Origin of the sequence: Chryseobacterium sp. C-71 (assembly GCF_020911865.1) — a bacterium.
In the GTDB taxonomy this organism is placed as follows: domain Bacteria; phylum Bacteroidota; class Bacteroidia; order Flavobacteriales; family Weeksellaceae; genus Chryseobacterium.
In genome coordinates this window covers 3,402,615-3,460,285 of the sequence record NZ_CP087131.1, presented here as the reverse complement: position 1 = coordinate 3,460,285, position 57,671 = coordinate 3,402,615, and the positions used below count along the sequence as shown (strand labels likewise).

Here is a 57,671-nt window from a genome sequence, read left to right as displayed (position 1 = left end):
GTAAATATTTCATGTGTTTAGCTAATTTTTTTATTTAAAATTTTCCAATGCCAGTGATACGAACAAAACCTTTCTATACCTGCCAAGTGGCTGTAATCCATAATATTATTGGTCTTTTTTGCCTGATAAGTATAGTTTGCGGGCATTGTACCCTGAGTAATACTTGCAAATGTATGCGGCAGATTCATTGCATGCATGGTCTCGTGGGCTACTGTTGCTTTATTATGAGATTTGAAGTAAACCCCGAATTTTGAATTTCCATAAGCAAAACCGTTCCAATTTCCGCTCTCTCCAATGAAGTAAAGTCTATAGTGATTATCATATTTGTTTCCGAATTCACTTTTTACTTTATCTTCAAGATAATCCCGCAAGCCAGTACTGTTTGTTACTTTAAAGACTCCGTTTACATTGGTGCAAAAATTACTTTTGAATTTATTAAACAGAAAATTTCCTGTGCAGTCTAAATTTTCTTCTATCATTGAAACCGAAACCAAAGCCTGTGACATACATTGTGAGAAAAAAACTTTCCCTCCTGTCGCGGGCTTACCGATAACAGCACTGCCGTTGGCATCAGTTTTTACTTTGATAATGACGACATTTATTTTTTTTACAAAATTTTTATCATTGGGGTGAATTCTCATTGCACCACAGATCTCACCATCTGCTTTTACATGCAAAATCTGTTCTTTACCAAATTCTTGCTTACATGAAATTTCAAGGTAATTGAATTTATCATATTTCCCTTTTCTTATGTCTCCTATTTCTTTTAAGTTGAGACTTAAATATTTTTCGGCATCTTTATCTTTAAATTCAAAAGTAAGTTTTTTGGGCTTTTCTTTAATTTCAATTTTAAGTGTAAATAATGCTGATTTGCCTTTAAATAATGTTAATGTAGGAATAGGATATAAATATGCCTTTTTATTGATCTTTTTCCAAACTACTGAAAAGCTTTTATAACTTTTCAGCTTTTTATCATACATATTGAGTTCTTTTTTAAAATAGCCTTCAGGATTATTAATATTATCTCTTGTCCAGCTATTGGTATTCTGAAATGGTGTCGCAAAGCTACTTTCTTCAAAATATCTACCCATAATGGCTCCAAACCAATCATCCCCTTTTTGCCCCGAATCTCCCTGTCTAAGCCAATCAAAACCAAAATCCGGATTGCTCATGTATTTATCATGCGGTCTGAATTGCACCAGACACTGCGCTTTAATTTCTCCGGCAGAAGGTTTTGAAGGATTTTTATAACCTATTCCATTGGTTTCTCCCTTTTCGGTAACCATTTCCGTAGCATTGTCTACAATGTTACTTTCAGAAAAAATATTATAATCTTTCTCAATAACTTCTGTTATCTTACCTTTTACAATTCTCGTTCTGCTCATACTTCAAGGTATTAGTAGTTCTTGCTTTGTTCACCACTGTTGTTTTGAACTTCCTTCTGCGCATGCTTGCTGATAGATCCGTTTGAGCTTGTTTCGATTCCCTGATCAGAATTAATTACGGTTTTACCTTTTTTCACTTCACTTGTAACGTCACCTTCAATCATTTCTGTAAGCTTACCAGTGATAAACATGCTTGTATCTCCCATTACGGAAGTTATTTTCATAGCGCCCACACTTTCGGTATTATTCATTCCTATGGTATCTGACTTATTTACTCCCACAGAAGTTGTCATATTTTCCCCAACATTGATATTCATATTCTTGCAATTCAGCGTCATCGTTTCAGGTGCTGTGATATTGATATTACTTCCGGTCGTATCCAGATGAATTTCATTGCCCGATTTATCTGTAATAATGATACTTTCATCCTCTGTGAAAACAATCTTATGACCACTCCTTGTCATGATAGATTTTACTCGGTTGTCTGCAAATCCTCCTAACGCTGTTCCACCATGAAACATCCCACCCATGACGAAAGGTCTGTCCGGATGATTGTGTACAAAATTCACCATTACCTGATCACCCACTTCAGGAATTGCTACATACCCTCGGTTTTGAGTAATCTGGTCTGTTCCTCCCGCATCAGGACTCATCATTCTGATAAAATGCGTCGTGTCATTCGTCTGCCAGTCAAATCTTACCTGAACTCTTCCTTGGCCTTCCGGATCGGTGTTGGAAATAACCGTGGCAATCTGTGGTTGAGCGACTGGAACTGTGAATTCCGGTTTTGGTAAAAATCCTGTATCGGATGCGATTCCCTTAAAACTTCCGGTGTAATGACCAATGGTGTCTATTTCATGCGTCGTTTCTGTCACCATGATTCTTGTGAAATACGAAGTTTCATTCGTATCAGGTTTTCTCATTTCAACATCTACGGCGCAGCCAGGATGTAAAAAAGGAACCGTTGTTGAACCTGAAATATTGAAAACGTTGACCGCCTCACTTCCCGAAGTGCTTTTTTGAGAATATTCTACATCTAAATGGGTTGTTGCTTTGATTGGAGCAACTCTTAACGACGGAGTTTTATAAATATTGTCATTGTGCTGGTAAGCAGTTTTTGCTAAATCTCCGACATGCTGAATCGGGGTTGCTCCTGACTTTAAAACTTCATTTTTGTTGCTATTGTAGCCATAAAATTGAGGCTTTGTATGAACTGCTTTTAATTCAACTTTGATATCATTCGCACTACTTCCGTAAGTTAATTTAATCGGTTGATTCTGTGGCGGAAGTTTTCCGAAATGAAGAACTTCACCGTCATAATAAAACTGTTCACCATACGCTTCTGCCATTCTCGCCAGATAGTTGTAATGCGTTTCATCATATTGGCTGCTGTAGATGATTTGAGAATAATCATTTGTATCGATTCTGATATCAAAACGGCTTTTATCTAAACCTTGTTTAATGACTTCTTCAGCAATAATTCCCATATTCACAGCCTGACTTCCGCCAAAACTTTGAATATGAGGAGCACCATCGAGCAAAATAGTCGGGCTGAAACCGGATAAAACAATGTTTCCCAAACTCATTCTCTCTTGGCTGAAACCTACTCCTGTAATGACGCCGACAAATGTACGTTCAGGACTTTTGTCGATGTCTTTATAAGAGATAATTGCCGTCAGACGTTTGCCTAAAAACTTATTGGCTTCTTCTAAAGTATGGGTTTGGCGGTCGCCTAAAGTGTCGTGAGCTAAAGTCAAGGTAAACTCGTGGTGCTTCTGTGCACTTTGGGTAAGCTTGAAATGTTTGTAATATTTGATCACTTTACCTTCAATAACCAAAGATAATTTGACCAGGCGGTTGATGCCGGTATGGTGACTGTCTGAGATTCCTTCTGCGTTTTGTGACGGACGGAAAGAAGAACCTCTGGTTTTTTCTGAGGTATTCATATTGTTGTGATTGTGTGGTGGTTTAAAGTTATTAAATTTTATTTATTCCTGCAGATTTTATGTATTAAATTTTTGATTTTTAACTTTTCTTAAACATTTGGAAATCTGTGTACTCTGTGAAATAAGTTCTTTTTCGGATCAATTTTTCTAAGACATACCAGATTGCAGCCCGGCTTGAACGGACTCTTCGACAAGCTCAGAGTGACAGAGCGGAGAGTGGAAGACATAAATGAGAAAAAGCGTAGGCTTTTTCGAAGTTTACGAACGAAGTTCATTGCTGCCCAAATAAAATATTGCAGACGAAAAAGACCGTCTTGCAGACAGTCTTTTTGTATACCATAATACTTAAAATGCATCGACGGATTTTAGCTTGTTGGCCAAAGACCTTCGAAAGCTGCGGTTCCGTAATTGATTTTTTCTGCACTTACTACAAAGCTGATCAACATTGAGTTTTCGTCTACCGCATCGAAGTCTACTTCATGCTGAATAACGTAACCGTTTTCCCAGTTCAAAGTAATCAAAGTACCTTCTTCGTGAGATTTGTTGAATGTGATTTCGCCTGAAGTCGGCTTGTATTTTCCGTTTAACAATGACTCTAGGATGTCAGATTTTTCTGTTGCCTCGATTGTTAGTTTGATCAATGCATTCGAAGGGTCTGATGCTACTCTACCCGATACGTCTGTTGATCTTGAAACACTGTAGTTCAGTTTTAATAATTTCTGACCTTCGCCACCGTTGAATTTTAAGATTCCTCTTGAATTTGCTGCCATGATTTGTAAATTTTAATCGTTAATATTTCGTAAAATGATTTTTTGTATACCCAAAGATAAATACACCAAAAATATTTTTAAAACTTTTAAAGAACTTTTTGAAAATTTGTAGTAATTCTACGATTTGATGTAGTAAAACTACGATTGGTTTTTATTTCAACTTACAATTACCCCAATTTATCTATCTTAAAATCAGAAGAATACACAATACCAAAGTCTATATATGAATGATTGATTTCTAAAGAATTTATCAAACCAGCCGCTTTCGAAAGAATATATTTCCCTTTAAAATCTGGCTTTTCAGAATCTTGGCTGAGTATGATTTCATCATTATTTTCCAAAACCTCTGCAGTCTGATTAATATCTAACAATTCATTTTCTAGGATGATCTGAAAATGAGATTTTCCGTTTTTGAAATCGTTCCTGAGTGAAGCAAAATAGGTTTTTATCAACCAGTCTTGTTTCATTTTTTTCTGAAATAATTCCTGATTGAGAACGGCATATTCAAATTCATCGATGTAAATTTTTGCATATTGATCAGGAAATCGATCGAGCAAATTTGCTTTTATCTCAGGGAAATTTTCAATTGTTTTCTTTAAAAGGTTAATTGAAATAATTTCACCTTTTGGATTAGTTTGAATCTCAATTGGATCGATAGATTGAAAGCAGGCAATCGCCATATCGCCAATTTTCGTCTGATTTTGAATTGAAAAATTGTTTCTAGAAAGATGAAAAATATGATGATTGAATTCGTTTTCTATCCATTTTAAAGAAAATTGATATGAAAATGAATTTTCAGTTTTTTTATGATCAACAAAAGATGATTCTGTGATGCTGACTTTATATTGAATATTTAAATTTTCCGGATGGAAATTGATATTAGGATTTCTTTCAGGACTTTTAAAGGGTGCATCATTTCTTGAATTGTAATTTTGAATTGCAAAATGATCCGGCAAAAATAATTTTCTACCTGCAACTAAATTCTCCACAATATAATCTTCTCTCGCACAATGCTGGTTGTGAAATTCTTTGATGTATAAAGGGTTTTCGAGATTGATTTGCTCTGCAATGCTTTGGAGAGTGTCGCCCTGGCGGATAAAATGAAGCGTCATAGATTACCATTCTTATTATTGAGAAAGCTTTAATTTCTCAGATATTCAAATATTATTTCTTTACTTTTTATTGATTCCAGAAGTTTTCGTACAGTTTTTTTTTGTTTTGCTTATGGTTTCATAAAGTTCTTGTGATGATTTTTTTAAATTGAAATTAATATCCTGTACACAATTTTCTCTATAATTATTTTGCCAAGAATCAGATTCTGTTTTGATTTTTTTTAAGATAAATTGATTGCCTGTACCCGATACAAAGTAACTATTCTGAACATATCCTCTATCCGGAAATTGAGTAATAATTTCGTATCCTTCACTTGTTTCTTTAATATCTGTAATCTGATTTCCTCCGTCTTCGGAAAAATTAGTCGATTTTAAAGCTAAATTGTAATTGTTACTTTTATCTCCTAAAAACACTAATATTTCATCTCCCATAAACCGGTTTTGACTTACAATTTTGTCAGTAACTCCGTCTTTGTTTACATCGAACGTTTTGATAAAATAATCTTTATTATTGATGTATTGGCTGAAATTTCCGGTGCTTTTTTTATCACTATTTCCGCTTAACAATTGTATATCTTCTGCTACTTTATTAGATTTTTCGATTTCCGTATCTTTTATTTTGCTTAGCTTTTTAACTGAATCTGAGGATAAAACATTCAGCTCTCTTGATTTTTCGTCAAATGAAAAAGAACCTTTACCAAAATCAGTAAATTCATAGTTTCCTATATAATGAAGAGTACCTTTTTCAAAATGATAAACAAAATAAGTGGAAAACTGCTCTGTAAATGCCGGAAGCACTAAATAACCACTAGATGTGTCATCATCCTTTAATAGGAGATGTATATCTTTTTCTGCGTCAGCGAAGGACATATCGTAATAAAAATTCATTTGAAGAGGCTTCCAGTCAAATAATTTATTATTTTCATTTTGTAAAGAAATGTACGCTCTATCTGATATATACCTTATTTTTATAAGGAGAGATTTATAAATTAAATCTAACTTTTTTACTTCATTTTTTTCATCATAATCTGAACTTTTCTTTACATCAAAAACTTCTTTGTATGCAGAATTATCATTTTTATTAACTGGTGCAGATGATGCATAAGTTTTATCTTCTGCAGGCTTGTCAACAGTCGTCTTTTTACAAGAAAAAAAAACTACCGAAAAAAATGCTGTATATAAAAATATTTTCTTCATTGATTTAATCTAAAATAAATTGTTAGTTCCTAATTGCTCAGTACCGTTTACCTCGGTAATCTGCCCTCTGTCTTTTTCAGTTATTTGAGAATTTCTTTCACTCTCGCTTTGATCGTCATAATATTTATACTCTACAAAATATGCAGGATTGATTCTATAATTTGTCCCGACGCCCATATTGTAGCTGCAGAAAATCTCAAAATGTAAGTGTGGCGCATGTGTTCCCCCAGTTACACCAGACCTTCCTGTAGTTCCCAGCGGATCGCCACATTTCACGTCCTGTTCAAATGTAAATGCATTTACAGAATCTAAGTGAGCATAGAACAAATAGATATCTCCCGAATCATCCCAATTGGTACCACTTTCCATTTCTCTGGTCGTTTTGTGGGTATAATTATTTCTTTTCCGTGCCATAAATGCCTTCGGATCTTTCACTTTTATTGTAATTGTATTTCCATATCCTGAATGCCAGCGTCTGTTGTAGACAGTACCATCTACACAAGCAAAAATAGTGGTTCCTGTTGTTGCAAACAAATCTAATCCGGTATGCTTTCTATTGACTTCCTGTCTGATATCGTCCCCGAACAATCCCCAAATTTTTGAGGTATTGTCTAAATTACCATTCTGATACAAATTAGTACTTATAGGGTTATCAACAGGATCATGCCAATCACCTGATTTGTTATCTTCACATATAAAAAACGGTATTTCTTTAAGTTCTTTAAGATATTTTTTTCTTTCTTCAAGTCCATTATCTCCACCATTTATCAGATATGAGATTGTATTTATATCATCGTTGTCTGCAACTAAGTTTAAATTAATACTTCCATATCTCTTTACTGTTGAACCACTTTCGTGAGTATATTCAGTGTCATAATTCGTTTTGGGATATGAACGAGAATTTAATTTAAATGATTGCTGTGCTGCATTCGAGGGAGTCCAACGATCTCCAACTGAAAGGAGTTTGCCTTGCCTCCAGTACCATCCCGCACTGTCAAAAACTAAATCTATGTCTGTTGCTATTTTATTATAATCTGTTACAATAGTATCATCTTCTTTATAAAATGCATACCTCTCGTAAGCTTCCTTGTGTGTTAACTGAATAATCCCTCTGCCTCTGTATGGGTCGTAGTTTGGAGTATGTGAACTGTCATATTCTTTTGTAGAATAAAATCTATCCGTTTCATGATAACACTCTGCGATGAAATACACCTTTCTTATACAGGTATTAATATCATATTTTTTCATCACTTCGTTAAATTTTCTGACAGTAGAAGATAATGATATGTCTTCCGGGTTTGATCCTCCGGCATTTCTAGGTTGCCAGATTCCATTTATCTCTAGCCTTTCCGGCTCACGAAGTGATTTTAAAATTTCCTGAAATTCAAGGTCTGTTAAGTCTCGGTTGCAAGAACAATTGCCTTTAGAGATTTCAAAATATGCTCCATCTTCTTTTAAGAATTCTTTATCATGCTGTTTTTCTCCCTGTGCTTTTGCCTGAAGATACAGAAGTTCTTTTGCTTTTTTATAGAGTTTAAACTTAATTGTCTCATCTTTTTGATAGGTTTTTATTTCAAGAACTTTTATGATATCGTCAAGATAAGCAGATTTGCCTTCTTCAATTTTCTCATTATTTGAATTTCCGCTTTTGGCATTTTTCAGAATAGTTTCTGCAATTCTTTTTTTAGAATTTTCATCTGTTATATTGTTTATACCTCCAAATTTATAGGTATACTCTCCATCTTCTTTTCCTTTAGTAACTTTTTCCTTCCATTGCTTCAGTTCATCATCAGATTTTGGTCGCAGATGCACAGGAACTTTTGCAATACCATTTTCTATCGTGGCTGTGAATTCTGTTTTTTCAGTTCCTTTTACCTCCGCTGACGCGGAAGTTTGTTCCATTTGTGCTTCTGTAATTTCTAAAACCGGAAGAACAGCTCCTGCCGAACCTTTGATAAGACCATCCTTTTCCTTGATAATGATTGTAGCCTGTTTTCCATTTAAACCTGAAGTACGGGCAACCAAATATACTTTTGCTTCAAGCGGAGCGCTGTTTATTTTCTTAAATTCTGCTCCCAATTTAAACGTCTGAAAGGTAACTTTTTCGTCTTTATTATACACCTCTTTCGAAAGCGCTTGCTTGATGGCTTCTAGTGTTGTATATTCTTTCTTAGCTGCCAACGCTTTTACCGCAGGCTTGGCAAGAATAATTTTTGCAATATTTTCTTTTTCGGCATCGGTAGAAGTTTTATTTCCGTTACTACCCATCTTATATTCTAAAGTTCCAGCTACTTCACCTGTTTGTATCGTATATTCTTTTTTAGCAAAATATGCATCCAAAAGGTCTTCTACCCCAGAATCCTGTACAATGCTTACTGTTCTTCCATTCGCAGGCTGCTGAGTTGGAGGTTGTGTTGGTTCGATGGTTCCAGATGCCTCTCCCCAATCCCAAAGTTCAAGATTATTCCACCAATCAGTAACGGTATCGATAATTCCTTTTTCTTCTTTTTGAGACTGAGGTTTTTCAGTTGCAGGTGAACCTTGGGCTCTCGGAGCTGCATTTCCATTCTGATTTTGGGCGGGCTGTGCAGAACCTGTATTGGTCTGAGGTCTCGGTTGAGGTCTTGGGGATGTGGTTAGAGGATTATCAATATTTATATTGTTCGTAGCGTGTTTGTTATGGGAAAAATATTCTACAGTAACATAAAATTCGAGTTTCTGAGGATCTGTTTCTCCCTGCATTGCTTTTTGCATTAATGCTCGGGTTAACATAAATTCTGCAACAGCAACTCCGCTGGAATCAACGGTTGCTTCTTTAATTTCAATTAAAAGATTGCTGGCATTATGCCCATCACCTGCCGCATCATCTTCCCAAAGAGAAAATTTCAGTTTTTGACCAGACAAATTAACACATTGTGCTCTGGCACGCATCTTTTCAGTGTAACTGAAAACTGTTCCGGGCGAATCATCTACATATTGAAGCTCAACTTTATTGATTCTGGGAATAGCAACAGGTTGAGGATTAATCTCAATACAAGAAGTTCCCGATCCTTCTGGTTCATAAAGATAAGCTTCCAGACGATAGGTATTCCGTTGAGCAACCTCACCGAAGGTGAATGTTCCTGAACCGGTTTTCTTGATATTCGTTGTTGTAAAACTTCCGTTGGTGCGTTTTTTAAATAATTCCCAAGTTACACCTCCTTCATTTCGCTGAGCTGAAGGTGTGGCAGGATACCATTCTGTAATACTATATGTGGTGGCTTCTCCTACTTTTGGAGAAGAATTACCCGATATTTTTGAAACTCCTCTTTTTGACATCGCAGAAATTTTTAGATTAATAAGCGTCTATTTCACTTTCAGAAACAGTTTCTTTGAAGTCATTCACATCCACAAGTGGATTCATGTGTCTTACCGTTTTGGCATTGGCATTTTTTACATTTTGCTTGCTGATCTCACCCCTTTGACCATGATCTTTGATGGTTATTTTTCCACCTATAGTACATTGAAGCTCTGAAACTTCTGTCACCGCTTTTTTACCCATAATCATAACTTTATCATAAGTTTTCTGCCATTTTCCGGCTGGAGCATAAGAACAAGGGAGATATCCGCTTGAGCTTGGTTTTAGCTTGCATTTTCCGAAACTTGGTCCTGGAGGATTGAATTGAAGATCATCTTCTGTTACGGCTAGATAATCTGCATTGCCCGCAGCATCATTCCAATAATGTTTTTGATGTGCGGTAACTTTATGCTGTGGGAACTGATCACCTTGATTACACTGGCATTTCCCTTTCTGTACGACAAAGTGTTTGCCGTCATGAGATGATGATTGCTCTGACATATTTTGTGATGTTTGGTAATCAAAGATAACAAAAAGTTATTTAAAATAAAAAAAACGGAAATTAAATTTTCCGCTTTCTTTATCTGATAAGTAATTAATGTTGAGTATATTCGGGTTCTTCTACCGGTAAGGTGGTTGGCATGAAATACTCATTTAACCAATAAAATTCTTGACCGTTCTGTTCTATTTTTACTGCCTTATTTTTTCTGTGGGTAAGCATTCTTTCTGCTAGTACTTTGTAATATTTAAAATAAGATCTTGCCTCTTCATTAGTGATAATTTTTGATTTTTTCCATCCTTTTAACTTAAATTTCGACATTTTTTCTGAATCAGAATTATCAAAACCTGTACTGATTCCCACTGCATAAGACATTGGCTGTTCATATAATTCTCCTTTGTCTAAGAATTTCAAAGTAGGATTATATTTTTTCAAAAGCTTAATATACTCTCTCAATGCTCTTGTTTGCTTAAAATCAGCTTTTGCGGCACCAGTTTTTTCGTACACTTCCGAGTAAAATGCTTTAAGCTGATCATATTCAGCCTCAGAAATTAAAATACCTTTCTCCATTCCTGACTTCAAATCTAGTAAGTCTCTAGGAATATATCCTGACTGCAAAAATGGGTTTCCGTAATTGATCAACTGTGCTGCAATTCCTGCAGGTACAGGACTGGGAAGTCCCGGATATAAATATTTATATTTAAAATCAACCTCTGTACGACCAGCTCCTACGGATGTTTGAAATCTCTCGTTGAGAGAACTATCTATTTTGGTATTATCAAAAGTAACCTGAGCAATCAAGCTGTCAACCGCTTTTTTTAAAAATCCAGGAGGGGCAATATCACCTTTTTTAGGAAAAATTACAAATCCGGGAGACATACTTTGTTTTGGGAAGTCTAATGAATAAAACCCCGCATCACTTTCAACCAAGCTAAAATTATTTTTTATTAAAACATCATTTTGATCGATGATTTTCTGTTTTTTTAATTCGGCTACATTTTTAGCTGTATTTGTAACAATATTTTCAGCCATCAAAACAAAATCGTTGTACGTATCTGAAGAACGTGAGTTCGTCTGGAACATAATCACTTTTGCCTGCGCCTGAGTCAATGAATTAATAACGCCATACATATTTCCACTTTTATTGGCTGAAGTACCGATTGTGATAACAATATTGGTTTCATCAGGAACTTCAGAAAGTAAATTTCCGGCAGCAATCAAACCTTCGTTTAAAGGTTGATTTCCACCTGTACTTTGGCAATTCATTTCGTTGATCTTATCATCAATAAATGCTGTAATTTTACTATAGTCTTTGCTTAATAGTGATGGAGCTACATTTTCTCCACAAGGATTGTTTTTGTAAAGTACGACACCATATTTAATTGAATTAAAGTAAGACGGCTTCTCAAATCTCAACTGGAGATCTTCTAATAATGATTTTACAATGGGTGTATAAGGTGCGTTAGCTGCACTTACATCTAACACAAAAACAATATTGGCTTTTCTATTCTTTTCGATAATTTCCTTATAGCGATCGAAGTAAATTTTATCTCCTAAAACATTGGATGCGTAATTTTTGCTGTAATCTAACACATTTGTAAAATACTTTGTTTTGGTGTCTGCCACAATGGTATCATTAAGCGCTAGTTTAACCGGAAAAATGTTTTCGAGTGGTTTTCTTTTGTCAACATCAGTAAGTAAAATTGCAATTCTTTTCTCTGCATCTGTACCTCCAGGTGAACCTTCATGAATTCCCAAACTTGTTTCTTTGATGCCGGTAGGATTTTTCATTTTAACGGCAGAACGTTCTCCCCAAGATGAAATTACATCAGAACTTACCCACCCATAAAGACCCGTATTAATACTGTCCATATCAACAGATGGTTTTTTGCCTACCAAAAATCTTTTGTTGTTTTCTGCCATTTTGTAGACATACACCATCTGCCCGTTTGGTATTTTTACATCAGCAGCTTCTATCAGACTTGGAGAATTAAACACCATGATAGAATCATTTTTGTAATATCTTTCTGAATGTTTAATCACTTCCGGACTATTCGGAACAACTGCAACCCTTAGCGGATACCCTGTTTTTTCGCTTTTCAGAGAACTGCTCCACAGAAGAAGATCAGATTCGGGAATCCAGCCGTAGGTTTTCACAGATTTCGAAGAAACTTTTTTCATTAAAGCATCAGGAATATATTCGGCAACTTTTACCATTCCGTCTCTATTTTTTAGAACCATCAATGGCTCTAAAAACTTGACTTCTTTATAAGATTTCTCATCACTTTTATCTAAATATGCTGAATTTCTTGATCTGTCTGAGATTACAATCCATGGAACGGATTTTTTAGAAAAACCGTCAATAACAGGAGCACTGTTGATTTGGCCATATTGTTTAGGTTCAGGCGTTTTTTTTGACGGCAATTTTACCTGACAGCCTGTAAGTAATACCGATAAGCCGATATAATATGCCGCGAGAGGAAATTTATTTTTCATCTTAATATTCTTTATAGTTGGTGTGTTATTCCATGAAAAAATTCAGGAATAATTGTTTGTTTATTTACTTTGATTAATGTCTGCCTTCGTTACACAACCTGCCTCATCATAGTTGAGTTTTACGGTCTGAATAACCTTATTTTTATCAAACTGAAGGCTTGCACAATACATATAAAAATTATTGATTTTACTATCATTTACCTGTACAATAGAATTTTCATTATTGCATAAATATTTACTCAAAAGGTAATTGTAATGTGTGTTGAAGCTATTTCCGTTAGCAATTTGCTGAAGACGGTATTTGAAGTCGTTATCTCTTTCTTCGTAAGAATTATCTATTGCAGCAGCTTCTTCTACATCGTTATACTCAGCCAAAATGGTTATTCTGTGTAAAATCGGCTCTTTGTCCACATCTGTGTATAAAGTCACGACATAATTCCCGGGTTTTTTGTAAGAATAGGTTGCAAGCTTATCTTTTGAATCAATTCCTGTATTTTCACCAAATTTCCAGGTAAACTGTGTAGCATCTGATATTGCCTTAAACTGTACGGTCTCAAACTGCATCGCTTGCGTTTGTGCATCAATGACCGTAGGTACTCTCACAGTATCTCTCTGTACTTCACGTTTTCCGGAAACAACAATTGGATATGTTTTTGTGTACTGATCATCAATAATAAGCGCCACGTTATAAAACCCTGGTCTTTTAAAAATGTGAACACCTTTGTTCTTATCTGATGTAGATCCGTCTCCGAAATTCCATTTTCTGGTTTTTGCAAATGGTGTTTTATCTTCAAAGAAAAGGCTGTCGCCGACCAAAACAGGTGAAGGGTAAACTGTTGCCAAGATATCGTCTGCTGAGTGAATTACTTTTTTCTGAAGCCACAATGCGACGAGGGCGGCAAGCAACAATGTTGCGATAACACCGATGATGATGTTTTTTTTGTTTTTTTCAAAATAGTTCATGATAATTTGGTGTGATGTGTTGTAATACTTGTGTTTTTATCTAGCTTTCATGGCATTATCCCGATCAAAGAGGCGTTGCTCTTTATTTTTATACCCTACGATGCATTCCTGAGTCCTCTTTTCAAAATTTTTGGTATCAAATGAAATAGCCGTTACTCTTTTTTTATCGTTGTAGTACATTTCGAAAAGCTTTGCAATCTGAGGATAAGCGTCTATTCTATTATCGTCTGTACTGAACCTTTTTTTGGTTCCACGTATATAATCGGTATTTCTTTCAATGTCGTGATCTACCATGACATCCGGAATTTCTTCTTTTATACGAGAAATCTGCATAAAAGTGCTGTCAACTATTTTTTGAATTTTTTTCTGTTCGTTATCAAACTTCGCTTTCTCTTCCAATCGATCTAATGCAACAATATCTGATGAAGTAAAAGGAGATTCAAAACGGTTCAGAAAAATAATTCCCAGCAGAATCATAGCCGCCAGCAGCATCAAGATGAGATATAAAAACTGAAAACGTTTTTCTTTTTTTGAAAGTGTAATTTGTCCTTGCATAATTTGGTTTCTTTAAAGTAGTTTTATCTTCTCCTTCTTCCTCCTGAGTAATTTCTTGTAGGATCTTTCATGAGTTCTCGGTTAACAGTAGCAACTTTACCTGTACAACGTAGCAGCTCATTACGCGCAAATTCTTTCTTGTTTGATGCATCGATAATTTTTGTTTTAAGAGTCAGCATCGGATTGATGTGATTAAGCAGAGAAGAATAATGTTTGAGGTTATCGGCACTATCAGAACCTATGACTCTTCTAACCTCATCGATCTCATCAGCAATCTGACGGCGCAACGGGATATCATTATCTACAGCAGCAATATCTAGCGATGCAATATGGTATTGAAGACTGTCTACCATAATTTTCATGGCCTTAGAACGAGCCAGCAATTTTTCATACTCTTCTACTTCCTTCTCCATTCCCACACGCTGGGTATGGTAACTTTTAAAAAAGAAAAATATGGTACAGAAAGAAATTAAGGATAAAATAACAAACGATAAGATAAATTTCCAAATGCCTATTCGGACATCGGACGTATTCAATTTTTTATCTCTAGTTGTAGACATAATTGTGATTTGGTTTGGAGTGTGAAAGTAGAAAAAAAATATTTATTTACAAAATTAAATGTAGAGTTTGCAACATATTTACAATTATTTAATGTTAAGTTTAATTTTGCAATCCGAAAGATTTTCATACTTTAGTAATCAAAATTTTATTTTACCACTACCAAATCACAAAAATAAAATGAGCAAAATATTAACCAATACGGTTCGGTTTTCCATTGCCGACAGCGATTTTTATTTTAAAAAAATAATGATCAAAACGCTTTTGGAAAATCCTTTTAATATGCTTCTCAATGACTGCAACAATGGTCATGAGCTCATCCACAGGATCTACAGAAAACAGGAAGATGTTTTTATTATAGAACTCTTCATGCCAGTGCTGAGCGGCCTCGAAGCCATAAAATTTATCCGGAAAAATAATGAAGAGACGCCTATCATCACTTATTCCGGAACTTATCAGGAAGATATGGCAGATATTTTAGAAAAAATTCCTAACATTTATTATTGTCAGAAAAACAGCAATATTATTAAAGATTTAATCAAAGGGCAGATTACTTCACAAGATTTTGATTACCAAGCCTACTCAGAAAAGTGGAAACAGCAACCTTTAGCCGTTCAGGAATACATGAATCGGCAGAAAAAGAGCCAGGAAGAGCTCTCTTCTACAGAGATTCAGCTGATGAAATTTTGCTATGAAGGCTTCAGTAACAAAGAGATAGGTGAACAACTGAACCTGAGTACAAGAACAATCGACACCTATATCAACAGACTTACAGAAAAGCTTGGTTTAAAAACAAAACTTCACCTCATCCGCTTCTGTGTAGAAAACGGATACTATAATTCGAGTATGTAAAAGGTCTTTTTGTGGAGTAATACAGTACTAAATATAAAATTCTCAGCGTCTTAACCGAAATATTTTCGTTACTAATTTGTTACTATTCAATTTTTTTAACTAAATTTGCACACCTAAAATTTAAAATTAAAAAAGGAAATGACAAAGGCAGAATTGGTAAACACCATCTCAAATAAATTGGGAACAGAAAAGAATGAAACACAGAAAGTTGTAGAAGCTTTTATGCAGGAGATCAGGACTTCTATGTATAATGGAGACAATGTTTACTTAAGAGGTTTTGGATCTTTCATCGTTAAAACTAGAGCAGCAAAAACGGGAAGAAACATTTCTAAGAACACTGCGATAGAGATTCCTGCACATAATATTCCTGCTTTCAAGCCATCAAAATCTTTTGTGGAGAAAGTGAAAACTAAAGTTGCAGTAAAATAAGAATAACAATTGAATATTAACTAGTTACACAAAAAAATTTAACATTATGCCAAGCGGAAAGAAAAGAAAAAGACACAAGGTTGCAACACACAAAAGAAAGAAAAGAAGAAGAGCAAACAGACATAAGAAAAAATAATCTCAACTAGAGATTTTGTAATATAATAATATAGTTGGTGTTTATATTTTTTTAATATTCACCAACTATATTTTTTGTTTGTTACCACAAGATTTCAGAAAAATTCAGGCTGAAAATTAATATTAGAATTTCGAAAATCTAGCATTACCAAGAAAAATACTAATTAATATCTGAATCAACTTTAATCTAAAAAAACATCTTATATCAAAATGAAGAAAGAACTTATAATTTCGCACGAAAATGAGCTTACAAAAATTGCTTTATTGGAAGACGGAAGATTATGTGAACTTCATGAGGAAGAAGACAAAAATGACTTTGTAGTCGGAGATTTATTTATAGGAAAAGTAAAAAAACTGGCTCCAAACCTTAATGCAGCATTTGTAAATATCGGGTACGATAAAGATGCTTTCTTGCATTATCAGGATCTTGGGCCTCAGTACCTTACCTACAAAAAATTTCTAAAAGACACGGTTTCTAAAAAGCAAAACACTTCAAGTTTAAAAAATTTCGAAATACAACCCGAAATTGATAAGAACGGAAATGTAGATAAAGTAATCGCAAAAGATGACGTTGTCATTTTACAGATTACAAAAGAGCCTATCTCTACGAAAGGCCCGAGAATATCTACTCAGATTTCTCTCACGGGTCGTTTTTTGGTATTAATACCGTTTGATAATAAAGTTTCTATCTCAAAAAAAATCGGTAGTTCTGAAGAGAAAATAAGACTCAGAACTTTGATTGACAGTATAAAGCCGGAAGGTTTTGGAGTCATCATCAGAACCGTTGCCGAAGGCAAGAAAGTCGCTGATCTTCACAATGATATGAATCAACTGATTCAGAAATGGGAAAATACTTTTAAGAATATTCAGAAAAATAAAGTTCCTTCTAAAGTATTGAGTGAAGACGATAAGGCGTCGTCTATTTTAAGAGATAATTTCAATCAGGATTTCGTAAACGTCTTCTGTGACGACGAACAAATGGTTGAAGAAATGAAAAATTATCTGGAAGTCATTGCTCCTGAGCGCAAAAATATCGTTCAGTATTATGACTCTCACATTCCTCTCCTCGAATATTATAACGTTGAAAAACAGCTTAAACAGAGCTTTGGTAAACACGTAAATATTCCAAGTTCAAAAGGTGCTTACCTTGTGATAGAACACACTGAAGCATTGCACGTAATCGACGTCAACTCCGGAAATAATATTACAACCGGAAATGTTGCCACCAAAGAACACGGTCTCAACGTGAACAAAATGGCAGCCACAGAAATAGCAAGACAGCTACGTCTACGTGATATGGGTGGTATTATCGTTATCGATTTTATCGACATGATCAACCCAGATCACAGAAGAGATTTGTTTGAACATCTGAAAGCAGAAATGAGCCGTGATAAAGCACGTCACAAAATTCTGCCTCCAAGTAAATTTGGATTAATACAGATCACGAGACAGAGAAACCGTCCGGAAAAACAAATCGACATCAAGGAAGAAAACCCCAACAAAGACGGAGAAATAGTTGCTCCAATTGTCATTGTTGAGAAAATGGAAGATACCATCAGAACCATTATGCAAAAAGGTGATAAAGGAAAACTTTACCTGCATGTACACCCTTTCGTTGAAGCTTTCCTTACCAAAGGACTCAAAAGCATACAGATGAAATGGTTTTTGAAGTACAAAAAATGGGTGACCATTATCCCAAGGGATTCTTTTAAATATTTAGAATACAAAATCTACAATTCGAAAAAAGAAGAATTAAGCGGATATTCTAATTAGAAAAACACAAAAGGCCTTCAGAATTTTTCTGAAGGTTTTTTTTATTATATTTGTGACATTAATACACAACCCGATGAAAAAAAAATTATTACTTGCTCTGCTTCTAGCAATACAGTGTGCTTTTGCACAAACTCTATCATACGACAGTTCTTTTGCTTCAAACGGAAAATATACGATTACAGGTTCTAATAATTATTATTGGAACAGAATTATTCAAAATTCAGACAATAGCATTTATTTTACTTACGCAAAAGATAATCCTTCATTAGGAAGTCCGGAATGTGTTATCTCTAAGCTGAATGCTTACGGAACAGTTGATACCTCTTTTGGAAATAACGGAGAAACAATAATTAATAATTATTTCAGTGGTGTACAAAGTGAGCTAAAAAAACAAACAGACGGCAAAATTCTCGTTATGTGTTTTTACACTAATGGATCTGCAATTGTGAGATTACTTCCAAACGGGTTGCTTGATACGACCTTTGGAGTAAATGGAATTGCTGAAATTAATAATATCGGAACAGATTTCGACAGTGTGGGCTATGGTTTCTATCTTCAAAATGATAAAATAATAGTTTACGGACAAGCAACATCCGATCCCGGACCATACATCCATTATAAAAGCATTTACAGATTAAACAGCAACGGAAGTATTGATACAACTTTTGGAAACAATGGTTCTTTCAACACTCCTGGAAATTTTATATTCTTAGATAACCAATCTAACATTATTAGCTTTATCAGCAATCAAAATAACACCAATATATATCCATATGGTGCTTTAGAAAAATATAACAGTAACGGACAACCTCTTATCAGTTTTGGAAATAATGGTGTTTTAGCTTTTACCTCAAATCCGGGAGCTGTTGGTTCTGCTTTCATGGATAGCAATAACAACATTGTATGCTCAAATATTAATAATGAAATCTTTCGAATAAAACCCAACGGAGACCACGATAATAACTTTGTGTTTGACAACAATTCTTTCCCTTTCAACCTGATCGCATTATCGTCTATAATCACCGAAAAAAATGGAAATTATTATATCTCAGGATTAACCGGATCAATGGGTGAAACATTCTTTATTTCTAAAATCACCTCAACCGGAGCTATTGATCCTGTTTTTAATCATTATTCTGAAACAACAGGAACATCAGATTTTATCGGTGAAATGATCATTAATGACAACAATATTATTACTACTAAAGGCGTAAGTAAAATTTTAAAATTCATCTTGAATAATTCTACATTATCTATTTCAAATGAAACAAAAACAAATATTTCATCTATTGAGTTTGAAAATCCTGTTAAGCAAAATTTAGTTTATAAATCGAAAGAAAAAATCAACAAAATAGAAATTTATTCTCTTGAGGGGAAAATTGTAAAAACCCTAAATAACAACGATACAAACGTTTCAGAATTATTAAAAGGAGTTTATTTTGTAAAAGTAAAATTTGAAAACGGAAAAGTTATTGCTAAAAAATTAATAAAAAACTAGATTGATATTACCAAAAACAACTTTCCAAAGTTATTTTAGGATATAAAATTACAATTCAACTTAATTATATATTAGTCAGACCTTTAGATTTTCTATAGGTCTTTCGTTTGCATGTTTTCAAAATACTTTTTTTAAAATTTCTTAATACTAAAATTTTAGAAGAAGTAAATGATAATGATTTTCCAAATAAAAAAAATAAATCCCTACCTGATTTTTAAAAACAGCTAAATTATACCGTTAGGCATTATGAATAAAGGGATTAGCAACATCGTAAAAAAACAAAAATTAAAATAAATCACAATTAATAGATTTTACAATTTTAAAATTGCGAAAAAAATAAAATAACATCACTTATATTACATTATTCAGTAAAAATTTACGTTTACACACCAAAAATACATGATTTTTTCGTATATTTATATACTGAAAACTAAGACCGATGAGACCTAATTTGACTATTTTTGATGAGCCACTTTTATACACGGAAGGCTTATCTAAACTCCTTGTACAAAACAAAATTTTTAGTTCCATAGAAATTTATAATACTTCCGAAAGTTTATATAATCATGTTAAGGAAAATCCACCTGAATATCTCATGATCAGTTCAAATATTTTGATGTTAAGTGATCTTTATCATTGTATTGAAAAAGTGATATCGCAAAACAATAATATTAAAATCATGGTGATCGGAAATTCTTACGATGTCATCGTGATCAGAAAACTTTTTAACAAAGGCATCAAAAGTTATCTTGATAAGAACAGCAGCTACGACGAATTTATAAAATCTGTAAATGCTCTAAGCTCAAACGAAATTTACATTTGTGAATATGCAAAGAAAATGATGATTAACTTCATCAGCAACGAACAAGAAAAGCAAAGCCCAAACATAAAAGAACCGCTAACAAGACGAGAGCTTGAAATTCTTAAGCTAATTTGTGACGGGCACAGCAGCAAAGATATTGGCGGGCAACTTTTTATCAGCATCAATACTGTGGAAACTCACAGAAAAAGAATCTTAATGAAATTGAATGTGAAAAACTCTGTAGGTGTTGTAAAATATGCACTTGAAAATAATATCTTCAGCTAAATCAAAATATTTAGACGAAAAAAAATCAAAACCTTTAAGGGGTTTTGATTTTTTTGTTTCATCAAGTATCTGTAAGCCTCTATTCATAATCCGGCATCTCACCGTTTGTAAATAATACCGCACGGGTAAAATCAATCATTAAATTATTTAAATCAATTACTACAATATTTTTCTGAGAAACATTGTCGTTTGAAGTATTCATTAATATTATTTGAGAATTATTGGGTGAGAATCTAGGATCTAAATCATTTGTCCCGAGAGGTCTGTCACTATCTACCGTAACATCTACAACCGAACTGTTTGCCAAATTATAAATAAAAACATGAGAATCTAATTGTCTATAATTGGCATCCTGATATCCGGAAACATCATGTGTGTAGAGTAATTTTTGTCCGTCTACAGAAAAATTGAGTCCGCCGCTTGCACCTGTGGGGGCTGAAAATACATTTTGCAAAATATTTCCTAACATATCAATAATAAAAATTTTGGTATTGTAACCGCCAAAGTTATTGGTCTTTATTGCAATTTTGCTGTTGTCATAACTCCAATCTACTTCTGAAATCAGGCTTCCATCAGGAGTTGTGTAAATGAGCTGCTGCCCGGTACCATCTTTATTAATTCTATATAATTTATCAAAATTTGAATAAATAAATGCGCTGCCACTTGTATTCCAGGAGAAATCTAATTCATCCTGATTAAAACCTGCAACCGGAATTTGGGTCACCTTAAAAAGATTGCTTCCATCAGGATTGACGGTGAAAATATGACTTCCGCCTGCATCATTTCTTAAAAAGGCAACAAGCCCGGCGTTATTGTTTTTTCTAGGTCTCCAGCTGTTGCTCGATGAGCTCGTCAGTTGAAAATTATTTCCCTGACTATCGCTAGACATGATGACAAAGTTCCCATTTTGCTTACGCACGTAATGATAACGGTTTGCAGGAGTTGCATTGGTAGTAAATTTGAAAACAGGACTTAAAACATCCGGATGAATGCCGTCTGAAACAGAAACCTGCCAAAAGTAGCTCACCCCAAATTGTAAATTAGACAAATTATAAGTCTTAACCTTCAGATCATTCACCTCAATAACATTGGTATTGATATTATTTTTAACGGTAAGTTTATACGTAAGACTGTCTGTTATATCGGGATCGGTAGCGTTCCAACTAAGTTGCACCGTCAATGGTTGATTTTCAGCATTATCAATCGGGCTTAATAATACCGGTGCTGTAGGCGGAGAATTGAGAGATTCATCATCATCCATTTCAAAAACAACAGTAACGACTTGGTTCTCACTTTGAATATTTACCGCTTGAAAATTAGCGACATAGCCCGTAAGTTCAGCTTTTATAGAATAATTACCTTTCGGAATGTCTTTAATTTCAAACATCCCATCTTTATCACTAAATACAGTTTGTGTACTTGGTGTGGTAAAAATTTTCGCATTTGCAATAGCTACATTTGTACCTTTCTTTACTACTTTGCCTTTAAGCACACCCTTTTGGCTCTGCTCTACCAAGTCTTCACTGCATGAAGCCAACGTGAAAAGCAAAATCAGTATTGAGAATATTTTGATATATGTTTTCATAATTTACGTTTTTATTTTTTTCCGATATAAAAATTGATTCCTAAAGCAAATCTCAAATTTTGATCTTTTCTTTGGCCATTGACAAAACCGTCCCAATCATCTGTGAATCCCAAATCATATTGAGAAGAAAGCCTTAAACCCAAATTTTTCTGAACCAAATATTCCAGACCACCTCCAATTTGACCTTTATATCTCGCCTTATCGGTAGAAAACATCGAGCCCAAACCCGCATAAACATAAGGCGAAAGCTTAAATTTCGGGATGATAAGATACTCGAGGTTGACTTCTGTAGCTACGTATGTTTTTGAGATGATATTTTCATTTTCCAGCGTAAAAACATTGGCGTTCGCTTCGAGATTGAAATTATCTGCAAAAAAATATTTAACACCAAGTTTACCACCGACGGTAGTTTTAGGACTTACATAATCTCCTTTTATTTTATTGGCTTCAATTTGTCCGAAAATAGAAACGTTCTGTCTGTCATTTGTAGGATATTTATTTCCTATAAGTCTATTATTGCTAATTTTCTGCTCTGCGTTATATTCATCAACTATTTGTTGATATTTTGCAGGTACATCAACAGCTTTCCCCCAGATTTTATCTCTTATACCTTCTACGATTAACGATTTCACAGCTTTTTCAATAGCATCGGTAACCGCCATTTGGATGGGCTCATTTTGGGTCACTCCAACCTCAGCTTCCAATAGCCTTTCTGTATCAACATATTTAAAGAAACTTCCGTTGATGCTTGTGGAGAGAATTGTTTTTGAAACATAGACAGTTTTTAAAATTTCACCATTTAAAGTAGAAACAGCTCTCAGATAAATAGTGATTCTGTCTTGTCTGTATTGTGTAGAGGCACCAATACCGAAATATCTTGCACCAATACCACCCGTCATAATATTACTGTCATAAGAGATCACACCACCCTCTAAAAGAGTTCCTGCATACAACAACGGTGGTAAAGCCTGGCTGTTTTTATCTACATCTTTAAGGTACTCCTGACGGGTTGATCTGATGATCTGTCTTTCGTTAAGAAGATTGGCAATATTTTCTCTTTCAATAGGTGTAAACCATCTGCTGTCTTCTAACGCTTTGATAAGGATGGTTGTAGTACCCTGCGGAACCGCTGTACTCCAGTTATTTCCGTTTTCTGACGGTTTATATTGCCCAGTCTGATCACGGAATTTATAAACGCCTATAACAATTTTTTCTTTTGGCAAAGGTAGATTGCGAAGTTCTGTGGTGTAGGGAGTAATCTCTCCCATCATCGATTTTTCTTTCTCTGCGGGAAGTCCAAGAATGGAAGTGCAGCCTTGCATAACATACAAAAGCACAATGCCAAATACGATTCTGAATTTCGTATAGATTCTCATGGTAAGGTTTTTAGTTTTAGTTTTTTTAAATTATTTTGGAACTATTATCTCAGATTGCTCACCTGTATTGGTGTCCAAAATACTGATCATCATACCCTGAGCCGTGTTCGTAATCTGAAGATACAATGACCCAAACATATAATTCCCTGCCTGTACGCCTCCGGAGCCAAACTGATCCTGAAATAATTTTCTTGATAATTCACTCAAAACCTGACGGTTTAAGCTGTCTGTGAAACTACTCAGAGAACCTGAGTTTCCGGTAAGGTTGTTGCTTAATTTATCATCAAACTGATTCTGAGCACTCGCTGAGCTCAATAACCATTGATAATTGAATGTATCGCCGCCAAAGGCAGGATTAATTGGTTTGTATACCAGCTGTTGAGATTTTGCCAGAAAAAATACTGATAAAAAAATCATAGCTGTAAAAAAAGTTTTCATGGTAGTTAGTTTTTAGTAGATGAATTCGTTTTTAATGAGATTCTTCCGGGCGTTATAGTCTTTTATATACCTCAAAGTATAATCTAACTGCTCCTTCAGATAGTCTTCACTGGGATTGGTCATAAAGCTATAGACGAGTTTATCATCAACCTGTATATTGATCTGTCCGCTTGTTCCTCTGGCAGGCAGCTCGGTGATTGTAATCGCAGAATTGGTTTTGTCAGGAATCTGACTGTACTGAATATAAAATAAATCGTAAAAATCTCTTCCTACCTTGCTTTTTGTATCGTCAATCATCAATCCGCTCAATTCAAAAGCTTCTTCTTTTTCCACAACACTTACTGATTTCTTAAAATAATCCTGATTGATTTCCAGGCTGTCTTTTGCCAAAAGTTTTTGTGTCTGCTCGTCCCGAATGTACAGGAAAGCTTTTATGGCATCTCGCTGCTCAAGATTTACACTCATTTCAGATAAGGCTTTGCTCTCATTAGGATTGATAGAAAATTTTCCGCTCTGTTTATTGTTGGAAAGATTTCCGCTGGCACCTTTTTTAATTGAAATCAGGAGGTAATTCAGTTCCTGATAGGTAGAAGTGTTATTGGTAACCAATGCTTTGATTTTCAGCTGCTTTTCTACGACATCTTTCTCTATTTTTGCGACAATCTTTTTGTCACCCTGCCCAAAAGTGAAAATCGACAAGAACACAAAAAGAAAGCTGTACGATGTAAAGATGAAATTTTTCATAGCAGAAGTTTAATAATTTCGCATAAAGACCGTCAAATTCTCACCTTGTACATTAAGATGCATACCTTCAGAGATACTGTTACTTCCTGTAATATCAACTATATTGTTGTTACCTTGGGTTGTAATTGCCGTTTTTGCCTCTTTTGAAGAAAATGCATTGTTAAAATAAATACTGTTTTGATCACCAAATTGCTGCACGATGATATTCGTTTTGGCATTTATACTTAAATCTGCAATGTTCGAATTCCCAACTTGTGCAATTTGTGAAATCGAAGAGGCAGATAAAGATTGGTCTGCAGTCTGTAAATTAATCATATCAACTGCAGTCTGGCTGTTGATACGATTCCAGTCTATTTGCTGCGACTTCGCCAACATCGTTGAGAGAAGCGCCAGGGTAATAAATATTTTTTCAAAGGTTTTCATTTTTATTTTTTTTAAAGGTACTTGAATACAGTGCTTTACAAAACACGTGAAACGGTTACTTATAGAAAATCACTGTTTATGGTTACTCGCTTCAGTATTTATACGCTAAACTATTTTAGCCAAAAAAAGGAGAAACCTAGGTCTCTCCTTTACAGTATTAATATGAATGAAATTAATTTGTGCTTTTATTAACGTATAGAAAATTAAATTTCTTACCCATTCATTTTAAGTAAAAGAAACTCAATTCAGACTTATTGGTTTACTACAATTGTATTTGCATTACCAACCTGGTTTGAAATATGATAGTTTCCGTTAGTCATTTGGTTTACAGTAACTGCATTGGTATTACCGTTTTGAGTAATATATGATTCGTTACTATTTGCATTAAGTGCTCCTGAACCTTGATTGATAGTAGCTGTGTTGCTATTACCCATTTGGTAGCCTTCAGAAGTATTACTGTTACCATACTGGTTAGTGACCAAAAGATTGCTGTTTCCAACAGATTGTTCTCCTATAGAACTGTTGTTGTCACCATCCTGTAACATTGTAATTACATTTCTAGTTCCCATGCTGCTTGCTGTTCCGCTTTGATCTGCGCTTGCGTAGTTATCATTACCGATTTGGTCTATTTCAGCTCTGTTCCAGTTGTTACTTTGCATAACGTAGGCATCATTATCGTTACCATTTTGGTTAGCATCTAGTGAGTTGTTATTTCCTGTCTGAGTACCTACAGCGTTGTTTCTCAATCCTGTCTGAAACTGTCCACCTTCGTTGCTGTTTCCTACTTGGTCTAAAGAAGCATCATTGTTGTTACCGCTTTGAATTTGCATTGCACCGTTGAAAGTACCTCCAGATTGATTAGCAGATGCATCATTTCCATTTCCGGTTTGAGATTGAGAGATCCAAGAAGAACCACCAGATTGTGTAGCAGAAGCACCGTTGAAATTACCGTTTTGGTTTTGAGTCGCAGTATGATCATTTCCAGCTTGAGTTACCGAAGCGTCATTTAGATTTCCGTCCTGATTCTGAGTTGATGTTTGACGAACTCCTGTTTGTGCTACAGATGCATCGTTGAAATTACCGTCTTGATCTTGTGTTGCATCATGTCTTTCTCCCGTTTGTGTAGAAGTAGCACTGTTTAAGTTTCCGTCTTGTATTTGATCCAAGTCATTCAAAAATCCTACTTGAGAAGCAGTAGCATCATTTAAATTACCGTCTTGTACCTGATTAATATCGTTAGCTGTGCTGAAGACACCGCTTGGACGTGTAAAACCTGTTTGGCTTTGCGAAGCTGTAGCAGTATTTGCATTACCATCCTGATTTTGAGCGATGTTTGATCTCACATCGCCTCCACCTTGAGTAGCTGTAGCGTCGTTGAACCATCCATCCTGATCTTGTCTGATTTTAGACCCAAAACTGAACTGTTGAGTAGCAGCAGCGTCATTGCTAAGACCATTCTGATTCTGTACAACTTCTACTCCACCTGCAGAAAAGCCTTGTCCCTGACTTACTGTAGCATCATTAAGATTACCAGTTTGCGTAGTAGCCGCCTTGTTACGAGCACTGTTACTTCTTTGGTATACGTTTACATCATTTCCGTTTCCTGTTTGGGTAGTAACGTTTTCATTACCGAAAGATTGTAAACCTAGTTGTGTAACGGTCGCAGAGTTATTATTTCCACCCTGTGTTACTGTATTGTCACTGTTTTGTGCTAAAGCGAAGCCTGCTGATAAAACAACAAACGCACTTGTTAATAATTTTTTCATGGTACAAAATTTTATTGGTTAGTGATACAAATTTAGAGCTATCACAGCCTGAAAAATACCACCATAAAAGGGTAAATTTATAATATCATTGGATACAGTTTGAATAGTAACCGTTTTCAGTTTGAGCCAGTCACTAGTAGTAGGTAGTTGAGAACTACGTAAAAATACGGTAGAGAAATTGAAAGAAAAATTATAGTTAATTAATATCAACAAGTATTCCTTTTTATAAGATATATTAGTAATTTTGAGATATGGAAAGTTTTGGAAAAGATTTATTGCAGAAAATCAAAAAAGCCCAGCTGGGCGGCGCCAATGCACATGGAGTTTTCTCGCCGCCATACCGTGAAGTACTTACCCATGATCAGATCATTAAAAACAACCCAAAATTTGCTGCGGTCAATATTGTTCTTTATCTAAGGGACAACGAATGGTTTTTTCCACTCATCCAAAGAACAGAGAATGAACGCGACAGACACAGCGGACAAATATCTTTACCCGGAGGAAAACGTGAAGAATATGACCGTGATTTTGCTGAAACTGCTATCCGTGAAACATCAGAAGAAATTGGTTTAGAAAAACCATATGTAAGAATCATCCGTGAGATGTCTCCTATTTACATTCCGCCAAGTAATTTTTATGTGTATCCTTACATTTCATATTCAAAAAGAAATCCTGAATTTATTCTTCAGGAAAGTGAGGCTGTAGAAGTTATTGAGTTTCCAATCACCTCATTTCTCAATCTTCCAGATTCACCGGAAATAATGTCATTACCAGGTGCAGGAGGAAAAGAAGTTCCTGTGATTAATTTCAACGAATATATCATTTGGGGAGCAACCGCAATGATACTAAGCGAGTTCAGTCAGTTGATTAAAAAAATGTAACTTTGCAGATATTATGTTTAATTGAAAAATGGCGAAGAAGAACATATTCACCGATTCGTTCGGCACTCCTTATTTTTTAAAAAGGTTTATCATTTTTATTCTGGGAATCGTTTCTTACAGAAGGTTTAATGGTTTTAACAAGCTAAAAATTACCGGAACAGAACATTTAGTAGACCTTCCGGATTCTAATGTCCTTTTTGTTTCCAATCATCAGACTTATTTTGCTGACGTTGCTGCAATGTATCATGCATTTTGTGCAGTAAACAATGGCTATTTAAATACAATTAAAAACCCGATTTATCTTCTTAACCCAAGAGTCGATTTTTATTATGTTGCCGCAGAAGAAACCATGAATAAAGGAATCCTTCCGAAAATTTTTAAAATCGCAGGCGCAGTAACTGTTAAAAGAACATGGAGAGCTGAAGGTAAAAATGTCAACAGAATGGTTGATTTAGGCGAAATTGATAACATCATGAAAGCCTTAGACAACGGTTGGGTGGCCACTTTCCCGCAAGGAACGACCGCAGCATTTGCGCAGGGAAGAAAAGGAACGGCAAAACTGATTAAAAATCAAAGACCAATCGTTATTCCAATTAAAATAAATGGATTCAGAAGAGCGTTTGATAAAAAAGGACTTCGTGTAAAAGTAACCGGAGTAAAACCAACAATGGAATTTAAAAAACCATTGGACATCAACTATGACGAAGAAAATGCACAACAAATTCTTCTGAAAATCATGACCGCTATTGAGCAGACTGAGGATTTCAACGTACTTCATACCTATGATGAAGAAATTAAAGCTAAGAAGTCTGAACAACCCAATCCATAAAAAATTTAAAGTCATTATGAAAAAATTAATAGCGATATTATTCTTAATCATGATCACGGTTTCTTGTAACAGCCAGAAAGTTTATTCAGATTTTGATATCAGTTATTCAAAAAGCGGCGGTTATGCACCGATCTATGAAAACCTTTTGATCAAAGGGAATGAAGCACATTATTCTTTCGAAGGTCAGGGAAAGAAATCCAAAACAACTTTCAAACTTACCAGTGAAGAAATTCAAAATCTTAATCAGGTTTTGACTCAGAATAACTTCAGACATATTGCCGAAGATCACAAAAAAATATACGACCGTGTTGCCGTTTCCATCAATGTAAAAAATGGTGAAAACAGTGCCAATAAAACCGATGCAAGCATGATTATGCCTCAGTTTCAGAAAAACTGGGATCAGATCGTGAATACTTTCCAAAACATCATCAGTAAAAACGTAAAAAACACTCCATAAATTTGAAAACCCATTTCATCGCCATCGGCGGAAGCGCCATGCACAACCTTGCGATTGCGTTAAAAGATAAAGGATATGAAGTTTCCGGCTCAGATGATGCCATTTTTGAACCTTCAAAATCAAGACTTGAGAAAAAAGAAATTCTTCCCGAAGAATTGGGTTGGTTTCCTGAGAAAATAACATCAGATATTGATGCCGTAATTCTTGGAATGCACGCTCATCAGGACAATCCTGAACTGGCAAAAGCAAAAGAATTAGGGTTAAAAATATATTCTTATCCTGAATTTTTATACGAACAGTCAAAAACCAAAACAAGAGTTGTCATCGCTGGTTCTCACGGGAAAACGACGATCACATCGATGATTCTTCATGTTCTGAATTTCCATCAGAAAGATGTCGATTACATGGTAGGAGCACAGCTTGAAGGTTTCGACTGTATGGTAAAACTGACGAAAGATAATGATTTCATGGTTTTGGAAGGGGACGAATATCTTTCCTCACCTATCGATCTTCGTTCAAAATTCTTACTATATCAACCCAATATCGCTTTATTGAGCGGAATTGCGTGGGATCATATCAATGTTTTCAAAACATTTGATGATTACATTGAGCAATTCAGAAGGTTTGTGGCAAGCATCACTCCTGGAGGAGTTTTGGTGTATAATGAAGAAGATCAGGAAGTAGTAAGAGTGGTTGAAAATGCCGAAAATTATTTCAGAAAAATACCTTACAAAACGCCTGAATACGAAATCGTAAGTGGAAAAGTTCATTTAAAAACCGAAATGGGAGATATTCCGCTTTCTGTTTTTGGAGCGCACAATTTATTAAATCTTGAAGGAGCAAGGCATATCTGTCATACTTTAGGGATTATGGATGAAGATTTCTATGATGCCATCATGAGTTTCAAAGGTGCTTCAAAACGTCTTGAAAAAGTGGAAAGAGAAGACAAGGGAATTCTTTATAAAGACTTCGCACATGCACCAAGCAAGGTAAAAGCTGTGGTGAAAGCATTTTGTGAACAATTTAAAAATGAAAAAAAGTACGGTTTTCTTGAGTTGCACACCTACTCTAGTTTGAATCCTGTATTTTTAGAACAATATGACCACGCAATGGATGGTTTGGATGAAGCTATCGCTTTCTATTCTGAAGATGCTTTAAAGATCAAAAGAATGGATCCTATTTCTCCTGATTTAATCAAAGAAAAATTTAAAAACGAAAATCTGAAAGTCTTTACCAACGCTGAAGAACTCCATGCCTATTGGGATTTATTAGATAAAACTCAGGGCGTTTATATGATGATGAGTTCTGGTAATTTTGGAGGATTAGATTTAACGAAGTAAAAATAAAGACTTAAAACTTTAAAAATTACCTTCTGAAAATTTTAAGTCTTTATTTTAAATTCATTGGTATAATTCTAAATCTAAAAAATTATTAATTTTTTTGTATTTTTCTTTTTCTCTCTTCTCTATTTCTCGTAAAATTTCGCTTTCAGAATATGACTTACCATCAAAGGTTATAGTCATTCCTATATTAGAGTTTGATGTTTGAGAAACATAATTTTTAGAAGGATTTTTAAGAAAGTCATGCCATAATTTTGTAAAATCTTGACTCGTGATTTCTAATTCCTTTATAACTTGGCTTTTATAGTGATAATTTTTATCTTTATATTTTAAAATACCTAACATAGTAAAATGATGACTGAAACTATCATCATATAATTCCAAGATTAACCCTGGTAATCCATTAAATTTATAAGGACCATCCTGAACAGTATATTCATTGCTAAACCAAGCAATCCAGTTTCTACCTAAAAAATTTGTTGATGCTTTTTGTACATTGATTCCTTTGATGGTTTTTATATCTTTCAAAATTTTCCATTTTAAAAGATTTTTCTCAGGTATGATATATGATTGTGATCCAATCTGCGTATGTAATAAATTTTGATGGGATAAATAGTCTTTAGTTATATATTCTTTAACCTTTGATTTATCCATATCAAAAGGTATTGAGTTATTTATTCTTTGGTTATCATATCTTTCACTAGCTAATGAATCATGTACATATTTTGTCTGGCTTATAAATATTGATTGATTTTTGAAAATATCTAAAATCATAATCTCAGAATCAATATTTTCAGTGTTCAATGAATCAATTTTAAACTTATAATCGTATGTCACTCGAATATTTTGTGAGAACAAAACATTAAAACATAAGAAAAAAAACACGCTAAATAATTTCATATGTTATTCATTTTCCCATTCATATTTCTTTTCTATTCCCTGCCTAGGAACTTTCATTCTTTTTATAACAACATCTTTAGCCAAACTTGAAGTCTTTTTCAAAAATGATTTTTCATTTTCTTTCTCTTCAAGAATTAAAAATTCTCTCATATTTACGTGATTAGAATTATCATTTTTAATATCAATATTTCCTTTAAGTTTCTCAACAACATTAGCTTTCCATGAGTTATAATTTTTACCCTCTTCAGAAATTTCCAAAATTAATCCTGGTAAACCACCAAATTTGAAAGGTCCGGTTGAAATAGGTATTTCTTTTGTAAAAAAAGCAATAATTTTACTACCTCTATAATTCATTTTTGCTTCATAGCAAGTATAATTAGCAATTTGCTTTATTGATTTAAAGTTAATTTTCCAATCAAATAATGGTAAATTATCTTCAATAAGATACTTTTTACCACCTAAATATTCACTATACTCAATTTTTTTATTATCTATATTTTTTAAATAAATAACTTTGTAAGGTACACTTCTTGAAGATATTTGAATCGAATTATTATTTTGGTTATAAGCAGCATTGCTGTTATTTACAGTATTGAAATTTATGACAGAATCTCTGACACTAATAATTTTGTTTTTAGAAATATATAAATCTTCATCAACAGTTGCAATACTTGAAACATTGTTGACATATTTAACATGATAGTCTTGTGATTTTAAATAATTGACCATCAATATAAGTAAAATTAAAACAGTTTTTATTTTCATATTTAAAAACGGAGTAATGGTTTACACCACTACTCCTTTATTTAATTGTGTTACAATTGAGAATTTAGTTGTGCAACTCTTAAATCTCCGATAGCTTTACAACCCGCAAAATCCCAATCGGCTACATAATAAGATTTCTGCCATTGATTAATAACCATACCAAAATGATTTGTTTCTGTAATAGTAATGGTACAAATCGATAACACATCGTCTGTCGCTTTATCTATTTTCACATCACTAACAGCAATTGTATTTTGAATTGATGTAGAAGTATCAATACTGTTTACGTTAGAATTTACTTCGTTAGCAAAAGAAAGTGCACTAATCATAAGTGATAAAGTCAAAAATGTTTTTTTTCGTTTTAAGTTAATTTTTAAATATTAATAATTCGTTGAAACTTAATGCGCATTTGGTTTTAACTTTTCCAAAGAAAGAGAAAAAAAACTATATACACAAAAAAATATCACTTTTTCATGAAAAATACATTATGTTAAATAGCTAATTATAAATCATTTAACATAATATTTAAATTCACAATAATTATTTAAAAAAAATTAATCTTAGGATTATATACCTAATTTTAATTCTGTTATTGTTTTTATATTTAAAATTAAATTGACTAAATATCCGCCACAGCATTCAACATTTTTTCTTCCCAAGACGGATCTTTCGGGTCAAAAAACAACCTTTTTCCGGTGTCTAAAGAACGGACAACATCCATTTCTTCTTCTGATAATTCAAAATCAAAAACATTGAAATTCTCTTCAATTCTTGAAGGTGTCACAGACTTGGGAATCACACAGAACCCTTCCTGCAAATGCCATCTCAGAATAACCTGAGCAACAGTTTTATTGTATTTTTCGGCAATATTTTTTAAATCCTGATTATCTAAAAGATCGGCATTTCCGTTCCCTAGTGGACTCCAGGGTTGTGTTACGATATTATTTTCTCTGTTATAAACCTGAAGTTCTTTTTGCTGGAAAATCGGGTGCAATTCAATTTGATTAATCACCGGAAGAACAGTCGAGTTTGCTTTTAGCTCTTCCAATTTCTCCACCGTAAAATTACAAACGCCAATTGCTTTGATTTTCCCTTCATGATATAACTCTTCCATCGCTTTCCAGGCTCCGATAAAATTCGAATACGGCCAATGGATAAGATACATATCTAGATAATCCAATTGCAATCTGTCGAGAGTTCTCTGAAAAGCAGCTTTCGCTTTGTCATAGGTCGTATCCTGAACCCATAATTTTGAAGTAACGAACAAATCTTCTCTGTCTATTCCACTGTTTTTTATAGCATTTCCAACTGCAGTTTCATTTTGGTAAATAGCAGCCGTATCAATCATTCTGTAACCTGTTTCAATGGCTTTTACAACAGCGTTTTCGCATTCCTGCATATCTTCCATTTGCCAAACTCCGAAGCCTAAAGCGGGAATATCAATTCCGTTATTCAATGTAATTACAGGCTGTCCTGTGTATGTTTTTTGTTGCATAATTACTTTTTTTAATTTAAAATAGATTTATTGTAAGTTCTAATTAATTTTCCCCATAATCTGTCTGAACAAACCTTTGATATGATCAATTTCATTCTGATACATCGTTTGTTTTCTACAGCCAAAGTACAAGGTATTTTCTAATTTTTTTTCGCTTTCCCAAATCAGTTTCACATCACCATTTTCTATTTCATTTTTACATAAGAAATCAGGAACCACAGCCAATCCAATCCCTCCTTTCAGACAACGGATGATAGAATTCAGGTTTGGGACAATATAATTGGGTCTGAAATTCGGCTTATGCCCAAAATTCAGCAGCCAAAACTGAAAAAGATGCTCCATATCTCCGGTTGTTCCGTACCATTTTTCCTGTTTCAGCCAATCTTCGATTTCCTTAAAATCTTTGGTTTTTAAAACTTCTTTAAAACTATCTGTATCAACATTTTTTCCGCCCACTAAAATAATTTGTTCAGAAGAGAAAGCTTCGTGCAGAATGTTGGGAGATGTTCCTTTTTTCGGAGTAATGATTAAATCTAAAATTCCTTTATCGAGCTGATCAAGCATTTCAGGATATTCGCCAAAACTGATAATTAAATTAAAATCTAACGTTGAAACATATTGTTCCAGAGTTGTTTGAAAAGTTTCAAAGCACATTCCCACACTGATGGTCGGGGTGGTTTTCTCCGTGGATTTTTGGAAATTCTTTTCTACATCTTCCAATTTAGATAAAGCCTCGGAAACCGCATTGAACAAAACTTTCCCTCTCTCAGTAGGGATCATTTTACGTCCTGTCCTGTCAAATAATTTATACCCGACGTACGCTTCCAATGAACCTAAATGAAGGCTCACTCCGGGTTGCGAAATAAATAGAGAATCTGCAGCACCGGTTAATGTCCCCGTTTTATAAATAGCTTTAAACGTCCGATACCATTCTAAATTAACCATATTCAAATATCAATATTCTGATACAAAATTACATAATTATTATTTTAGTGATATTATTTTTTTTTATATGTTTTTAAAAAATCTTATTTAGTCAACACAAAAAGATAAAAATAGTAAAACGACATTTGATAAAAAGATTATAAAAAGAAAAAAGTACAACAAATATCTACTTTTAACTATTTTTTCAGCCCGTCAACTCCTATACCTTTGTCATGTAAATAATTCTAAAAATTGCAAACATCACAGAAGAACGGCAATATGAAACAATTCCCAATTCTGATATGAGCAAAAAAAAAGTTTACCAATCTTAAAATTATTATTCATCTTAAATTATTAAAACAATGAAAAAAACATCAACTTTCAAATCGTTAGGATCACTTTTCCTTTTTGCAATTTCATTCATGTTATTAAGCGGATTTTCAAAATTCTCTGCTCAAAGCACAAAAATGATTAAAAATGTAGTTCTAGTACATGGTGCTTTTGTAGACGGATCAGGCTACCGAGGAGTTTACGACATTTTAAGCAAAAAAGGTTACAATGTGACTGTAGTACAAAACCCATTAAGCTCATTGCAAGATGACGTGGATGCTACCAAAGCAGCTCTAGACAGACAAGATGGCCCAGCAATTCTGGTAGGACATTCTTATGGCGGAAGCGTTATTACAGAAGCAGGCGACCATCCTAAAGTTGCAGCGTTGGTATATCTCGCAGCATTTCAGTTAGATGCAGGCGAATCCGCACTCGATTGGGCGATGACAGAACCTGGATCTCCTAAAAATGGGATTCTACCCGCTGACGATAAAGGAATATTATATTATGACAAGAAAAAATTTCATGAAGGATTTGCTGCAGATATTCCGAAAGCGCAGGCTGACTTTATGTACGCTTCACAAGGTCGTTTTGCAGCAGCAGCATTAGCAGCAAAAGTTACCAAAGCACCATGGAAAACAAAACCATCATACGGAATCGTCGCTACGCAAGATGAGGCAATTCTTCCGAGTATTCAACGTAAAATGTATAAAAAAGGAGGTTCAAAAATCACAGAAATAAAAGGAAGCCACGCTGTATTTATTTCTCATCCTCAGGAAGTTGCCGATGTCATCATCAGAGCGTCAAAAGAGGTAAAATAGATTTTGAAATTTAGACAAAATAATATAAAGCTGTTTCGCATATTGTGAAGCAGCTTTTATTTATACAAAAATCATCATTAGAAAAATATCATTATTATGATACTAATGTATAATTTATATTATTTTTATAATACATTATTCCAACATAACTTTGCGTCATAAAATTTAAACATTTACTAAAAATGAAAAAAGTATTAGTTATTAACGGGGGACAAAATTTCGGACATTCCGGAGGAAAATATAATCAGACGATTGCAGATAACACGTTAGAAGCCTTAAAAGAATTTGAAAATGTAGAAATAAAAATTTCGAATATCAACGAAGGGTATGATGAAAATGAGGAAGTAGAAAAATTTGTTTGGGCAGATTTTATTATCTATCACACCCCAATCTGGTGGTTTCAATTGCCGAATGGGTTTAAAAAATACATTGATGAAGTTTTCACTGCCGGCCATGCAAAAGGAATTTACATGAGCGACGGAAGATCTTCTGATAACCCAAAAATCAACTACGGAACCGGCGGAATGTTGGGTGGAAGAAAATATATGCTTACCACAAGCTGGAATGCACCTGAAACTGCATTCACACTTCCGGGAGAATTTTTCAGCGAAACCAGTGTTGATAACGGGCCTCTATTTGGTTTCCACAGAATGAATGCTTTCGTTTCTTTAGAAAAAATGGATAGTTTTCATTTCCATGATGTAGAAAAAAATGCAAATATTGATCGTGACATGAAATTATACAGAGAACACGTTAAAACCGTTTTCGAGAAAGAATTAAAACCACAATTAGTCTAATGAAAATCTATCTCACAGCAATAATCAAAGCAAAAGAAGAACACAGAAGCGAAGTTTTGAAAGTTCTTCAGAAGATGGTAACAGAAACCCTAAAAGAAGAAGCCAACGAATTGTACGCACTTCATCAGGGAATTGAAGATAAAAATCATTTCATTTTCTATGAAATCTGGAAAAGCGAAGAAGGTTTGAAACAACATAACAATCAACCGTATATAAAAGCTTTTGGAGATTTGGTTGATGAAAAATTGCAGGAAAAACCGCAGATTTATTTATCTGATTTAATATAAAATCTAATTCTAAATTTAGATTGGTGTAAATATTTCATGACATCAATTAAATACCAAAACATGAAATTACTTACCACTTTACTATTCACATTATTTCTGATGTGTAATTTTTCAGCACAGGAAAAAGAAATTTGCAGATACACAAAAACTCCCACAGGTTTTCTGATGGTGCTTCGTGAAAACGATGATGTCCTAGCTCAGATTGAGAATCTTGCAAAGACCGAGAATATTCCGTCAGCGAGCTTTACGGGAATTGGTTTTGCGAGAGAAGTAACTTTTGGATTTTACGATTTTCAAGCTAAAAAATTTAATCCCAAGACGTTTAAAAAAGTAGAGATGGGAAGCCTTACCGGATCTATTGCGTGGAATGAAAAAGGTCCGTCAATCCACGTTCACGGAATTGCAACTGATGAGAAATTTAATGCGTACGATGGTCATCTTCTTTCCCTTCATGTAGGGACTGGCTCTATGGAAATCTACGTAACCATTAATGATAAAAAATTAGAAAGGAAAATAGAACAACCTTTGAATGCTAACGTGCTTCAACTGAATTGTCAACAATAATTATTTAAACAAAAACAGCTTCTCAAATCCTGAGAAGCTATTTTGTTAAAGCCAATATTGAATTACTTTGCTATCGGCAAATGCGTACTGATTGCTATTCTGTTCCACATATTAATAGAAACGGCAGCCATAATAATATCGGCAATCTGCGTTTCATTAAAAAGTGCTTTCGCCTTCTCGTAAGTTTCTTCAGAAAGTCCTTTTTGGCTAATCAATGTTATCTCTTCTGCAACCATTAAAATTACTTGTTCTTCTTCTGTGAACAATTCTTTTGCATCTCTCCATGCATTCAGAAGAAAAATTCTCTGCGGCGTTTCACCGTATTTTAAAGCATCTTTGGTGTGCATATCCAGACAGAATGCACATGCATTAATCTGAGAAGCTCTGATTTTAATTAATTCTTTCTGAATCGGAGTTAAAAAACTGTTTTGAAGGGCAGCCTCCATTCCAATTCCGGCTTTGTAAGCGGCAGCGTGCGTCGTTGCCATGTTGAATCTTGCGCTCATAATGTTATGATTTTTTAGTTAATGTATCTATTGAAAAAAAATATTCTTCTTGTGTTGCCAATAAAAAAGCCGCTGCACTTCCTACCCAAACCGAATAGTCTAAAGGAGCTTTAATTCCCAAAGTAATTGTCATCGAAAAGGCAAAAATCAGCAATAAAAAACCCGTTCCATAGGCTGCGATTTTAGTTTTGAAACCGAAAATCAACATCAATGGAAAAATGATTTCTAAAAAAGTAGCAGTGTAAGCTGAAAATATGCTTAGAATTTCTGGAAGAAAAAAAGTTAACTGTTTTGTGTATTTTTCAAAATTCTCCCAGTTTCCCCAAGCGGAATTTTCTCCGCAAAAACCAAATCGATCAGCAACTGCAGATAGCGTCGTAATTGCGATTGCGAATCTCAAAAATAATTGTGTAAATAAAACTTTTTGGTCTGTCATGCTATTGGCTTTTTATTACATGACAAAGTTGCGACATAGAAACCGCAAAAATCTTAAACTGGTTTAAGAACGTAATTTTGCTCTGATTTCACTTAAATATTCCGGAGTAAAACCTAAAAATGAAGCCAGTAAATATTGCGGAATTCTCTGGATAAACCAAGGATAAAGCGTACTGAAATGAATGTAATATTCTTCTTTATTCATTTCATAAAGATAACGGATCCGTTTTTCGGCAGCAGAATAAGCGCGTTGATAAATCATTCTGAAATAACGTTCCATGATGGGGTGTTTTTCAAGCAAAAGCTCCTGAGACTGAAAATCAATCATCATAACCGTCGCTTTCTCAACTGCCTGAATATTAAACTTAGATTTTTCTCTTTGTTCAAATGCAAAATTGTCTGCTAACCACCAGTTTTCTATGGCAAATTCGGTAGTTTGCTCTACGCCTTTTTCATTGATGAAAAACTTTCTCAGACAACCTTTTAAAACAAAATATTTAAATTTACAAAGATCACCTTCCTGCATTAAATTCTCTTTTTTCTTCACCTCCAAAACCTGAAAGAAAGAAAATATTGAAGTAAATTCTTCTTCACTTACAGTAATAAATTTATCTAAATGCGCCTTAAAAGTTTCCATTTTTGAAATTGAATACTCAAACTTAACTTTATTTTTTTAGTTTTACAATGATAAAAATCGAATCATGGAAATTGTTGCTAAAATTCTTATTGCTGTTGTGGCTTTGGAGCATTTATATATTCTCTGGATGGAAATGTTCGCCTGGGAAACCAAAGGAAAAGAAGTTTTCAAAGCAGCTTTGCCACCTGAAATGTTCAAACCGACAAAAGGTTTGGCAGCCAATCAAGGATTATATAATGGTTTTCTTGCCGCCGGATTAATCTGGACTTTCTTTATTGAAGATGAAAAATGGCAGACTAATATCGCTTTATTTTTCTTGAGCTGTGTAACGGTTGCAGGAATTTACGGTGCCATTTCCGCAACGAAGAAAATATTTTTTGTTCAGGCTCTGCCAGCGATTTTGGCGATTGTTGCTGTTTTGTTAAAATAAAATTTCCCGTTTTTCAAGTCAATATAAAGTTTGTCATTCCGTAGGAATCTCAAACTTCGTATTAAAGACTAGAAAATTCCAACAATTTCTCCTTCATTTTCTCAGGTCTAAATTCTCCTTCATGATAATAAACCAACTTCTGATTTTTATCTAAAATAATCCACAACGGATAAACGGGCTGACTTTTATTTTTAGATAAAGCCAAAGCAAGCTCATGAATTCCAGAATTTCCGTTAGGTAAATAATTAAATTCTTTTCCTTGAAAATTGATTTTTTCTTTTGTTTTTTCCGCTTCAAAATTGACAAAATGAAAATTTTCGTTCATCATTTTAACCAAGTCCTTATCCTTGCTTAACTTAAATGATTCTATTTTACAAATTGAGCACCAATCGGTATACAAATGAATAATGATTGGCTTCTTATTTTCTTTCTCTATTTTTTTTAAATCTGAAAAAGTGCCTGTCTTTATCTGTGATAGATAAAAACAAGGCACTAAAAGTAACATTAAAAAAAACTTTATTTTTTTCATTTTAAATTATATTTCACACCCAAAAAACCTCTTATTCTCTGCATCGGAGCATAACCATATGTTGTGTCGAATGTGTAGTGATTCGGATTATTAATCGGGTCATTTACGTTATTATCAAAAGGATCAAAAGGTCGCATCAACGGATCTTTAGGAGTAAAATTGAATAAATTTTTCACACCGCAGTACACTTCAAAACCTGAATCAAAACTCTTTGAAACCTGAATATTCGCCAAAGAATACAGCGGAGAATATTCAGGTCGGTAATCGTTAGGTAAAACCGGTAATCGCATCGGCCCATAAAACTGTCCGGTAAAATCGATGGCAAGATTATTCTTAAATTTATAGGTCAAACTGTAAGTTCCGCTCCATTTCGGGGCATGAAGCTGTCGGGATTTTCCGGTTTCTCCATCAAATTTTTGATAAACATCAAGATACGTAACTCCAAAATTTACACTCAACGGAAAACTGAAACTGAAATCAACATTCATCGAAGCACCACGGGAAATTCCGTAGCCATTTAAATTATCATAAATAATTTTCTGAGGATCAGTATCAAAATCACCAACAATTTTATTGCTGAAATACGTGTAAAATGCAGAGGCATCCACATTAATTAATTTATCTCCTACAGGAATTTTCCAGACATAATTTAAATTTCCATTGATCGATTTTTCAGGCTTTAAATTAGATTGAATCACCACTTCACGTGAACCAGTTAAAGCCGCATGATCTTCGGTAAATAAATTCACCACCCTGAAACCCGTTCCGAAATTGAATCTGAAAGTATGATAAGGATTCGGAGAAAATTTCCACGCAAAACGAGGAGAATGTACACTGTGATGAACTTTATCATAATCAAATCGGTAACCCAGCAACACTGTATTTTTTTCATTTATCTCCCACTGATCCTGAATAAAGGCTCCAAAAATCGGTGACTTCATCGGCTGATTGGTCACTTCGTCTGAACCCAACGTTCCGGGAGTATTGTCGTCGTAAAATGTTTTTTTGAAAGTAAAACCTAAAATCAAATCATGATTTCCAAGCTTTTTATCCCAGTACGTTTGTGCAAAAGCTACTTTTTGTAAAGCTTCGTAAGGCGTATTTCCGTAAAATGAATTCTGGTCGTGATAATTGTAAGAAAACTGAGTGAAAATCTGCTCTTTTAACGGCAACTGATACATCCCGAAAGCTTCTACCCTATTCGTATAAATACTTTCTCCGTAGACTTTGTCACTTCCACGATGTGATTTATTCCACTGCATTTCTCCGCCGAAACGATCTTCATATAAATATCGTAGCGCAAAACTTGCCATTCGGTTTTCTTTTCGTTTAAAATTCCATTTATTAAAAACTGAAATTCTGTTTTGAAGCGCAGCATCGGTGAAATTATCTTTATTCTGATCTATTTTTTCATTAAAATTAAAATAATTTAAACTCAATAAAGACGCCGCATTTTTACCCACATTAAATTTTGTTGAAAGATCTACATTATTTTCTGCCCAGCTTGTCGTCATGAGATTAACGCTTAATTTTGGGGCTGTTAATGCATTTTTTGTTATAATATTAATCACTCCACCCATAGCTTCAGAACCATACAATGAAGAAGCTGGGCCTTTTACCACTTCTATTCTTTCAATGATGCTGTTTGGGATTCCACTTAAACCATAAACGGTGGAAAGTGAGCTGACAATCGGCATTCCGTCAATCAAAATCATGGTGTAAGGACCTTCCAAACCATTGATATGAATATCTCCCGTGTTACAAACCGAACAATTCAACTGTGGCTGAACTCCGTTGACCATCGCAATCGCTTCAAAAACACTTGGTGTAGGATTTTTCTGAAAAAATTTCTGACTGTAAATTTCCACAGCAACCGGACTTTTAGATTTGCTTACAGGTTTTATCGTTCCCGTGATCACCACATCGTCAATTAATTTCACTCTTTCCTTTTTTACAGGAATTTTTATTGAGTCAGATTTTTTATTTAAATCTAAGCTATCCGTTTCCTGAGAGAAACAAAAACTTGAAAAAAATATGGCAGAAAATAATATTCGCTTCATGAAATTAAATTGTTAGACAAAACTAACATTTATTTTTAGAACAGCAAAACTTAAATAAAAATTTGTTTTTAATTTGAATTCACTAAAAAATATTAAATTTGAGAGTCAACATAAAAAGTACAATGAGATATCATCATTCGGGAAATATCCCACCAAAAAGGCATACGATTTTTAAATCACCGGAAGACAAGTTCTATTATGAGCAACTGTTTGGTACAGAAGGCTTTCACGGCATTTCTTCTTTACTGTATCATGTTCACAGACCCACGCAAATCAAATCAATTGGCGAAGCAAAAGATGTGACTCCAAAGATCGCGGTTGACAAAAACGTGACACCGAGAATGTTTAAAGGAATGAATGTGACGCCTGAAGATGACTTTTTGGACAGCCGGAAGTTTCTTTTGGTGAACAATGACCTGAAAATGGGATTGGCAAAACCAAGAAAATCGATGGATTATTTCTACAAAAATGCCGAATGTGACGAGCTTCTTTTCGTACACGAAGGAAGTGGAATTTTAAAAACTTTTGTCGGAAATCTTGAATTTTCTGTTGGGGATTATCTGATTATTCCGAGAGGAACGATTTATCAGGTTGAATTACAATCTGAAAACACTGTATTTTTTGTGGTGGAAAGTCATTCGCCGATTTACACTCCGAAGCGCTACAGAAATGAATTCGGGCAGCTTTTGGAACATTCCCCATTCTGCGAAAGAGACATTATCGCACCCACTTTTGTAGAACCAAAAGACGAAAAAGGAGAATTTTTAATAAAAGTAAAAAAAGAAAATCAGATTACAGATTTCATCTACGCAACGCATCCATTCGATGTTGTGGGTTGGGATGGTTATTTTTATCCGTATAAATTTAATATCAAAAATTTCGAACCAATTACAGGGAGAATTCACCAACCGCCACCAATTCACCAAACTTTTGAAGCACACAATTTTGTAGTTTGTTCGTTCTGCGCAAGAATGTATGATTACCATCCGTTGGCAATTCCTGCACCTTACAATCATTCAAATATCGATTCGGATGAAGTTTTATTTTACACAGAAGGTGATTTCATGAGCAGAAACCATATTGATTTAATGGATTTCACGTTGCACCCAGGCGGAATCGTTCACGGCCCTCATCCAGGAGCAATGGAAAGAAGCATCGGGAAAAAATTCACTGAAGAATATGCTGTTATGGTTGACCCGTTCAGACCCTTAAAAATTACTGAGGAAGCGATGAAAGTGGAAGATCCGTCTTATAAAACTTCTTGGCTGGAAAGCGAGGATCATAGTTTGGAGGATCGTTCACAGGAATAAATATTCGTCTATTTTTAAAACGAAGAGACATCTTTTAATAACATCAATAAGATTTACTATGACGTTTAACGAGATTAAGCATGAAATTAAAGTAAACATAAAAAATGACCTAAAATTAAGACTTATTTGGTATTGGGGCTTAATTTCTATTATATTGATTTTCGGATTGAAATATTTTAGATCAAAGCATCTCATACTTTCTCCTGAAATTAATTTTTTGCAGGGCACGCTACCAAATCTTTTTGCGGCAACAGCATTTTGTGCAATCTTTTTTATCTACTACAAACTAATTTTTCGAATTGATAGCTCATTTAATAAGAAATTAATATTTTCAACATTATTGACATTTCTCGGTTTAGTTATCTGGGAAATAATACAATATTTTATGGGTAGTAGAATAGATTTTTATGATATTTTAATGACAACAATTGGATGTATTTTAACCGCAGCATTTATTAAGTTAGTTTTTATGATAAAAAGCCCGCTAGTCAATCTACAAGGTAGATAATACAACTTCCAAGGTATACAATTAAATTAATTACTTATTATAGACCAAATACAGTGTATCTGGTCTTTTCCTTTATTAAATCTAACATAAACATGACAAATATCTCCACATTTTAAACCTTACCATAAGACTTATTCTAAACAATAAGACTTATCTTTAGAATATTAAAGTAAACGATAAAAAATTTCAGTATGTATAATTATATCAATGCAGAAGAAGCTATTTATACCATCAAAAGCGGTAACCGTGTTTTCTTTCATGGAAGTGCGTGTACTCCAAATCATTTGATTGATGAGCTGGCAAGGCAATCTCACCGTCTGGATAATGTTGAGATGGTTTCCATTACCCAACAGGGAAATGTGGAAATCGCAAAACCTGAGTACAAAGACAAATTTTTTGTGAATTCACTTTTTGTTTCTACGCCGGTGCGTGATGCAGTCAATTCTGACCGCGGAGATTTTGTTCCGGTTTTTTTAAGTGAAATTCCAATTTTATTCAGAAAGAATATTTTGCCGTTGGATGTTGCTTTGATTACGGTTTCGCCGCCCGACAAACATGGTTTCTGTACATTGGGAACTTCCGTAGATGTTGCGAGAGCAGCCGTCGACACTGCAAAAATTATCGTAGCGATTGTAAATCCTCTGATGCCAAGAACACACGGCGACGGAATGCTTCACATCAGTAAAATCCATAAATTGGTTTGGCATGAGGAAGAACTTCCTACAGTGGATTACGGCGCGAAAGTAGGACCTGATGAAATGCTGGTCGGAAAAAATGTTGCAGAACTTATCGACGACAGATCAACTCTACAAATGGGTATCGGAACCATTCCTGATGCGGTTTTAAAATGTTTGGGAAACCACAAAGATTTGGGTGTTCATACTGAAATGCTGAGTGACGGAGTGATTGATTTGATTCAAAACGACGTCATTAATAATAAATACAAAGGCTATAACGACAATAAAACCATTACAAGTTTTTGTTTTGGAACAAAAAAATTATACGATTATGTTGATGATAACACCGTTTTCTCTTTTGATGACGTAAGCACAGTAAATTTCCCAATCAATATCATGAGAAATAATAAAATGGTAGCGATTAATTCAGCTATTGAAATAGATTTAACCGGACAAGTCTGTGCAGATTCTATCGGAACTATGCAATACAGCGGAATCGGCGGACAAATGGATTTCATGAGAGGAGCAGCTTTAAGCGAAGACGGAAAACCAATTATCGCCATCACTTCTAGAACGAAAAGAGGCGTTTCCAGAATTGTTCCATTCCTGAAACAGGGAGCCGGAGTTGTGACGACAAGAGGTCATATTCATTGGGTAGTTACAGAATATGGAAGTGTTTATTTGTACGGTAAAAATCTTAGACAGAGAGCCCAGGAATTGATCAGTATTGCACATCCTGATGACAGAGAAATGCTGGAAAGAGCTGCCTATGAAAGATTTAAACATTAAAAAATTCTTAAAAGACATAATTATAATGTAAAGTTTTGTACATTTAATTAAAATAAGCATAAAAAGTTTTTGGCAATCTTTTTGCTGAAAACTTTTGTTATATAAAAATTACACATTTGAAGACGATTTATAATTCGATAAAAGAAGAAGTTGTAAAACATCCTAAGGTAGAGGATTCAGTTTTAGGGATGGTAAATGAATGGAAGAGAAGTCACTATATAATTCTTTCAGAAATTATCAAAGAAGAGCTCGCTTTATCAGAAGAGCTTAAAGATGATAAAAGATTTGAGTTAGGAAATACGATTTCGCACATTACCCTGCAGCGATTTTTTGAAAATGATTATCAGGATAAAACCCATAATGATCTGCGTTTTTTGAAGACGCTTGATAAAATCTGCATTTTTTTAGGCTTTAAAGATCTCAACGCATACATTTATCATTTAAAAGATAATGACATCAATGGTAAAGAACTAAATAGTGATGTCTTTTCGACCGACATCGTTTATCAATACTGCGCAACCGTTTTTGATTTGTATAAAAATTTTCCAGTCTTAAAATTAGACTTGTTTAAAGATCTTGTATTTGACAATTCTCCGTTTCTTGAAAGAGCATCAGAATTTAGCCGTGAGCTTTGCGAGAGGCAGTTTGAATTGGTTACAAAAAACAATCGTTCTAATTTTGAAATATTCGATGTCAACATCGTAACAGACGAGCCTGATAAAAAAATCCTAGAAACTCAGGAATTCTGGAATCTCTTATTCAAGGTAGGAGAAACCGGAGAAGAACATTTTGTGAATCAGCTCAACACACAAATTTATTTCATTCGCAAAATAGATAATATGTGGAAAATTTGGGACAATTACAACCCAGACGCCGGAAGGTTAAATAATAAAAAATAAAAGCCGTAATTAATTACGGCTTTTATCATTTTGAAATAATTTCCTTTCGACATCAAGTTTCTAATACAAATATACAATTAATAATAAAACAAACACAAACTTAAATATACTTAAATGAACTTTAATTTTTATTAAATAATACACAATCGATTACATAACAATAATGTCTTTAATTATTTACAAGAATTTTGTAATTTGCAATCCATTAAATAAAAGTAAAAATAGAAAATATGTCAACACTTACATTTGCCGAAAAAATTGCTCAAGCTGAGAATTTCTTGCCAATAAATGGTACAGATTACATTGAGTTTTATGTAGGAAACGCTAAACAGGCCGCTCATTATTACAAGACTGCATTTGGTTTTCAGTCAGTTGCTTACGCAGGTCCTGAAACGGGAGTAAGAGATCGTGCATCTTATGTTCTTCAGCAGGGGAAAATCAGATTAATCCTTACCACAGGTCTAAAATCTGACTCGCCAGTTAGCGAACACGTAAAAAAACACGGCGATGGAGTGAAAATCTTAGCACTTTGGGTAGACGATGCCTATTCTGCATTTGAAGAAACTACAAAAAGAGGAGGAAAACCTTATTTGGAGCCAGTAACGTTGACAGATGAGCACGGTGAAGTAAAAATGTCCGGAATTTACACGTACGGAGAAACTGTTCACATGTTTATCGAAAGAAAAAACTATACAGGATCTTTCATGCCTGGTTATCAAAAATGGGAAAGCGATTACAAACCTGAAGAAGCAGGATTATTATATGTTGACCATTGTGTAGGAAACGTAGGCTGGGACAGAATGATCCCAACTGTTGAGTGGTACGAAAAAGTGATGGGATTTGTGAACATTCTTTCATTTGATGACAAGCAGATCAACACAGAATATTCTGCATTGATGTCTAAAGTAATGTCAAACGGAAACGGTTTTGCAAAGTTCCCAATCAATGAGCCGGCAGAAGGAAAGAAAAAATCTCAGGTTGAAGAATATCTTGATTTCTATGAAGGAGAAGGTGTACAACACATTGCAGTTGCAACAAAAGACATTATCCACACGGTTACTGAGCTTAAGAAGAGGGGCGTAGAATTCCTTTCTGCTCCACCAGAAGCATATTATAACATGGTTCCTGAGAGAGTTGGTCACATTGACGAAGACTTGAAAAAACTTCAGGATTTAGGTATTTTAATTGACCATGACGAAGAGGGTTATTTATTACAAATCTTCACCAAACCTGTAGAAGACCGCCCTACGCTTTTCTTTGAAATCATTGAAAGACACGGTGCACAAAGCTTTGGTGCAGGTAACTTCAAAGCACTTTTCGAAGCTTTAGAAAAAGAGCAGGAAAAAAGAGGTAATCTTTAATTTTTTAAACCAAATACAGAGTTTTGTCAGGATGCAGATCTTGACAAAACTTTTTTATAAACACAAGCTCATGGGAAAATTATTCATCTGTACATTATTTTTTATCAGTCTTTTATCTAAAGCTCAAAATTATGCAGCATTAGATAAAATCCTAACCGTTTTGGAGGAAAGAAGAGGAATTAATCAACATCTTGAAAACGTAAGTGTAGAGAATAAAAAATTTGTTCTCATTAAAGATTTTGACGATCATACAGAAAGAAGTTTTATCATCATCAAAGGGAAAGATGCGACTTACGTTGAAATGTTTGACGATAAAGCGACGGGACAAAGTACATCAAATGTTTTCTCCGGAGACATCATCAGAAAAAAGAATATTATTTCTTTAAGAGCTGATAAGCTTGAGAACAAAAAAATTCCGATCCCGGTTTCAAAAACACTTCTTTTGACCAAGCAGAAAGAAATTATCTATCTCATCGACATCAATTCGAGAGACCGATGGATTGATGAAGAATCTTATACCAAAAAATCAAAATAATAACTTTCAAAAAGATTACTTTAAAATCTAAATCAAACTATCACATTATGAAATCATTTGTAGAGTATAATTCAAATTCAGACTTTTCAATACATAATATCCCTTTCGGAGTTGCAGTATTCAACAAAGAATTTATCGCTTGTTGTACAAGAATCGGCGATCAGGTTGTTGATCTTGCCCTTTTATACGATCTTTCGTATTTTGAAGAAATCGCAGGTTTAGACGACAACGTTTTCGAAGCATATACTTTAAATGAATTCATCGAATTAGGAAAACCTGTGACCAACGCTGTTCGTTTGAGAATTCAGGAATTATTGCAGGAAGGTTCGATTTTATCTAAGGATGAAAAAACCATTGAAGATGCATTCTACGATTTGGATCAGGTAAAAATGATCATGCCGATTCATATTCCAAACTACACAGACTTTTACAGCAGCATCGAGCACGCAACCAATGTAGGAAAAATGTTCAGAGATCCAGCAAACGCATTGCTACCTAACTGGAAGCATTTACCTGTAGGCTATCACGGTAGAGCTTCATCAATCGTCGTTTCAGGAACTGAGATTAACCGCCCAAAAGGCCAGATGAAACCTGCTGATGCTGACAAACCCGTTTTCGGACCTTGCAAACAATTGGATTTTGAATTGGAAATGGCTTTCATCATCAACCAAAATACCGAAATGGGAGAAAGCGTATCTACAAAAGATGCAGAAAATGCAATCTTCGGAATGGTTGTTTTCAATGACTGGTCTGCAAGAGATATTCAATCTTGGGAATATGTTCCATTGGGTCCATTTTTGGCTAAAAATTTCGGTTCTTCAATTTCTCCTTGGGTCGTAACACTAGAAGCTTTGGAACCATTCAGAACCACTTCTCCAAAGCAAGATCCAGAAGTTTTGGATTATTTAAAATTTGAAGGAGATAAAAATTACGATATTAATCTTGAAGTATATATCCAGCCAGAAAACGGCGAAGAAAACCTGATCTCAGAAAGCAATTACAAATACATGTATTGGAACATGACGCAACAATTGGCTCATCATACGGTAAATGGTTGCAATCTGGAAGTTGGTGACATTTATGCAAGTGGAACCATCTCAGGAAGCGACCCAAAATCTTTCGGTTCTATGCTTGAATTGACCTGGAGAGGACAAAACCCAATAACATTAAGCAATGGACAGGAAAGAAAATTCATTGAAGATAATGATACTGTGACCATGAAAGCCTGGGCTGAAAAAGACGGTGTGAGAGTTGGTTTCGGGGAAGTTTCTGGTAAAATTATTCCAACTAAATAGATTTAATTTTAAACACTTAAGTATTTTTAAGTTAAAAGACAATGAATATTTTAAGTTCACTTTAGTTTTTTGAAAATCTCTGATTTTCTTTTTTAAACATGATTACACAAAAACTCATCAATGACATTTCATATAAGATTGTTGGAGCCTGTATTGAAGTTCATAAATTGGCAGGTCCCGGCTTGTATGAAGAAGTATATCATCAATGTTTAGAAAAAGAATTTAATTTAGTAGGTTTAAAATACAAAAGTGAACTTGAAATACCATTTTTATACAAGGATGAGAAAGTAAATTGTAAATTGAAATGTGATTTTTTAATTGAAGATTTAATTGTTTTAGAATTAAAATCGGTTTCAGAGATTCATCCAATTCATAAAGCACAGACGATGAATTACATGAATTTACTCAAAGCACCAAGATCAATTTTAGTAAACTTCAATGTAATAAATCTTTATCATGAAGGTTATGAATCTTTTGCCTCAAAACTATTTAAAGAACTTCCGAAAGGATGAAAATCGCAGATTTTCAAAACTTAAGTGTACTTAATATGTGCAATTATAATACTTAAAATAACTTAAGTGGTAAGATATAAAAAAATGAAAACAATCATCCCATCAGAAATATCGTCAGTTCAACTACAGACAATAATGCAGACCGCCGTTTCACCACGACCGATTGCATTGGCATCTACAGTTGACAAAGAAGGAAACAGCAATTTATCGCCGTTTAGCTTTTTCAATATGTTTAGCACCGTTCCTCCGATTTTGATTTTTTCACCATCGAGAAGAGTTCGGGATAATACCACGAAACATACTTTAGAAAATGTTCTAGAAGTATCAGAAGTGGTTATCGGAACAGTAAATTTCCCAATCGTACAGCAGATTTCTTTAGCATCGACAGAATACGGAGATGGCGTCAATGAGTTCATCAAATCTGGTTTGACGATGAAAGATGCTGATTTGGTGAAACCTAAATTAATTGAAGAATGTCCCGTAAATTTTGAGTGCAAGGTTTTAGAAATAAAATCTTTAGGAGATCAGGGCGGTGCAGGAAATTTGGTTATTTGTGAAGTTAAAAAAATTCACATCAGAGAAGAATATCTGAACGAAGAAGGAAATTTAGATCAGGCAAAATTAGACATGGTTGCTCGTCTCGGAGGAAATTGGTATTCGAAAAATAATGAACACAACTTATTTGAAGTTCCGAAACCTTTAGTAACAAAAGGAATTGGTTTTGATCTTCTTCCCGATGCTATAAAATACAGTAAAGTCTTTACAGGAAACGATTTGGGAATGCTAGCCAACGTGGAAGTCTTGCCTTCAGAAAATTGTCATGAGGATGAAAATATCCATATGGAAGCACAAAAACTTTTGCTGGAAAGTAAGATTGATGAGGCTTGGAAAATTTTAGTGAAATAAGATTTTTGAAACATTAAGATTTCTACTAAAAAATTAAGAATATTAAGTTGAGCTTCGTTTAAGCAGTAATACTTATCAAATTTACAGATTTTTCTTACAATTAATAAACCTTGTAGTTTAAATTCAACATAAAATGAGTGAAGTTTTCACTCATTTTTTATTCATTCACAATTTTATCATTGATAAATTCAATACATTTTTCGACAATTTTATTTAAATCTTCAGGTAAATTCTCTTCTTCCCAAGGTTCTTTTGCACCGAAAACATGATTTCCATTTTCAACTAAAAACAATTCGGTATTAGGATTTAAAATGTGAAGATGCTCAGCATTTTTCACACTTACGCCTTCGTCTGAAGTACCATGAACAATCAAAACATGAGCTTTTGCCATTTCCATGGAACGTTCTACATCGAAGCGATGCGGATCATTAGCAAAATCTTCATAAAATTGATAAAAATGCGGCATCTGCTGTTTTGTTCTTCCGTTTTCCACATAATAAACACCTTCGTTTTTCCAATTTTCAAAAGCTTCATCTTTAGGAAAGCGTTCGAGATTATCGACACTCGCTAACGTAATTAATCCATTGATTCTAATATCTTCGCTGGTTTTAATAATAGAAATTCCTCCTCCCCGACTGTGCCCGATCAAAACGATTTTTTGATCATCCACTTTTGGATCTATAGTAAAATGATTTAAAACTACATCCAAATCCGAAAGCTCTTTCGAATAATTATTATTTCCAAAAGCTTCTAAATCATCAAATCCATGAGGGTTTTCAATGGTAGTTCCGTTATGAGAAAAATTAAATTTAACAAAGAAAAAACCAGCTTCTGCAAATTTCTCAGCCATCAAATCCCAAGCACCCCAGTCTTTGTAACCTTTGTAGCCATGCACGAAAATAACTAAGGGAAGTTTATTTTCGGTTTCAGGATAATAAGCGTCGGCAAGAAAATCTTTGGTTTTAGAATTTGAAAGAATGATATTTTGATCTTTAATGACTTTCATATTTTTTTGTTTTGTTAGTTGACTTTAATTTCTCTGTGAGTATATTTAATTTTTAAAAGATATTTCAAATCAATTCAATCTTCAAGATAAATATTTTAAATTCAAACAAATTTTAAACCTAAAAATAGCATAAATACATTTAAACACAAAGTAAAAATCTTATTTTTGCGTTATGTTGGATTTAAGAACGGTTACCGTACAGCGCTATATTCTTCCGCTTCGGGAGGGTGGCTCGCTCCCTGCTTTGGCAGAGGCTGATGATGATTTTAAATATGTCTTAAAATTCCGTGGTGCAGGACATGGCGTAAAAATGCTGATATCTGAGTTGCTTGGCGGAAAAATCACAGAAGCTTTAGGTCTACAAATTCCTGAACTGGTTTTTGCAAATCTTGATGTCGATTTCGGAAGAACGGAAGCGGACGAAGAAATTCAGGATTTACTGAAAAACTCAGAAGGATTAAATTTAGGTTTACATTATCTTTCAGAATCGATTGCTTTTGATTCAAGTATTAAAGTTGATCCGCTTTTGGCTTCAAAAATTGTATGGCTGGATGCATTTATTACCAATATCGACCGTACTTTTAAGAATACCAATCTTTTGATGTGGCATAAGGAACTTTGGGTAATTGATAATGGTGCATCGTTTTACTTCCATCACTCGTGGCAGAATTTTGATACCGCAGCAAAAACTCCGTTTAAATATGTAAAAGATCATGTCTTGCTTCCACAAGCAACAAAAATAGATGAAGCTGAAAAGTTTGCGCATGAAGTTTTAAATGAAAATCTTTTCAGAGAGATTGTTAATCTAATTCCGCAAGATTGGCTGCATTGGGACGATGCTGAAGAAAGTCCGGATGAAATACGTGAAGTCTATTTCAACTTCCTGAAAACACGCTTAGAAAATTCTCAAATCTTTGTAAACGAAGCCAAAAATGCAAGAGGATAAAATATACGAATACGCCGTTATACGCCTGGTGCCAAAGGTTGAAAGAGAAGAATTTTTCAATATAGGATTGGTGATGTTTTCGAAAAGAGAGAAATTCATTAAAGTTGAGTTTTATCTCTGTCCGGATAAATTTAAGCTGATCAAAAGCAAGCTTGATTACGACGACATCATCAAGAATCTCGAAAGTTTTAAAAATATTGCTGAAGGAAAAAAGGATGGTGGTCCAATTGCAAGTCTTGACATTCCCGACAGATTCCGCTGGCTGACTGCCGTTAGAAGTGCTGTGGTACAAACTTCCAGACCTCATCCAGGAAAATCTAAAGACCTTGAAAAAACTTTTGGTAAACTTTTTGAGGAGTTAGTAAAATAATACACCTCAACAATTTATTTATGAATTCAGCGACAAACAATACAAATATCAGCAGGTTTTTTCTAAACCTGTTTTTTATTTTCTTTTTTTCAGCATCCATATTTGCGCAGACATCAAAGAGCATTCAGCTTCAGGAGAAAACTGCCGTTTCTGAAAATATTACTTACAAAAAAGATGGCTTAGGTAAAGATCTTCTTTTAGATATTTACAAACCCAAAAGTTCTACTGACAAGAAGTTACCTGTAGTTATATTTTTACATGGCGGAGCTTGGGCTCTCGGCGACAAAATAATTGCTCCGGATAATTATATTGAGCAAACGATTTTAAAGCTGACAGAAAAAAACTATGCAGTTTTAAGTGTCAATTATCGTTTGGTAAGTGATGAGGTTCATTTTCCGGGTCCTATTGAAGATTCTAAAGATGCGGTAAGATGGGTGAGGAAAAACGCCGATCAATATGGTTTTGATGCAGAAAACATTGGCTATTGGGGTGTTTCTGCGGGAGCTCATCTTTCGCTGCTTTCCGCTTATACTCCTGACAACGAATTTTCAGGAGATCAGGAACTTTCGAAATATTCAGGAAAAGTAAACTATGTAGTTGATAATTTCGGACCGACTGACATGAATCGACTTCTTCACACCAGAGCGCCAAAGCCTTTATTATTTATCGTTGGTTTAATTTCAAAAAAAATCATCGACATAAGAACAAAAATTGCAAAAGGAATGACTGGATATGACGTTAATACTGAAAGAAAAAAAGTCATTGAAGCCTGCAAAACCATTTCACCACTTTACTACACGCAAAATACAGTTCCTACGTTGATATTACACGGTAACAAAGATAAAATTGCCCCAATCAGACATTCAAAAAGGCTAAATAAGATGCTGGATAAAACTAAAACTAGACATGAACTTATTATTGTCAAAAAAGGAAATCATGGTTTTAAAGACACGGACAAAGCCTATCAGGACGAGATTAACAATGCAATGGTTAATTTTATTGTGTCGCAGACAAAGTAGAATTTAAAATATAATTGAAATTATAAATACTGTCTTTTTTTCAAAAAGAAGCAATAATTAAACACTTGAAAATCATTTGTTTAAATTAAAAAACATCAAATATAATACATAAATTTGCTAAATTGATATACATATTCATTCATTTTATATTGAAAATAAGTATCTTGGCCAAATGCTTACATTATTAATAATAAATAAGCAAAAACCCTAAATATTTATTCATATAAAATCGAAATGACATGGAATTTCTAAATGGAATTAATGCACTGACCTTGGTGTTTACATCACTCCTCATCTTTGCAATTGCTTACCGTTTTTACGGAATTTATTTAGCAAACAAAGTTCTTCGTCTAAATGACAAAAACACAACTCCGGCAGTCGAGTTTGCAGACGGAAAAGATTACGTCGCAACCAATAAAAATGTACTCTTCGGGCATCACTTTGCAGCAATTGCTGCGGCTGGGCCATTAGTTGGCCCAGTATTGGCGGCACAATTTGGTTATCTTCCCGGAGCTATCTGGATTTTGATCGGCTGCGTTTTGGGAGGCGGAGTTCACGATATGGTAGTACTCTTCGCATCGGTAAGACATAAAGGACAAAGTTTGGCGACCATCGCATCCAAAGAAATTGGTAAAACTACCGGAACTGTCGCAGGTTTTGCGATTTTATTTATTTTAATTTTAACACTCGCAGGACTTTCATTAGCATGTATCAATGCGATGCATGAAGCTTCCTGGTCATTATTTACAGTTGTCATTACCATGCCGATTGCGATTATCATGGGATTGATCATGCGTTACAGAAAAAACTCAGTGACTTTCGCTAGTATTCTGGGTGGTGTTCTTTTGATTGCAGGAATCATTGGCGGACATAGCTTGATGCAAAATGAAACCATGAATAATATGTTTACTTGGGACATTACTACCATTTCAATTGCGATTCCTTTATATGGATTTCTGGCTTCTGTTCTTCCGGTTTGGTTGCTGTTGGTACCAAGAGACTATCTTTCAACCTATTTAAAAATCGGAACGATTATCATGTTGGCGATTGGCGTGATTGTGATTCACCCGACGATTCAAATGCCTGCTTTAACTGAATTTATCAACGGTGGCGGTCCTGTTATTGGCGGTCCTGTTTTACCATTTATCTTCATTGTCATTGCATGTGGAGCGATTTCAGGATTTCACGCCGTAATTGCGACGGGTACAACTCCAAAAATGCTGAACAGAGAAAAAGAAATTCTATTTGTAGGTTACGGAGCAATGCTTGTCGAAGGTTTCGTGGCATTGATGGCTTTAATTGCCGCTTGTACCTTGATGCCCGGAGATTACTTTGCCATTAACACCCCAAAAGATACCTATGATGCTTTTCTGGCAACACATCCGAACTTACACGGTGTTGACATCGATTATTTCTCAGAAAGAATTGGGATTGATTTGCATGGAAGAACAGGAGGTGCCGTTTCACTGGCTGTCGGAATGGCGCATATTTTCAATAAAATTCCATACATGGATCAGCTCATGGCATATTGGTACAACTTTGCAATTATGTTTGAAGCGGTATTTATTTTGACCGCAATCGATGCTGGAACGAGAGTTGGAAGATTCTTTCTACAGGAAATGCTGGGATCTGTTATTCCTAAATTTAATGATAAAAACTGGACTCCGGGAATTATCATCAGCAGTTTGCTCTTCACATTTGCCTGGGGATACTTGGTTTTCACCGGAAACGTAAGCAGCATCTGGCCGCTCTTCGGGATTAGTAATCAATTACTTGCCGCTTGTGGTTTGATTGTCTGCACGACAATGCTCATTCGTCTTAACAGAGGAAAATATGCGCTTTGCTCTGCAATTCCGGGAGTTTTCATGGCGATTATTACTTTTTGGGCAGGCTATATTCAGGTGATGGATATTTATATTCCCAAACAGCAATATTTATTGGCAACTTTAGCTGTAATAGCAATGGTTCTGATGCTTGTGGTTTTTGTGGGAGCATTTAGAAAATGGTATCAATTATTACAAGTGAAAACTTCACACACAGATTTCTATGGTGAAACTGTAAAGGAACTGGTGGAAAGGTAATTTTTCAATTAATATAAAAATAAAGAGATGCGATTTTTGATTTTTCGCATCTCTTTTATTTTTTAACCGTTATAATTTTTGTAGAAAATTTGATTTTTTAGAATACATAAAAAAGATTGATCATTCACTTTTTTAAAATAAAAATTCGGTGAGAAAGTACTGTTAATTCATCGGCTCATTATACAATTGACTTCCCCAAGATTGAATATCTTTTGCAGTAAAATTTATAGTAGAGAATAAGTCTTCAACCTCATCTCTGATTGTTTTTACAGCCTGGCTATCGGTTGTCCTTATTCTTGTTTCATGATTTGCTCTTACTCCACTTCCTGTGAAATTCAGTGAACCTAAATACGCAATTTCATTATCAATAATATAAATTTTACTGTGAACATAAATTTTATTCGAAGAATACTTATCTTCATATTTTGAGACGAAAACCTTGAAAGGAAACAACTGTCTATAAGTGTAGTAGTAAATTCTTTTGCCTTTTATCTTCTCAATAATAGAATTTCTTATCAAAAACATTATTCCAATAATAATGATAGAATAAGCAAATTCCAATTTTTGAAAAAGAAACAAAAAAAAGAAAAACAAGTGCAATGGTTAGTAAAATTACAATTAGTAAGTTTTCCGATAATTTTATCAGTTTGTCTCTTTTTTGTTTTTCTTCCTTATTAACGTGTTTGTCTTGAAGAATAAGCTGATGAATATTTTTTTCCGATCCATCAAAATCCTCGATCTTGTCATTTGTAATAAGTTTGATACGAAGACCTCTGGAATGTAAAAGAATTAGCTCTTTTATTAAATAGGGAGATAGATAAGGTGAAACAATTTTTACATTTCTTTTTGCATTTCTGATGTCTTCCATTAGTTTTTTTCCGGCACTTTTACCAATATAAATATCACAAATTGCATTGTTGTAGAATACACTCATTTTTGAATTAAATTTTAATCATCCTATAAAATTAAAATTATAAAAAATTCAACAATGAGGTTTTATTATTTTGAATTATTTTGAATTTTCAGTTTCTCAATCCTTTTAATCTCATTCAAAAGCAAAGGAAAAGCAGGATGAGCCATTCCCCCGTGATCAAAACCGTCTAATTCGTATAAAAGCGTTTCTTTATGACCTTTCAGCTTCATCATTCTCCACATGTAAGCGTTTTCTTCATATCTTCCGAGCAGTTCTTTCTCACGATCACCAGTAATTAAAAGTAAAGGCGGTGCATCAGCACGGATAAAGTGAAGAGGTGCCATTTCATCAATTCGGGCGTCAAGCTCTTCGATTCCCTTTTCTTTTCTTGTGGTAAAATGACTGATCATTTGTCCGCTGAACGGAATAATTCCGGCAAGCTTGTTTGCATCAATTTTATATTTATTTAAATAAGATTTGTCTAAACCAACCATTGAAGCAAGATAGCCTCCTGCAGAATGTCCGGTAATGAAAATCAGATCTTCACTTCCGCCGTATTTTTTAATATTATTGAAAACCCAGGCTGTTGCAGCAGCGGCATCTTCAATATATTTGGGTGCTTTTACTTTTGGC

General features: G+C 34.3%; 59 protein-coding genes (2 of these 59 cut by a window edge). 27 read left to right on the top strand and 32 right to left on the bottom strand.

What is annotated here, in order from left to right; translation table 11 throughout:
* The 12 genes from LNP04_RS15995 to tssO (LNP04_RS15940) all read right to left on the bottom strand — a co-directional run.
* Nucleotides 1–13: the 5' portion of a hypothetical protein gene (locus LNP04_RS15995; protein ID WP_229983903.1), read on the bottom strand. Its footprint begins 641 nt before the window's first position; 13 of the gene's 654 nt are visible here — the first part of the coding sequence; the start codon lies at nucleotides 11–13; its stop codon lies beyond the left edge, outside the window.
* A 4-nt stretch (nucleotides 14–17) separates the two neighbouring features.
* A complete protein-coding gene (locus tag LNP04_RS15990) occupies nucleotides 18–1,385 on the bottom strand; it encodes a hypothetical protein (protein ID WP_229983902.1) in 1,368 nt (455 codons plus the stop codon).
* Nucleotides 1,386–1,396: 11 nt separating this feature from the next.
* Complete coding sequence (locus LNP04_RS15985) at nucleotides 1,397–3,331, bottom strand: type VI secretion system Vgr family protein (protein WP_229983901.1); 1,935 nt, start codon at nucleotides 3,329–3,331, stop codon at nucleotides 1,397–1,399.
* A gap of 365 nt (nucleotides 3,332–3,696) precedes the next feature.
* The gene (gene tssD, locus LNP04_RS15980) at nucleotides 3,697–4,101 is read right to left on the bottom strand and encodes a type VI secretion system tube protein TssD (protein WP_229983900.1); all 405 of its coding nucleotides are present in this window, start codon (nucleotides 4,099–4,101) and stop codon (nucleotides 3,697–3,699) included.
* A 167-nt stretch (nucleotides 4,102–4,268) separates the two neighbouring features.
* On the bottom strand, nucleotides 4,269–5,213 hold the full coding sequence (locus tag LNP04_RS15975; RefSeq protein WP_229983899.1) for a hypothetical protein: 945 nt from the start codon (nucleotides 5,211–5,213) through the stop codon (nucleotides 4,269–4,271).
* 60 nt (nucleotides 5,214–5,273) lie between these two features.
* Nucleotides 5,274–6,410, bottom strand: a complete 1,137-nt coding sequence (locus LNP04_RS15970) for a hypothetical protein (protein WP_229983898.1) — start codon at nucleotides 6,408–6,410, stop codon at nucleotides 5,274–5,276.
* Nucleotides 6,411–6,419: 9 nt separating this feature from the next.
* Entirely contained in the window at nucleotides 6,420–9,728 is a 3,309-nt protein-coding gene (locus LNP04_RS15965) for a peptidoglycan DD-metalloendopeptidase family protein (protein WP_229983897.1), read from the bottom strand.
* Nucleotides 9,729–9,744: 16 nt separating this feature from the next.
* Complete coding sequence (locus tag LNP04_RS15960) at nucleotides 9,745–10,248, bottom strand: DUF4280 domain-containing protein (protein WP_229983896.1); 504 nt, start codon at nucleotides 10,246–10,248, stop codon at nucleotides 9,745–9,747.
* Nucleotides 10,249–10,342: 94 nt separating this feature from the next.
* Complete coding sequence (gene tssR / locus LNP04_RS15955; protein ID WP_229983895.1) at nucleotides 10,343–12,742, bottom strand: type VI secretion system protein TssR domain-containing protein; 2,400 nt, start codon at nucleotides 12,740–12,742, stop codon at nucleotides 10,343–10,345.
* Between the two features lie 60 nt (nucleotides 12,743–12,802).
* Complete coding sequence (locus tag LNP04_RS15950; RefSeq protein ID WP_229983894.1) at nucleotides 12,803–13,705, bottom strand: PKD domain-containing protein; 903 nt, start codon at nucleotides 13,703–13,705, stop codon at nucleotides 12,803–12,805.
* Between the two features lie 36 nt (nucleotides 13,706–13,741).
* The gene (gene tssO / locus LNP04_RS15945; RefSeq protein WP_229983893.1) at nucleotides 13,742–14,260 is read right to left on the bottom strand and encodes a type VI secretion system TssO; all 519 of its coding nucleotides are present in this window, start codon (nucleotides 14,258–14,260) and stop codon (nucleotides 13,742–13,744) included.
* A gap of 23 nt (nucleotides 14,261–14,283) precedes the next feature.
* Nucleotides 14,284–14,820 carry a type VI secretion system TssO gene (gene tssO / locus LNP04_RS15940; protein WP_229983892.1) on the bottom strand — a complete coding sequence of 179 codons (537 nt, stop codon included), beginning with the start codon at nucleotides 14,818–14,820 and terminating at the stop codon, nucleotides 14,284–14,286.
* 178 nt (nucleotides 14,821–14,998) lie between these two features.
* Here tssO (LNP04_RS15940) and LNP04_RS15935 point away from each other — a divergent pair, with 178 nt between their 5' ends.
* The 5 genes from LNP04_RS15935 to LNP04_RS15915 all read left to right on the top strand — a co-directional run bounded on the left by LNP04_RS15935 (nucleotide 14,999) and on the right by LNP04_RS15915 (nucleotide 20,592).
* A complete protein-coding gene (locus tag LNP04_RS15935; protein WP_229983891.1) occupies nucleotides 14,999–15,670 on the top strand; it encodes a LuxR C-terminal-related transcriptional regulator in 672 nt (223 codons plus the stop codon).
* Nucleotides 15,671–15,808: 138 nt separating this feature from the next.
* The gene (locus tag LNP04_RS15930; RefSeq protein WP_034674127.1) at nucleotides 15,809–16,099 is read left to right on the top strand and encodes an HU family DNA-binding protein; all 291 of its coding nucleotides are present in this window, start codon (nucleotides 15,809–15,811) and stop codon (nucleotides 16,097–16,099) included.
* Between the two features lie 345 nt (nucleotides 16,100–16,444).
* Nucleotides 16,445–18,007, top strand: a complete 1,563-nt coding sequence (locus LNP04_RS15925) for an Rne/Rng family ribonuclease (RefSeq protein ID WP_229983890.1) — start codon at nucleotides 16,445–16,447, stop codon at nucleotides 18,005–18,007.
* Nucleotides 18,008–18,080: 73 nt separating this feature from the next.
* Complete coding sequence (locus LNP04_RS15920) at nucleotides 18,081–19,505, top strand: T9SS type A sorting domain-containing protein (RefSeq protein WP_229983889.1); 1,425 nt, start codon at nucleotides 18,081–18,083, stop codon at nucleotides 19,503–19,505.
* Nucleotides 19,506–19,944: 439 nt separating this feature from the next.
* Nucleotides 19,945–20,592 (top strand): response regulator transcription factor, encoded by a 648-nt coding sequence (locus LNP04_RS15915; protein ID WP_229983888.1) that lies wholly within the window; start codon nucleotides 19,945–19,947, stop codon nucleotides 20,590–20,592.
* 79 nt (nucleotides 20,593–20,671) lie between these two features.
* On the opposite strand, the gene LNP04_RS15910 is transcribed toward LNP04_RS15915, so the two are convergent.
* The 6 genes from LNP04_RS15910 to LNP04_RS15885 form a co-directional block, all read right to left on the bottom strand.
* Complete coding sequence (locus LNP04_RS15910; RefSeq protein ID WP_229983887.1) at nucleotides 20,672–22,177, bottom strand: carboxypeptidase-like regulatory domain-containing protein; 1,506 nt, start codon at nucleotides 22,175–22,177, stop codon at nucleotides 20,672–20,674.
* Between the two features lie 11 nt (nucleotides 22,178–22,188).
* Complete coding sequence (locus LNP04_RS15905) at nucleotides 22,189–23,553, bottom strand: CsgG/HfaB family protein (protein ID WP_229983886.1); 1,365 nt, start codon at nucleotides 23,551–23,553, stop codon at nucleotides 22,189–22,191.
* 30 nt (nucleotides 23,554–23,583) lie between these two features.
* The gene (locus tag LNP04_RS15900; RefSeq protein ID WP_229983885.1) at nucleotides 23,584–23,991 is read right to left on the bottom strand and encodes a curli assembly protein CsgF; all 408 of its coding nucleotides are present in this window, start codon (nucleotides 23,989–23,991) and stop codon (nucleotides 23,584–23,586) included.
* Nucleotides 23,992–24,003: 12 nt separating this feature from the next.
* Nucleotides 24,004–24,735, bottom strand: a complete 732-nt coding sequence (locus tag LNP04_RS15895) for a curli production assembly/transport protein CsgE (RefSeq protein ID WP_229983884.1) — start codon at nucleotides 24,733–24,735, stop codon at nucleotides 24,004–24,006.
* 9 nt (nucleotides 24,736–24,744) lie between these two features.
* On the bottom strand, nucleotides 24,745–25,158 hold the full coding sequence (locus LNP04_RS15890) for a hypothetical protein (RefSeq protein WP_229983883.1): 414 nt from the start codon (nucleotides 25,156–25,158) through the stop codon (nucleotides 24,745–24,747).
* Between the two features lie 251 nt (nucleotides 25,159–25,409).
* Nucleotides 25,410–26,924 carry a hypothetical protein gene (locus LNP04_RS15885; protein WP_229983882.1) on the bottom strand — a complete coding sequence of 505 codons (1,515 nt, stop codon included), beginning with the start codon at nucleotides 26,922–26,924 and terminating at the stop codon, nucleotides 25,410–25,412.
* A gap of 251 nt (nucleotides 26,925–27,175) precedes the next feature.
* Here LNP04_RS15885 and LNP04_RS15880 point away from each other — a divergent pair, with 251 nt between their 5' ends.
* From LNP04_RS15880 to murC, 4 genes are read left to right on the top strand one after another with little or no spacing between them, the layout of a single operon-like run.
* Entirely contained in the window at nucleotides 27,176–27,805 is a 630-nt protein-coding gene (locus LNP04_RS15880) for a CoA pyrophosphatase (protein ID WP_229983881.1), read from the top strand.
* Between the two features lie 28 nt (nucleotides 27,806–27,833).
* Complete coding sequence (locus LNP04_RS15875) at nucleotides 27,834–28,634, top strand: 1-acyl-sn-glycerol-3-phosphate acyltransferase (protein WP_229983880.1); 801 nt, start codon at nucleotides 27,834–27,836, stop codon at nucleotides 28,632–28,634.
* Between the two features lie 16 nt (nucleotides 28,635–28,650).
* Nucleotides 28,651–29,091, top strand: coding sequence for a hypothetical protein (locus LNP04_RS15870; RefSeq protein ID WP_229983879.1), 441 nt, complete (start codon nucleotides 28,651–28,653; stop codon nucleotides 29,089–29,091).
* 2 nt (nucleotides 29,092–29,093) lie between these two features.
* Nucleotides 29,094–30,431, top strand: coding sequence for a UDP-N-acetylmuramate--L-alanine ligase (murC, locus tag LNP04_RS15865; protein WP_229983878.1), 1,338 nt, complete (start codon nucleotides 29,094–29,096; stop codon nucleotides 30,429–30,431).
* 60 nt (nucleotides 30,432–30,491) lie between these two features.
* On the opposite strand, the gene LNP04_RS15860 is transcribed toward murC, so the two are convergent.
* The 5 genes from LNP04_RS15860 to LNP04_RS15840 all read right to left on the bottom strand — a co-directional run bounded on the left by LNP04_RS15860 (nucleotide 30,492) and on the right by LNP04_RS15840 (nucleotide 34,536).
* Nucleotides 30,492–31,331 (bottom strand): GLPGLI family protein, encoded by an 840-nt coding sequence (locus tag LNP04_RS15860; RefSeq protein WP_229983877.1) that lies wholly within the window; start codon nucleotides 31,329–31,331, stop codon nucleotides 30,492–30,494.
* A gap of 3 nt (nucleotides 31,332–31,334) precedes the next feature.
* Nucleotides 31,335–32,096, bottom strand: a complete 762-nt coding sequence (locus tag LNP04_RS15855; protein ID WP_229983876.1) for a GLPGLI family protein — start codon at nucleotides 32,094–32,096, stop codon at nucleotides 31,335–31,337.
* Nucleotides 32,097–32,146: 50 nt separating this feature from the next.
* Nucleotides 32,147–32,425 carry a hypothetical protein gene (locus LNP04_RS15850; protein WP_229983875.1) on the bottom strand — a complete coding sequence of 93 codons (279 nt, stop codon included), beginning with the start codon at nucleotides 32,423–32,425 and terminating at the stop codon, nucleotides 32,147–32,149.
* 290 nt (nucleotides 32,426–32,715) lie between these two features.
* Entirely contained in the window at nucleotides 32,716–33,591 is an 876-nt protein-coding gene (locus tag LNP04_RS15845; protein ID WP_229983874.1) for an aldo/keto reductase, read from the bottom strand.
* A gap of 39 nt (nucleotides 33,592–33,630) precedes the next feature.
* Nucleotides 33,631–34,536 carry a LysR family transcriptional regulator gene (locus LNP04_RS15840; RefSeq protein ID WP_229983873.1) on the bottom strand — a complete coding sequence of 302 codons (906 nt, stop codon included), beginning with the start codon at nucleotides 34,534–34,536 and terminating at the stop codon, nucleotides 33,631–33,633.
* A 341-nt stretch (nucleotides 34,537–34,877) separates the two neighbouring features.
* Here LNP04_RS15840 and LNP04_RS15835 point away from each other — a divergent pair, with 341 nt between their 5' ends.
* The 4 genes from LNP04_RS15835 (at nucleotide 34,878) to LNP04_RS15820 (ending at nucleotide 37,314) form a co-directional block, all read left to right on the top strand.
* A complete protein-coding gene (locus LNP04_RS15835; protein ID WP_229983872.1) occupies nucleotides 34,878–35,666 on the top strand; it encodes an alpha/beta hydrolase in 789 nt (262 codons plus the stop codon).
* A gap of 182 nt (nucleotides 35,667–35,848) precedes the next feature.
* A complete protein-coding gene (locus LNP04_RS15830) occupies nucleotides 35,849–36,463 on the top strand; it encodes an NAD(P)H-dependent oxidoreductase (RefSeq protein WP_229983871.1) in 615 nt (204 codons plus the stop codon).
* Nucleotides 36,463–36,750, top strand: coding sequence for a putative quinol monooxygenase (locus LNP04_RS15825; RefSeq protein WP_229983870.1), 288 nt, complete (start codon nucleotides 36,463–36,465; stop codon nucleotides 36,748–36,750). Before LNP04_RS15830 ends, LNP04_RS15825 begins: the two co-directional genes overlap by 1 nt.
* 60 nt (nucleotides 36,751–36,810) lie before the next feature.
* Complete coding sequence (locus LNP04_RS15820) at nucleotides 36,811–37,314, top strand: PPC domain-containing DNA-binding protein (RefSeq protein ID WP_229983869.1); 504 nt, start codon at nucleotides 36,811–36,813, stop codon at nucleotides 37,312–37,314.
* Nucleotides 37,315–37,376: 62 nt separating this feature from the next.
* Here the strand turns inward: LNP04_RS15820 and LNP04_RS15815 are convergent, their stop codons facing one another.
* The 3 genes from LNP04_RS15815 to LNP04_RS15805 all read right to left on the bottom strand — a co-directional run bounded on the left by LNP04_RS15815 (nucleotide 37,377) and on the right by LNP04_RS15805 (nucleotide 38,892).
* Nucleotides 37,377–37,820, bottom strand: a complete 444-nt coding sequence (locus LNP04_RS15815) for a carboxymuconolactone decarboxylase family protein (RefSeq protein ID WP_229983868.1) — start codon at nucleotides 37,818–37,820, stop codon at nucleotides 37,377–37,379.
* Between the two features lie 4 nt (nucleotides 37,821–37,824).
* Complete coding sequence (locus tag LNP04_RS15810; RefSeq protein WP_229983867.1) at nucleotides 37,825–38,256, bottom strand: DoxX family membrane protein; 432 nt, start codon at nucleotides 38,254–38,256, stop codon at nucleotides 37,825–37,827.
* Nucleotides 38,257–38,319: 63 nt separating this feature from the next.
* Nucleotides 38,320–38,892, bottom strand: coding sequence for a Crp/Fnr family transcriptional regulator (locus LNP04_RS15805; protein ID WP_229983866.1), 573 nt, complete (start codon nucleotides 38,890–38,892; stop codon nucleotides 38,320–38,322).
* Nucleotides 38,893–38,956: 64 nt separating this feature from the next.
* Between LNP04_RS15805 and LNP04_RS15800 the strand changes: the two genes are divergently transcribed.
* Complete coding sequence (locus tag LNP04_RS15800; RefSeq protein WP_229983865.1) at nucleotides 38,957–39,322, top strand: DUF1304 domain-containing protein; 366 nt, start codon at nucleotides 38,957–38,959, stop codon at nucleotides 39,320–39,322.
* Nucleotides 39,323–39,383: 61 nt separating this feature from the next.
* On the opposite strand, the gene LNP04_RS15795 is transcribed toward LNP04_RS15800, so the two are convergent.
* Complete coding sequence (locus LNP04_RS15795; protein ID WP_229983864.1) at nucleotides 39,384–39,851, bottom strand: thioredoxin fold domain-containing protein; 468 nt, start codon at nucleotides 39,849–39,851, stop codon at nucleotides 39,384–39,386.
* Nucleotides 39,848–41,911 (bottom strand): TonB-dependent siderophore receptor, encoded by a 2,064-nt coding sequence (locus tag LNP04_RS15790; RefSeq protein ID WP_229983863.1) that lies wholly within the window; start codon nucleotides 41,909–41,911, stop codon nucleotides 39,848–39,850. The genes LNP04_RS15795 and LNP04_RS15790 overlap by 4 nt, the downstream gene beginning before the upstream one ends.
* A 122-nt stretch (nucleotides 41,912–42,033) precedes the next feature.
* Here LNP04_RS15790 and LNP04_RS15785 point away from each other — a divergent pair, with 122 nt between their 5' ends.
* The 9 genes from LNP04_RS15785 to LNP04_RS15745 all read left to right on the top strand — a co-directional run bounded on the left by LNP04_RS15785 (nucleotide 42,034) and on the right by LNP04_RS15745 (nucleotide 50,703).
* Nucleotides 42,034–43,221 carry a homogentisate 1,2-dioxygenase gene (locus LNP04_RS15785; RefSeq protein WP_229986313.1) on the top strand — a complete coding sequence of 396 codons (1,188 nt, stop codon included), beginning with the start codon at nucleotides 42,034–42,036 and terminating at the stop codon, nucleotides 43,219–43,221.
* A 58-nt stretch (nucleotides 43,222–43,279) separates the two neighbouring features.
* On the top strand, nucleotides 43,280–43,729 hold the full coding sequence (locus tag LNP04_RS15780) for a hypothetical protein (RefSeq protein ID WP_229983862.1): 450 nt from the start codon (nucleotides 43,280–43,282) through the stop codon (nucleotides 43,727–43,729).
* Between the two features lie 191 nt (nucleotides 43,730–43,920).
* Entirely contained in the window at nucleotides 43,921–45,195 is a 1,275-nt protein-coding gene (locus LNP04_RS15775) for an acetyl-CoA hydrolase/transferase family protein (protein ID WP_229983861.1), read from the top strand.
* Nucleotides 45,196–45,311: 116 nt separating this feature from the next.
* Nucleotides 45,312–46,094, top strand: coding sequence for a hypothetical protein (locus LNP04_RS15770; protein ID WP_229983860.1), 783 nt, complete (start codon nucleotides 45,312–45,314; stop codon nucleotides 46,092–46,094).
* Between the two features lie 230 nt (nucleotides 46,095–46,324).
* The gene (gene hppD, locus LNP04_RS15765; protein WP_229983859.1) at nucleotides 46,325–47,455 is read left to right on the top strand and encodes a 4-hydroxyphenylpyruvate dioxygenase; all 1,131 of its coding nucleotides are present in this window, start codon (nucleotides 46,325–46,327) and stop codon (nucleotides 47,453–47,455) included.
* Nucleotides 47,456–47,525: 70 nt separating this feature from the next.
* Complete coding sequence (locus LNP04_RS15760; protein ID WP_229983858.1) at nucleotides 47,526–47,990, top strand: hypothetical protein; 465 nt, start codon at nucleotides 47,526–47,528, stop codon at nucleotides 47,988–47,990.
* Between the two features lie 47 nt (nucleotides 47,991–48,037).
* The gene (gene fahA, locus LNP04_RS15755) at nucleotides 48,038–49,285 is read left to right on the top strand and encodes a fumarylacetoacetase (RefSeq protein WP_229983857.1); all 1,248 of its coding nucleotides are present in this window, start codon (nucleotides 48,038–48,040) and stop codon (nucleotides 49,283–49,285) included.
* Nucleotides 49,286–49,383: 98 nt separating this feature from the next.
* Entirely contained in the window at nucleotides 49,384–49,797 is a 414-nt protein-coding gene (locus LNP04_RS15750; protein WP_229983856.1) for a GxxExxY protein, read from the top strand.
* Between the two features lie 84 nt (nucleotides 49,798–49,881).
* Nucleotides 49,882–50,703: a flavin reductase family protein gene (locus LNP04_RS15745; RefSeq protein ID WP_229983855.1), complete on the top strand. Its 822-nt coding sequence runs from the start codon at nucleotides 49,882–49,884 to the stop codon at nucleotides 50,701–50,703.
* A 157-nt stretch (nucleotides 50,704–50,860) separates the two neighbouring features.
* On the opposite strand, the gene LNP04_RS15740 is transcribed toward LNP04_RS15745, so the two are convergent.
* Nucleotides 50,861–51,709 (bottom strand): S9 family peptidase, encoded by an 849-nt coding sequence (locus LNP04_RS15740; RefSeq protein ID WP_229983854.1) that lies wholly within the window; start codon nucleotides 51,707–51,709, stop codon nucleotides 50,861–50,863.
* Nucleotides 51,710–51,881: 172 nt separating this feature from the next.
* On the opposite strand from LNP04_RS15740, the gene LNP04_RS15735 reads away from it, so the two are divergent.
* The 4 genes from LNP04_RS15735 (at nucleotide 51,882) to LNP04_RS15720 (ending at nucleotide 56,125) form a co-directional block, all read left to right on the top strand.
* Entirely contained in the window at nucleotides 51,882–52,655 is a 774-nt protein-coding gene (locus tag LNP04_RS15735; RefSeq protein ID WP_229983853.1) for a HipA family kinase, read from the top strand.
* Complete coding sequence (locus LNP04_RS15730; RefSeq protein ID WP_229983852.1) at nucleotides 52,642–53,025, top strand: DUF3037 domain-containing protein; 384 nt, start codon at nucleotides 52,642–52,644, stop codon at nucleotides 53,023–53,025. Before LNP04_RS15735 ends, LNP04_RS15730 begins: the two co-directional genes overlap by 14 nt.
* Nucleotides 53,026–53,045: 20 nt before the next feature.
* Nucleotides 53,046–54,044 carry an alpha/beta hydrolase gene (locus LNP04_RS15725; RefSeq protein ID WP_229983851.1) on the top strand — a complete coding sequence of 333 codons (999 nt, stop codon included), beginning with the start codon at nucleotides 53,046–53,048 and terminating at the stop codon, nucleotides 54,042–54,044.
* A gap of 239 nt (nucleotides 54,045–54,283) precedes the next feature.
* Nucleotides 54,284–56,125, top strand: coding sequence for a carbon starvation protein A (locus LNP04_RS15720; RefSeq protein WP_229983850.1), 1,842 nt, complete (start codon nucleotides 54,284–54,286; stop codon nucleotides 56,123–56,125).
* A 162-nt stretch (nucleotides 56,126–56,287) separates the two neighbouring features.
* Here the strand turns inward: LNP04_RS15720 and LNP04_RS15715 are convergent, their stop codons facing one another.
* The 3 genes from LNP04_RS15715 to LNP04_RS15705 all read right to left on the bottom strand — a co-directional run.
* Nucleotides 56,288–56,650: a phospholipase D-like domain-containing protein gene (locus LNP04_RS15715; RefSeq protein WP_229983849.1), complete on the bottom strand. Its 363-nt coding sequence runs from the start codon at nucleotides 56,648–56,650 to the stop codon at nucleotides 56,288–56,290.
* Nucleotides 56,622–56,993, bottom strand: coding sequence for a phospholipase D-like domain-containing protein (locus LNP04_RS15710; RefSeq protein ID WP_229983848.1), 372 nt, complete (start codon nucleotides 56,991–56,993; stop codon nucleotides 56,622–56,624). Before LNP04_RS15710 ends, LNP04_RS15715 begins: the two co-directional genes overlap by 29 nt.
* Before the next feature lie 131 nt (nucleotides 56,994–57,124).
* On the bottom strand, nucleotides 57,125–57,671 hold the 3' portion of the coding sequence (locus LNP04_RS15705; RefSeq protein ID WP_229983847.1) for an alpha/beta hydrolase. It continues 287 nt past the right edge of the window; 547 of the gene's 834 nt are visible here — the last part of the coding sequence; the start codon falls outside the window, past its right edge; its stop codon occupies nucleotides 57,125–57,127.

Bases quoted from the DNA above. Each gene is read 5' to 3' on its own strand.
- LNP04_RS15855 (WP_229983876.1), bottom strand. From the start codon at position 32,096: ATGAAAATAAAAACTGTTTTAATTTTACTTATATTGATGGTCAATTAT.
- LNP04_RS15930 (WP_034674127.1), top strand. From the start codon at position 15,809: ATGACAAAGGCAGAATTGGTAAACACCATCTCAAATAAATTGGGAACA.
- LNP04_RS15880 (WP_229983881.1), top strand. From the start codon at position 27,176: ATGGAAAGTTTTGGAAAAGATTTATTGCAGAAAATCAAAAAAGCCCAG.
- LNP04_RS15750 (WP_229983856.1), top strand. From the start codon at position 49,384: ATGATTACACAAAAACTCATCAATGACATTTCATATAAGATTGTTGGA.
- LNP04_RS15715 (WP_229983849.1), bottom strand. From the start codon at position 56,650: ATGTTTTTGATAAGAAATTCTATTATTGAGAAGATAAAAGGCAAAAGA.
- LNP04_RS15840 (WP_229983873.1), bottom strand. From the start codon at position 34,536: ATGGTTAATTTAGAATGGTATCGGACGTTTAAAGCTATTTATAAAACG.
- LNP04_RS15830 (WP_229983871.1), top strand. From the start codon at position 35,849: ATGAAAAAAGTATTAGTTATTAACGGGGGACAAAATTTCGGACATTCC.
- LNP04_RS15735 (WP_229983853.1), top strand. From the start codon at position 51,882: ATGTTGGATTTAAGAACGGTTACCGTACAGCGCTATATTCTTCCGCTT.
- LNP04_RS15850 (WP_229983875.1), bottom strand. From the start codon at position 32,425: ATGATTAGTGCACTTTCTTTTGCTAACGAAGTAAATTCTAACGTAAAC.
- LNP04_RS15720 (WP_229983850.1), top strand. From the start codon at position 54,284: ATGGAATTTCTAAATGGAATTAATGCACTGACCTTGGTGTTTACATCA.
- LNP04_RS15725 (WP_229983851.1), top strand. From the start codon at position 53,046: ATGAATTCAGCGACAAACAATACAAATATCAGCAGGTTTTTTCTAAAC.
- LNP04_RS15740 (WP_229983854.1), bottom strand. From the start codon at position 51,709: ATGAAAGTCATTAAAGATCAAAATATCATTCTTTCAAATTCTAAAACC.
- LNP04_RS15885 (WP_229983882.1), bottom strand. From the start codon at position 26,924: ATGAAAAAATTATTAACAAGTGCGTTTGTTGTTTTATCAGCAGGCTTC.
- tssO (WP_229983893.1), bottom strand. From the start codon at position 14,260: ATGCAAGGACAAATTACACTTTCAAAAAAAGAAAAACGTTTTCAGTTT.
- LNP04_RS15905 (WP_229983886.1), bottom strand. From the start codon at position 23,553: ATGAGAATCTATACGAAATTCAGAATCGTATTTGGCATTGTGCTTTTG.
- LNP04_RS15760 (WP_229983858.1), top strand. From the start codon at position 47,526: ATGGGAAAATTATTCATCTGTACATTATTTTTTATCAGTCTTTTATCT.
- LNP04_RS15965 (WP_229983897.1), bottom strand. From the start codon at position 9,728: ATGTCAAAAAGAGGAGTTTCAAAAATATCGGGTAATTCTTCTCCAAAA.
- LNP04_RS15825 (WP_229983870.1), top strand. From the start codon at position 36,463: ATGAAAATCTATCTCACAGCAATAATCAAAGCAAAAGAAGAACACAGA.
- LNP04_RS15775 (WP_229983861.1), top strand. From the start codon at position 43,921: ATGTATAATTATATCAATGCAGAAGAAGCTATTTATACCATCAAAAGC.
- LNP04_RS15710 (WP_229983848.1), bottom strand. From the start codon at position 56,993: ATGGAAGACATCAGAAATGCAAAAAGAAATGTAAAAATTGTTTCACCT.
- LNP04_RS15875 (WP_229983880.1), top strand. From the start codon at position 27,834: ATGGCGAAGAAGAACATATTCACCGATTCGTTCGGCACTCCTTATTTT.
- fahA (WP_229983857.1), top strand. From the start codon at position 48,038: ATGAAATCATTTGTAGAGTATAATTCAAATTCAGACTTTTCAATACAT.
- LNP04_RS15960 (WP_229983896.1), bottom strand. From the start codon at position 10,248: ATGTCAGAGCAATCATCATCTCATGACGGCAAACACTTTGTCGTACAG.
- LNP04_RS15915 (WP_229983888.1), top strand. From the start codon at position 19,945: ATGAGACCTAATTTGACTATTTTTGATGAGCCACTTTTATACACGGAA.
- LNP04_RS15870 (WP_229983879.1), top strand. From the start codon at position 28,651: ATGAAAAAATTAATAGCGATATTATTCTTAATCATGATCACGGTTTCT.
- LNP04_RS15780 (WP_229983862.1), top strand. From the start codon at position 43,280: ATGACGTTTAACGAGATTAAGCATGAAATTAAAGTAAACATAAAAAAT.
- LNP04_RS15730 (WP_229983852.1), top strand. From the start codon at position 52,642: ATGCAAGAGGATAAAATATACGAATACGCCGTTATACGCCTGGTGCCA.
- LNP04_RS15970 (WP_229983898.1), bottom strand. From the start codon at position 6,410: ATGAAGAAAATATTTTTATATACAGCATTTTTTTCGGTAGTTTTTTTT.
- LNP04_RS15860 (WP_229983877.1), bottom strand. From the start codon at position 31,331: ATGAAATTATTTAGCGTGTTTTTTTTCTTATGTTTTAATGTTTTGTTC.
- LNP04_RS15950 (WP_229983894.1), bottom strand. From the start codon at position 13,705: ATGAACTATTTTGAAAAAAACAAAAAAAACATCATCATCGGTGTTATC.
- tssO (WP_229983892.1), bottom strand. From the start codon at position 14,820: ATGTCTACAACTAGAGATAAAAAATTGAATACGTCCGATGTCCGAATA.
- LNP04_RS15835 (WP_229983872.1), top strand. From the start codon at position 34,878: ATGAAAAAAACATCAACTTTCAAATCGTTAGGATCACTTTTCCTTTTT.
- tssD (WP_229983900.1), bottom strand. From the start codon at position 4,101: ATGGCAGCAAATTCAAGAGGAATCTTAAAATTCAACGGTGGCGAAGGT.
- LNP04_RS15910 (WP_229983887.1), bottom strand. From the start codon at position 22,177: ATGAAAACATATATCAAAATATTCTCAATACTGATTTTGCTTTTCACG.
- LNP04_RS15900 (WP_229983885.1), bottom strand. From the start codon at position 23,991: ATGAAAACTTTTTTTACAGCTATGATTTTTTTATCAGTATTTTTTCTG.
- LNP04_RS15990 (WP_229983902.1), bottom strand. From the start codon at position 1,385: ATGAGCAGAACGAGAATTGTAAAAGGTAAGATAACAGAAGTTATTGAG.
- LNP04_RS15795 (WP_229983864.1), bottom strand. From the start codon at position 39,851: ATGAAAAAAATAAAGTTTTTTTTAATGTTACTTTTAGTGCCTTGTTTT.
- LNP04_RS15890 (WP_229983883.1), bottom strand. From the start codon at position 25,158: ATGAAAACCTTTGAAAAAATATTTATTACCCTGGCGCTTCTCTCAACG.
- LNP04_RS15985 (WP_229983901.1), bottom strand. From the start codon at position 3,331: ATGAATACCTCAGAAAAAACCAGAGGTTCTTCTTTCCGTCCGTCACAA.
- tssR (WP_229983895.1), bottom strand. From the start codon at position 12,742: ATGAAAAATAAATTTCCTCTCGCGGCATATTATATCGGCTTATCGGTA.
- LNP04_RS15820 (WP_229983869.1), top strand. From the start codon at position 36,811: ATGAAATTACTTACCACTTTACTATTCACATTATTTCTGATGTGTAAT.
- LNP04_RS15790 (WP_229983863.1), bottom strand. From the start codon at position 41,911: ATGAAGCGAATATTATTTTCTGCCATATTTTTTTCAAGTTTTTGTTTC.
- hppD (WP_229983859.1), top strand. From the start codon at position 46,325: ATGTCAACACTTACATTTGCCGAAAAAATTGCTCAAGCTGAGAATTTC.
- LNP04_RS15815 (WP_229983868.1), bottom strand. From the start codon at position 37,820: ATGAGCGCAAGATTCAACATGGCAACGACGCACGCTGCCGCTTACAAA.
- LNP04_RS15935 (WP_229983891.1), top strand. From the start codon at position 14,999: ATGAGCAAAATATTAACCAATACGGTTCGGTTTTCCATTGCCGACAGC.
- LNP04_RS15845 (WP_229983874.1), bottom strand. From the start codon at position 33,591: ATGCAACAAAAAACATACACAGGACAGCCTGTAATTACATTGAATAAC.
- LNP04_RS15745 (WP_229983855.1), top strand. From the start codon at position 49,882: ATGAAAACAATCATCCCATCAGAAATATCGTCAGTTCAACTACAGACA.
- LNP04_RS15810 (WP_229983867.1), bottom strand. From the start codon at position 38,256: ATGACAGACCAAAAAGTTTTATTTACACAATTATTTTTGAGATTCGCA.
- LNP04_RS15920 (WP_229983889.1), top strand. From the start codon at position 18,081: ATGAAAAAAAAATTATTACTTGCTCTGCTTCTAGCAATACAGTGTGCT.
- LNP04_RS15895 (WP_229983884.1), bottom strand. From the start codon at position 24,735: ATGAAAAATTTCATCTTTACATCGTACAGCTTTCTTTTTGTGTTCTTG.
- LNP04_RS15785 (WP_229986313.1), top strand. From the start codon at position 42,034: ATGAGATATCATCATTCGGGAAATATCCCACCAAAAAGGCATACGATT.
- LNP04_RS15925 (WP_229983890.1), top strand. From the start codon at position 16,445: ATGAAGAAAGAACTTATAATTTCGCACGAAAATGAGCTTACAAAAATT.
- LNP04_RS15975 (WP_229983899.1), bottom strand. From the start codon at position 5,213: ATGACGCTTCATTTTATCCGCCAGGGCGACACTCTCCAAAGCATTGCA.
- LNP04_RS15805 (WP_229983866.1), bottom strand. From the start codon at position 38,892: ATGGAAACTTTTAAGGCGCATTTAGATAAATTTATTACTGTAAGTGAA.
- LNP04_RS15800 (WP_229983865.1), top strand. From the start codon at position 38,957: ATGGAAATTGTTGCTAAAATTCTTATTGCTGTTGTGGCTTTGGAGCAT.